Annotated in this window: 48 protein-coding genes and 1 other RNA gene (2 of these 49 only partly in view); 29 read left to right on the top strand and 20 right to left on the bottom strand. The window is 65.6% G+C overall.

Annotation, left to right across the window (positions count from 1 at the left end; all coding sequences use genetic code 11):
• Together AC07WS_RS07755 and AC07WS_RS07750 are read left to right on the top strand one after the other, a co-directional pair.
• Window positions 1-194: the final stretch of a hypothetical protein gene (locus AC07WS_RS07755; RefSeq protein WP_494728480.1), read on the top strand. 367 nt of this gene lie to the left of the window's left edge; the window shows 194 of its 561 coding nt (coding positions 368-561); the start codon falls outside the window, past its left edge; the stop codon is at window positions 192-194.
• The gene (locus AC07WS_RS07750; protein ID WP_494728479.1) at window positions 191-1951 is read left to right on the top strand and encodes an ABC transporter ATP-binding protein; all 1761 of its coding nucleotides are present in this window, start codon (window positions 191-193) and stop codon (window positions 1949-1951) included. The genes AC07WS_RS07755 and AC07WS_RS07750 overlap by 4 nt, the downstream gene beginning before the upstream one ends.
• Before the next feature lie 16 nt (window positions 1952-1967).
• Here the strand turns inward: AC07WS_RS07750 and AC07WS_RS07745 are convergent, their stop codons facing one another.
• Window positions 1968-3353, bottom strand: a complete 1386-nt coding sequence (locus AC07WS_RS07745; RefSeq protein WP_494728478.1) for a sensor histidine kinase — start codon at window positions 3351-3353, stop codon at window positions 1968-1970.
• Window positions 3350-4030, bottom strand: a complete 681-nt coding sequence (locus AC07WS_RS07740) for a response regulator transcription factor (protein WP_494728477.1) — start codon at window positions 4028-4030, stop codon at window positions 3350-3352. Before AC07WS_RS07740 ends, AC07WS_RS07745 begins: the two co-directional genes overlap by 4 nt.
• 134 nt (window positions 4031-4164) lie before the next feature.
• Here AC07WS_RS07740 and AC07WS_RS07735 point away from each other — a divergent pair, with 134 nt between their 5' ends.
• Window positions 4165-8682, top strand: coding sequence for a beta strand repeat-containing protein (locus AC07WS_RS07735; RefSeq protein WP_494728476.1), 4518 nt, complete (start codon window positions 4165-4167; stop codon window positions 8680-8682).
• A gap of 341 nt (window positions 8683-9023) precedes the next feature.
• Window positions 9024-9734: a hypothetical protein gene (locus AC07WS_RS07730; protein WP_494728475.1), complete on the top strand. Its 711-nt coding sequence runs from the start codon at window positions 9024-9026 to the stop codon at window positions 9732-9734.
• 6 nt (window positions 9735-9740) lie between these two features.
• Here the strand turns inward: AC07WS_RS07730 and AC07WS_RS07725 are convergent, their stop codons facing one another.
• A complete protein-coding gene (locus AC07WS_RS07725) occupies window positions 9741-12260 on the bottom strand; it encodes a beta-galactosidase (RefSeq protein WP_494728474.1) in 2520 nt (839 codons plus the stop codon).
• A 5-nt stretch (window positions 12261-12265) separates the two neighbouring features.
• Window positions 12266-13414 (bottom strand): galactonate dehydratase, encoded by a 1149-nt coding sequence (gene dgoD / locus AC07WS_RS07720; protein WP_494728473.1) that lies wholly within the window; start codon window positions 13412-13414, stop codon window positions 12266-12268.
• A gap of 222 nt (window positions 13415-13636) precedes the next feature.
• Between dgoD and AC07WS_RS07715 the strand changes: the two genes are divergently transcribed.
• The 8 genes from AC07WS_RS07715 (at window position 13637) to AC07WS_RS07680 (ending at window position 22645) form a co-directional block, all read left to right on the top strand.
• The gene (locus AC07WS_RS07715) at window positions 13637-14569 is read left to right on the top strand and encodes an SMP-30/gluconolactonase/LRE family protein (protein WP_494728472.1); all 933 of its coding nucleotides are present in this window, start codon (window positions 13637-13639) and stop codon (window positions 14567-14569) included.
• A gap of 48 nt (window positions 14570-14617) precedes the next feature.
• A complete protein-coding gene (locus AC07WS_RS07710; protein ID WP_494728471.1) occupies window positions 14618-15580 on the top strand; it encodes a LysR substrate-binding domain-containing protein in 963 nt (320 codons plus the stop codon).
• A 140-nt stretch (window positions 15581-15720) separates the two neighbouring features.
• A complete protein-coding gene (locus AC07WS_RS07705; RefSeq protein WP_494728470.1) occupies window positions 15721-18309 on the top strand; it encodes a TonB-dependent receptor in 2589 nt (862 codons plus the stop codon).
• Between the two features lie 74 nt (window positions 18310-18383).
• Window positions 18384-21227 carry a beta-galactosidase GalA gene (gene galA, locus AC07WS_RS07700; RefSeq protein WP_494728469.1) on the top strand — a complete coding sequence of 948 codons (2844 nt, stop codon included), beginning with the start codon at window positions 18384-18386 and terminating at the stop codon, window positions 21225-21227.
• A gap of 44 nt (window positions 21228-21271) precedes the next feature.
• Entirely contained in the window at window positions 21272-21586 is a 315-nt protein-coding gene (locus tag AC07WS_RS07695) for a hypothetical protein (protein WP_494728468.1), read from the top strand.
• Entirely contained in the window at window positions 21583-21894 is a 312-nt protein-coding gene (locus AC07WS_RS07690) for a cell division protein ZapA (protein ID WP_494728467.1), read from the top strand. The genes AC07WS_RS07695 and AC07WS_RS07690 overlap by 4 nt, the downstream gene beginning before the upstream one ends.
• Before the next feature lie 46 nt (window positions 21895-21940).
• Window positions 21941-22121, top strand: a non-coding RNA gene (ssrS, locus tag AC07WS_RS07685) — 6S RNA.
• A 65-nt stretch (window positions 22122-22186) separates the two neighbouring features.
• Complete coding sequence (locus AC07WS_RS07680; RefSeq protein WP_494728466.1) at window positions 22187-22645, top strand: EVE domain-containing protein; 459 nt, start codon at window positions 22187-22189, stop codon at window positions 22643-22645.
• An 88-nt stretch (window positions 22646-22733) separates the two neighbouring features.
• Here AC07WS_RS07680 and lgt read toward each other — a convergent pair whose 3' ends face one another.
• Both lgt and AC07WS_RS07670 read right to left on the bottom strand, forming a co-directional pair.
• Window positions 22734-23579, bottom strand: coding sequence for a prolipoprotein diacylglyceryl transferase (lgt, locus tag AC07WS_RS07675; RefSeq protein WP_494728465.1), 846 nt, complete (start codon window positions 23577-23579; stop codon window positions 22734-22736).
• Window positions 23573-24469 (bottom strand): LysR family transcriptional regulator, encoded by an 897-nt coding sequence (locus AC07WS_RS07670; RefSeq protein ID WP_494728464.1) that lies wholly within the window; start codon window positions 24467-24469, stop codon window positions 23573-23575. Before AC07WS_RS07670 ends, lgt begins: the two co-directional genes overlap by 7 nt.
• A gap of 146 nt (window positions 24470-24615) precedes the next feature.
• Between AC07WS_RS07670 and ilvD the strand changes: the two genes are divergently transcribed.
• A complete protein-coding gene (gene ilvD / locus AC07WS_RS07665) occupies window positions 24616-26478 on the top strand; it encodes a dihydroxy-acid dehydratase (protein ID WP_494728463.1) in 1863 nt (620 codons plus the stop codon).
• 48 nt (window positions 26479-26526) lie between these two features.
• On the opposite strand, the gene AC07WS_RS07660 is transcribed toward ilvD, so the two are convergent.
• Window positions 26527-26751 carry a TIGR04438 family Trp-rich protein gene (locus AC07WS_RS07660; protein ID WP_494728462.1) on the bottom strand — a complete coding sequence of 75 codons (225 nt, stop codon included), beginning with the start codon at window positions 26749-26751 and terminating at the stop codon, window positions 26527-26529.
• 162 nt (window positions 26752-26913) lie between these two features.
• On the opposite strand from AC07WS_RS07660, the gene AC07WS_RS07655 reads away from it, so the two are divergent.
• Window positions 26914-27234, top strand: coding sequence for a c-type cytochrome (locus AC07WS_RS07655; protein WP_117011779.1), 321 nt, complete (start codon window positions 26914-26916; stop codon window positions 27232-27234).
• 72 nt (window positions 27235-27306) lie between these two features.
• Here AC07WS_RS07655 and AC07WS_RS07650 read toward each other — a convergent pair whose 3' ends face one another.
• The 6 genes from AC07WS_RS07650 to folD form a co-directional block, all read right to left on the bottom strand.
• Window positions 27307-28446 carry a branched-chain amino acid ABC transporter substrate-binding protein gene (locus AC07WS_RS07650; protein WP_494728461.1) on the bottom strand — a complete coding sequence of 380 codons (1140 nt, stop codon included), beginning with the start codon at window positions 28444-28446 and terminating at the stop codon, window positions 27307-27309.
• Between the two features lie 241 nt (window positions 28447-28687).
• Window positions 28688-29098, bottom strand: coding sequence for a DUF2486 family protein (locus AC07WS_RS07645; RefSeq protein WP_494728460.1), 411 nt, complete (start codon window positions 29096-29098; stop codon window positions 28688-28690).
• Window positions 29095-29526, bottom strand: a complete 432-nt coding sequence (locus tag AC07WS_RS07640; protein WP_494728459.1) for a DNA polymerase III subunit chi — start codon at window positions 29524-29526, stop codon at window positions 29095-29097. The genes AC07WS_RS07645 and AC07WS_RS07640 overlap by 4 nt, the downstream gene beginning before the upstream one ends.
• Before the next feature lie 115 nt (window positions 29527-29641).
• Entirely contained in the window at window positions 29642-30244 is a 603-nt protein-coding gene (locus tag AC07WS_RS07635; protein ID WP_494728458.1) for a glutaredoxin family protein, read from the bottom strand.
• A gap of 2 nt (window positions 30245-30246) precedes the next feature.
• Window positions 30247-32319 (bottom strand): M3 family metallopeptidase, encoded by a 2073-nt coding sequence (locus AC07WS_RS07630; RefSeq protein ID WP_494728457.1) that lies wholly within the window; start codon window positions 32317-32319, stop codon window positions 30247-30249.
• A gap of 30 nt (window positions 32320-32349) precedes the next feature.
• A complete protein-coding gene (gene folD, locus AC07WS_RS07625) occupies window positions 32350-33195 on the bottom strand; it encodes a bifunctional methylenetetrahydrofolate dehydrogenase/methenyltetrahydrofolate cyclohydrolase FolD (RefSeq protein ID WP_117011773.1) in 846 nt (281 codons plus the stop codon).
• Window positions 33196-33432: 237 nt separating this feature from the next.
• On the opposite strand from folD, the gene aceE reads away from it, so the two are divergent.
• The 3 genes from aceE to lpdA are packed head-to-tail and all read left to right on the top strand — an operon-like array spanning window position 33433 to window position 39595.
• On the top strand, window positions 33433-36123 hold the full coding sequence (aceE, locus tag AC07WS_RS07620) for a pyruvate dehydrogenase (acetyl-transferring), homodimeric type (protein WP_494728456.1): 2691 nt from the start codon (window positions 33433-33435) through the stop codon (window positions 36121-36123).
• Between the two features lie 19 nt (window positions 36124-36142).
• Window positions 36143-37804: a dihydrolipoyllysine-residue acetyltransferase gene (gene aceF / locus AC07WS_RS07615; RefSeq protein WP_494728455.1), complete on the top strand. Its 1662-nt coding sequence runs from the start codon at window positions 36143-36145 to the stop codon at window positions 37802-37804.
• A gap of 9 nt (window positions 37805-37813) precedes the next feature.
• Window positions 37814-39595 (top strand): dihydrolipoyl dehydrogenase, encoded by a 1782-nt coding sequence (gene lpdA / locus AC07WS_RS07610; protein ID WP_494728454.1) that lies wholly within the window; start codon window positions 37814-37816, stop codon window positions 39593-39595.
• Between the two features lie 58 nt (window positions 39596-39653).
• On the opposite strand, the gene AC07WS_RS07605 is transcribed toward lpdA, so the two are convergent.
• From AC07WS_RS07605 to AC07WS_RS07595, 3 genes are all read right to left on the bottom strand, one after another.
• The gene (locus AC07WS_RS07605) at window positions 39654-40367 is read right to left on the bottom strand and encodes a PEP-CTERM sorting domain-containing protein (RefSeq protein WP_494728453.1); all 714 of its coding nucleotides are present in this window, start codon (window positions 40365-40367) and stop codon (window positions 39654-39656) included.
• An 80-nt stretch (window positions 40368-40447) separates the two neighbouring features.
• Window positions 40448-41746: a M20/M25/M40 family metallo-hydrolase gene (locus AC07WS_RS07600; RefSeq protein WP_494728452.1), complete on the bottom strand. Its 1299-nt coding sequence runs from the start codon at window positions 41744-41746 to the stop codon at window positions 40448-40450.
• 20 nt (window positions 41747-41766) lie between these two features.
• On the bottom strand, window positions 41767-42189 hold the full coding sequence (locus AC07WS_RS07595; RefSeq protein WP_494728451.1) for a PACE efflux transporter: 423 nt from the start codon (window positions 42187-42189) through the stop codon (window positions 41767-41769).
• 93 nt (window positions 42190-42282) lie between these two features.
• Here AC07WS_RS07595 and AC07WS_RS07590 point away from each other — a divergent pair, with 93 nt between their 5' ends.
• The 3 genes from AC07WS_RS07590 (at window position 42283) to AC07WS_RS07580 (ending at window position 44267) form a co-directional block, all read left to right on the top strand.
• The gene (locus AC07WS_RS07590; protein WP_494728450.1) at window positions 42283-43194 is read left to right on the top strand and encodes a LysR family transcriptional regulator; all 912 of its coding nucleotides are present in this window, start codon (window positions 42283-42285) and stop codon (window positions 43192-43194) included.
• 88 nt (window positions 43195-43282) lie between these two features.
• Window positions 43283-43939 carry a thiol:disulfide interchange protein DsbA/DsbL gene (locus AC07WS_RS07585; RefSeq protein WP_117011762.1) on the top strand — a complete coding sequence of 219 codons (657 nt, stop codon included), beginning with the start codon at window positions 43283-43285 and terminating at the stop codon, window positions 43937-43939.
• 31 nt (window positions 43940-43970) lie between these two features.
• On the top strand, window positions 43971-44267 hold the full coding sequence (locus AC07WS_RS07580; protein WP_494728449.1) for a TfoX/Sxy family protein: 297 nt from the start codon (window positions 43971-43973) through the stop codon (window positions 44265-44267).
• A 13-nt stretch (window positions 44268-44280) separates the two neighbouring features.
• Here AC07WS_RS07580 and AC07WS_RS07575 read toward each other — a convergent pair whose 3' ends face one another.
• The 3 genes from AC07WS_RS07575 to AC07WS_RS07565 are packed head-to-tail and all read right to left on the bottom strand — an operon-like array spanning window position 44281 to window position 46189.
• Window positions 44281-45222 carry an alpha/beta fold hydrolase gene (locus AC07WS_RS07575; protein WP_494728448.1) on the bottom strand — a complete coding sequence of 314 codons (942 nt, stop codon included), beginning with the start codon at window positions 45220-45222 and terminating at the stop codon, window positions 44281-44283.
• A 15-nt stretch (window positions 45223-45237) separates the two neighbouring features.
• Window positions 45238-45420 (bottom strand): hypothetical protein, encoded by a 183-nt coding sequence (locus AC07WS_RS07570; RefSeq protein ID WP_494728447.1) that lies wholly within the window; start codon window positions 45418-45420, stop codon window positions 45238-45240.
• A 55-nt stretch (window positions 45421-45475) separates the two neighbouring features.
• Window positions 45476-46189 (bottom strand): TetR/AcrR family transcriptional regulator, encoded by a 714-nt coding sequence (locus tag AC07WS_RS07565; protein WP_494728446.1) that lies wholly within the window; start codon window positions 46187-46189, stop codon window positions 45476-45478.
• A 130-nt stretch (window positions 46190-46319) separates the two neighbouring features.
• Between AC07WS_RS07565 and AC07WS_RS07560 the strand changes: the two genes are divergently transcribed.
• Genes AC07WS_RS07560 through AC07WS_RS07550 form a run of 3 tightly spaced genes read left to right on the top strand, consistent with a single transcriptional unit; the run spans window position 46320 to window position 50630 of the window.
• Window positions 46320-47483: an HlyD family secretion protein gene (locus tag AC07WS_RS07560; RefSeq protein WP_494728445.1), complete on the top strand. Its 1164-nt coding sequence runs from the start codon at window positions 46320-46322 to the stop codon at window positions 47481-47483.
• 11 nt (window positions 47484-47494) lie between these two features.
• Window positions 47495-49114: a DHA2 family efflux MFS transporter permease subunit gene (locus AC07WS_RS07555; RefSeq protein ID WP_494728444.1), complete on the top strand. Its 1620-nt coding sequence runs from the start codon at window positions 47495-47497 to the stop codon at window positions 49112-49114.
• Window positions 49115-49148: 34 nt separating this feature from the next.
• Window positions 49149-50630: an efflux transporter outer membrane subunit gene (locus AC07WS_RS07550; RefSeq protein ID WP_494728443.1), complete on the top strand. Its 1482-nt coding sequence runs from the start codon at window positions 49149-49151 to the stop codon at window positions 50628-50630.
• A 36-nt stretch (window positions 50631-50666) separates the two neighbouring features.
• Here the strand turns inward: AC07WS_RS07550 and AC07WS_RS07545 are convergent, their stop codons facing one another.
• On the bottom strand, window positions 50667-51587 hold the full coding sequence (locus AC07WS_RS07545) for a LysR family transcriptional regulator (protein ID WP_494728442.1): 921 nt from the start codon (window positions 51585-51587) through the stop codon (window positions 50667-50669).
• A gap of 100 nt (window positions 51588-51687) precedes the next feature.
• On the opposite strand from AC07WS_RS07545, the gene AC07WS_RS07540 reads away from it, so the two are divergent.
• The 6 genes from AC07WS_RS07540 to AC07WS_RS07515 all read left to right on the top strand — a co-directional run.
• A complete protein-coding gene (locus AC07WS_RS07540) occupies window positions 51688-52299 on the top strand; it encodes a short chain dehydrogenase (protein ID WP_494728441.1) in 612 nt (203 codons plus the stop codon).
• Window positions 52296-52895, top strand: a complete 600-nt coding sequence (locus AC07WS_RS07535) for a short chain dehydrogenase (protein WP_494728440.1) — start codon at window positions 52296-52298, stop codon at window positions 52893-52895. The genes AC07WS_RS07540 and AC07WS_RS07535 overlap by 4 nt, the downstream gene beginning before the upstream one ends.
• A gap of 54 nt (window positions 52896-52949) precedes the next feature.
• Window positions 52950-54650 (top strand): dipeptidyl-peptidase 3 family protein, encoded by a 1701-nt coding sequence (locus AC07WS_RS07530; protein WP_494728439.1) that lies wholly within the window; start codon window positions 52950-52952, stop codon window positions 54648-54650.
• 143 nt (window positions 54651-54793) lie between these two features.
• Window positions 54794-55486 (top strand): hypothetical protein, encoded by a 693-nt coding sequence (locus AC07WS_RS07525; protein WP_494728438.1) that lies wholly within the window; start codon window positions 54794-54796, stop codon window positions 55484-55486.
• Between the two features lie 88 nt (window positions 55487-55574).
• Window positions 55575-56285, top strand: a complete 711-nt coding sequence (locus tag AC07WS_RS07520) for a BON domain-containing protein (RefSeq protein ID WP_494728437.1) — start codon at window positions 55575-55577, stop codon at window positions 56283-56285.
• Between the two features lie 127 nt (window positions 56286-56412).
• A protein-coding gene (locus AC07WS_RS07515) for an MFS transporter (protein ID WP_494728436.1) crosses the window boundary here: on the top strand, window positions 56413-57347 show its 5' portion. Its footprint extends 385 nt past the window's final position; 935 of the gene's 1320 nt are visible here — the first part of the coding sequence; its start codon is at window positions 56413-56415; the stop codon falls past the right edge of the window.

Genomic DNA, 57347 nt, shown 5'->3' with positions numbered 1-57347 from the left:
CGCTGACGCGGGCGCTGCGGGTGGCGATGCGCGACTACAAGCTGCTCAATCCCACGTTGGTCTCGCCGTCCTACCTGATGGTCAGTCACGAGGGCGTGCTGGAAGCGGCAGGCATGATAGGCGACGACAACTGGCAGGACTTGCGCGTCCAGCTTGCCGAGGCCGCCGAGACCGCGGCGGCGGGCGCGCCATGAATTTCGAGCCCCATCTCGAGCGGCTGCGGCTGATCTATCCGGTGCGCCGCCAGCTCGCCGCGGCGGTGTTTTTCATGGGCCTGGGCGTGCTGATACAGCTGGTCGTCCCCAAGGGCGTGGCCTACTTCATCGACCACGTGCAGGAGCTGCGGCCGCAGACGATCTCCGCGCCGGTGGTCGGCCTGGGCCTGCTCTGGCTGCTGGTGCAGGCCGCCGCGTCGACGCTGCGCTACTACTATGTCGAACTGGCCGGACACCTGATCATCAACGGCGTGCGCCGCCGCCTGTTCGATGCGCTGATCAACCAGCCGGTGGCCTTCTTCGACCGCCACCACGTCGGTGAAATCACCAGCCGCCTGAGCGGGGACGTGCAGTCGCTGCACCAGTCGCTGACCATGGGCGGGGCCAACGCGCTGCAAGCGCTGTGCATGTTCGGCGGCGGCGTGGCGATGCTGCTCCACATCTCGCCGCTGCTGAGCGTGATGCTGCTGGTGTTCGTCCCGGCCAGCCTGTACTTCGGCAAGGTGTCGGGCGCGGCCCACCGCGACTACGCCAAGGCGGTGCAGGCCTGCATGGCCGACAGCGGCCGCGTCGCGCACGAGCATTTCGCCCACGTGCGGCTGGTGCAGGCGTTCAACCAGCAGGGCGGGGCGTCGGCCAGCTACGCCGGGGCCTGCCGCCGCCTGCTGGAGCTGTCGCTGGCCGGCACCCGGCGGCAGTCGGCGTTTCGCGCCGGCCTGTCGGTGCTGGACTTCGGCGCCCTGCTGTGCGCGCTGGGCCTGGGCGCCTACCTGATCGGCCAGCGCGCGCTGTCGGTGGGCGACCTGATGGCGTTCGTGATCTATTCCAACATCGTCACGCAGGCGGCCGGCGCGCTGAGCGAATCGTGGAATATGTGGATGCGCAGCATGGGCGCCACCGACCGCATCTTCGAGATCATGCGCACGCACAGCCCGCCGCCGGCGGCGCGTCCGCAGGCGCCGCTCACCGGCCGGCTCGGTTTCGAGGACGTGGTGTTCAGCTATCCGGAGCGGCCCGGCGTGCCGGCGCTCGACGGCGTCGGCTTCGCCATCGCGGCCGGCGAGAAGGTGGCGCTGGTGGGCGCCTCGGGCGCCGGCAAGTCCACCGTCGCCGCGCTGGTGCTGGGGCACTACCGGCCGCAGGGCGGGCGCTTGCTGTTCGATGGCGTGCCCGCCGCCGAACTGGACCTGGCCGCCATCCGGCGCGGCATCGCGGTGGTGGAGCAGGAGCCGTCGCTGTTTTCGGGCAGCGTCGCGCACAACATCGCCTTCGCCGTGCCGGAGCGGGCGGTGCCGCTGGCCGAGGTGATGGCGGCCGCGCGGCTGGCCCACGCGCATGACTTCATCATGGCCTTCCCGCAGGGCTACGATACCCCGGTCGGCGAGCACGGCGTGCAGCTGTCCGGCGGGCAGAAGCAGCGGATCGCGATCGCGCGCGCGCTGCTGCGCGATCCGGCCATCCTGATCCTGGACGAGGCCACCAGCGCGCTGGACGCCGCCAGCGAGCGGCTGGTCCAGGGCGCGCTGGAGCGGCTCATGGCGGGCCGCACCACCATCATCATCGCCCATCGCTTTTCCACCATCGCCAAGGCCGACCGCGTCCTGGTGCTGGAGCAGGGCCGGCTGGTCCAGCAGGGCAGCCACGAGCAGCTGGTGCGGCAGCAGGAGGGCGTGTACTTCAAGCTGGTCAAGGATCAGATGGTCGCGCACAGGCCGCAGGCGCCGCTGCCGGCGTGACGGCGTGCGCGCGCGCTCAGGCGGCCGGCAGCGTCAGGCGGAAGCGCACCTGGCCGGGATTGGCGTCGGCCAGCATCAGGCTGCCGCCGTGGGCCACGGCGATGTCGCGCGCCAGCGACAGGCCCAGGCCGACGCCCGGCACGCGCCGCTGGTGCGACTGGTCGGCGCGGTAGAAGCGGTCGAACAGCCGGTGCCGGTGCTCGGGCGCGATGCCGTCCGAGGCGTTGCTGACGTCGATGCGCCATTGCTCGCCCTTGCGCCGCGCCGTCAGCGCGATCCAGCCGCCCGGCTGGCCGTACTTGACGGCGTTGCTGACCAGGTTTTGCAGCACCTGGCGCAGCAGCTCGGCGTCGCCGCGCACCGCGATGTGGTCGGGCAGCTCCAGCCGCACCGGCCGCGCGTCGTCCAGCAGGCCGATGTCCTCGGCCAGCTCGTCCAACGCCGGGCGCAGGTCCAGCGGACACATGGGGATGGCCAGCTGGCCGGCGTCGGCCCGCGCCAGCAGCAGCAATTTGCGCACGATGCTGTCGAGCCGGCGCACCTCGTCGAGCATATTGGCCAGGCCCTCCTCCAGCACCGGGTCGGCGCCGGCGCGCGCGAAGCTGCGTTCGAGCTCGCCCTGCAGGATGGTCAGCGGCGTTTTCAATTCGTGCGCGGCGTCGCCGGAGAAGCGCGCCGCCTGCAGGAAGCTGCGCTGCAGCCGGTCCAGCATGCCGTTGAACACGCTCACCATCTGGGCGAACTCCAGGTCCTCCTCGGCGGCCGAGACGCGCCGGTCCAGCTCGCTCGCGGTGAGCCGCACCATGACCCCGGTCAGGTGCTCCACCGGCCGCATCGCGCGTCCGGCCAGATACCAGGCCAGCGCGCCCATGGCCACGGCCAGCACGCCGATGGCGGCCGCGAAGCGCACCAGGCTGGCGCGCACCTGGGCGTCCGACAGGCTGCGGTTGACCGCCACCCAGATCGTCACCGGGCCGTGCGTGACGCTGCCGACCCGCCAGCTCTGGCCGGCGCCTTCGACGGTGCGCAGGCCGGGGCCGCGCGGCGGGGCGGCGTCGCCGAGGATGCGTTGCCAGGCCGGGCTGCGGTACTGCGTGCCCCGGCCGGCGTCGTCCACCCGCAGCAGGGCGTAGGTTTCCGGGCCGATGTCGGGCGGGGCGAAGCCGCCGAAGCTGGCGTTGAGCTGGGCGTCGGTGGCCGGCCACAGCGCGGCCGGCGTGGCCTGGAAGCCGGGGCCGGCCAGGTGGGCCGACAGCATGTGGTCGATGATGGCGGCGCGCCGCTGGACGATGGTGTAGCTGGCCATGAGGTACAGCAGCACGATGGCGGCCAGCGCGGTCAGCGTCGAGCCGAGGGCGATGCGCAGCCGGAACGAGCGCAGGCGCGGCCAGCGCGCCCTCACGCCGCGCCGTCCGGCTGGCGCAGGCGGTAGCCGACGCCGCGCACGGCCTCGATGGCCACGCTGTCGGGCAGGTCCAGCTTCTTGCGCAGGCGCTGGATGCACACGTCCACCATATTGGTCTGCGGCTCGAAGTCGTAGCCCCACACATGCTCCAGGATCTGGGTGCGGGTGTAGACCCGGCCCGGCGAGCGCAGCAGGTATTCCAGCAGGTTGAACTCGCGCCCGGTCAGTTCGACGGCGCGGCCCGCGACGTCGGCCACCCGGCTCAGGCGGTCCAGCCGCAGCGGGCCCAGGGTCAGCACGCTCTGCCGCTCGCCGCTGACGCGCCGCAGCAGCGCGTGGATGCGGGCCACCAACTCCTCCACGTAGAAGGGCTTGGCCAGGTAGTCGTCCGCGCCCAGGTTCAGGCCCTGCAGGCGGTCGTCCAGCTCGTTGCGCGCGGTCAGCAGGATCACCGGCACGTTGCGTCCCTCGCGCCGCATGGCCTTGAGGATGGACAGGCCGTCGCGGCCCGGCACCATCACGTCCAGCAGCACCACGTCGTAGTCGCGCGCGAGCGCGTAGTCATAGCCGAGGTTGCCATCTTCGCAATGGTCGACCAAAAAGCCGTGCTCGCGCAGGCCGGCGCACACGAAACTGGCGATGCGTTGTTCATCTTCTACTAAAAGCGCTTTCATGGAGGCATTGTCGGCGCTGGCCCGGCCGCCGTCAATCGCGGCGTTCGATTACAACTTTGTAATCGTTGTGTTTGCCATCCTGTCATTTTCCCTTGATTTAATGCAAGCGTACCAAACCATAACAAGGGGTAAAGATGAGTATCGGCAGCTGGTTCAAGAAACACGTAGAGAAACCCATCGTCAGCGTGGTCGACAAGGTGGGCGACACCATCAAGGACATCGGCGGCGACCTGAACGGCATCGGCGATGCCTTCGACGCGGTCGGCAACGACATCGCGGCGGCGGCCAAGAAGATCAGCGAACTGGGCTACACCAAGAAAAGCCTGGGCAACGGCGACAACAACTACACGGCCAGCTCGCTGGGCGCCAACATCATCCACGGCGACGGCGGCAACGACACCATCACCGTCACGGCCGGCGCCTACAACAACCTGTACGGCGACGACGGCAACGACACCATCATCGTGCGCGTGGGCGGCTACAACCGCATCGACGGCGGCAACGGCGACGACACCATCCGCGTCGACGTCGGCGTCTACAACAAGATCAGCGGCGGCGCCGGCAACGACACGGTCACCGTGGCGGCCGGCGCGGCGGCCGACGTCGACCTGGGCGACGGCAACAACAGCCTGTCGATCAACAGCGCCTACAACGAGATCACCGCCGGCAACGGCAACGACCGGGTGACGGCCAACGGCGGCTGGAACAAGATCGACGTCGACGGCGGCGACAACACCATCACCGCCAACGGCGGCGCCAACACCATCAGCACCGACGGCGGCAACGACAACATCACCGTCAACGGCGGCGCCAACAAGGTCAACGCGGGCGACGGCTGGAACGTCGTCAACGCCGGCGGCGCCTCCAACGTCATCAACACCGGCAAGGACGCCGACACCGTCACGGCCGACGGCGCGAGCAACGTCATCAACACCGGCGGCGGCGACGACCGCATCACCGTCAAGGCGGCCAGCAACGTGATCGACGCCGGCGAGGGTAGCAACACGGTGACGGCCGACGGCGGCAACAACCACATCACTGCCGGCGGCGGCGACGACACCATCAAGGCCAACGGCGGCGCCAACGAGGTCAAGGCCGGCAACGGCAACAACAGCGTCACGCTGAACGGCGCGGCCAACGTGCTGACCACCGGCACCGGCTGGGACACGGTGACCGCCGCCGGCGGCGCCAACGTCATCAGCACCGGCGCCGGCAACGATAAAATACAGGCCGTGGGCGGCGCCAACGTCATCAACGCCGGCAGCGGCAACGACACGGTGGTGGCGCTGGGCGGCGCCAACGGCGTCAGCGCCAGCGACGGCAAGGACAACATCGTGGCCGGCGGCGGCGCCAACGTGGTGATCGACGACGGCGGCAACAGCAACATCGTGCTGGGCGGCCTGCTCAACATCGGCTACACCGGCGGCAGCGGCAACAAGGTGGCCGCGCTGGGCGACAGCAACGCGCTGGTGAGCAACCAGGGCGGCAACACCGAGGCGGCGGTCGGCGTCAACAACGTGCTGCTGGCCAACGGCAGCGGCAACACGCTGGTCGGCGTGGGCGGCGCCAACCTGGTGGCCACCACCGTCGGCGGCGACACCGTGGTGGCGCTGGGCGGCACCAACGTGGTGCTGACCGAGCTGGGCGGCATGGTCAAGGCCGCCACCGGCGGGCTGGCCAAGGTCTTGGCCGACGCCATGCCGAGCAAGGCGGCCGCCACCGCCATCAGCAACGCCAGCGCCAAGCTGGCCGCCGGCATCAACAGCGGCTCCGGCAACGACGTGGTGGTGGCCGTGGGCGGCAACAACGTCGTCTACACCGGCGCCGGCAAGGACGTGGTCACGGCGGCCGGCGGCAACAACATCGTGCTGGCCAACGGCGGCGACAACGTCACCACCGCGCTGGGCGGCAACAACATCGTCGTCAACACGGCCGGCAACAACGTGGTGACGGCGGCCGGCTCGGTCAACGTCATCGTCACCGGCATCGGCGACGGCCTGGCCGACGTCACGGCCAAGCTGGGCAGCGCGGCCGGCGGCGCCACCAAGGCCGTAGCCGCCTTCATCGGCAGCAACGTCGCGCATGGCGACGGCAACGACGTGGTCAGCGCCATCGGCTCGACCAACGTGGTCTACACCGGCGGCGGCAACGACGTGGTGACCGGCATCGGCGCCAACAACGTGGTGTGGAGCGGCAGCGGCAACGACACGGTCAGCGTGTTCGGCGCGCGCAACGTGGTGTGGGGCGACGCCGGCGCGGACACGGTGACCGCCGTGGGCGCCAACAACCTGCTGGCCACCGGCAACTACGCGGAGACCGCCGCCACCGCCGTCGGCCTGGTCGACTCGATCGCCGCCGGCGTGGCCGCCACCGACCTGGTGGCCAAGGCCGGCCTGTCGGGCGCGGCGTCCAGCCAGAGCGGCCACGACGTGATGACCGCGTTCGGCAAGAACAATGTGCTGATCGGCGGCAGCGCCGACACCGTGGCCACCGCGCTGGGCGTCAACAACCTGGTCGCCACCGGCGCCGGCAACGACGTCGTCAGCGCCATCGGCAGCAAGTCCGGCATCGTCACCGGCGCCGGCAACGACGTCGTCACCGTGGTCGGCACCTACAACGTGGTGTCGGCCGGCGAGGGCAACAACGTCGTCACCGCGCTGGGCAAGGGCAACCTGATCGAGGGCGGCGGCGGCGACGACGTGCTGACCGCGCTGGCCTTCGGCACGGCGGCCAAGTCGGTCAACGTCAACGGCAACCTGATCGTGGCCGGCGACGGCAACAACGTCGAGACCGTGGTCGGCAAGGACAACGGCGTGATCGGCGGCAGCGGCAAGGACACGCTGGTGATGGTCAGCTACGGCGGCGGCAACACCAGCACCACCACCAACGAGGCCGAGGGCACGAACCAGACCACCACCAGCACCACCAAGGGCAGCACCCAGCTCAACGTGGCCTGGACCGGCGCCGGCAACGACACGGCCGTGGTCTACGGCGACCACAACGTGGTGCTGTCGGACTCGGGCGACGACTTCCTGGTCGTGCTCAACGCCGGCAGCAAGCTGAGCTACTCCAGCACGACCACCGAGGCGGTGGAAGGCTCGGACAAGGCACAGACCACCGACTCGACCAAGGTCAGCCTCGACACCGGCATGAACTTCGTGCACGCCGGCGACGGCAACGACACCCTGATCCTGGCCGGCACCACCACCATCGGCATGGGCGGCAACGGCAACGACCTGATCGTCTCGTCCGGGCAGAACAACATCGCCCTGGGCGGCGCCGGCAACGACACCATCATCGGCCTGGCCGAGATCACCGTGTTCAACGCGGCCGAAGCCATCGTCGAGAACGACTACGAGTCGGCCGGCGACTGGGTGGGCGCGGCCATGAACGCCAACTTCATCCGCTCGCAGTACGGCGCGCTGTCCAAGGGCGAGCTGGGCAAGCTCAACCTGGTGGGCAATGTGATCATGGGCGGTGACGGCGACGACACCATCTTCGCCACCAACGCCGGCACCTATGTCGGCGGCGGCAACGGCAACGACACCATGATGGGCCTGGGCTGGGGCGTGATCGACCACCTGCTGGTGGGCAAGGCCAACGCGCTCAACGCGGCCTGGAGCGACGCCGGCAAGGGCTTCGACGCCATCACCAAGTACCTGAACACCACCTTCACGGACGAGATCAGCAAGGGCTGGGCCGGCGTGGCCGACAGCATCAAGGCCGAGCTGGCCAAGGCCACCGCCAGCGGCGGCAAGCTGGCCGACAGCCTCAACGCGGCCGGCAACGACGCGCTGGCCGGTCTCACCAACACGGCAGGCCTGTCGTCGTCGGGCATCGACGTGGCCACGCCGCTCAAGTCCGCGCTCGACAGCGGCAAGAGCGGCCTGACCACGGCGGTGAACGGCATCAGCAGCGGCGTCAACTACGTGGCCGACGCCGACGTGGGCACGGCCCTGGCCGACGCCACCGACTGGCTGGGCAGCGCGCTCAAGACGGCCTCCAACGCCAGCGGCGACGGCGTGAACTGGCTGGGCAAATACCTGGGCGTCGACCTGCACCTGAGCGAATTCAAGGGCGCGGACTTCTTCATCGCCGGCATGCTGGCCTATACGCTGGGCTACAAGTACGCGGGCAACAACCGCCTGTTCGGCGGCGCCGGCGACGACACCATGTACAGCGGCATGGGCAACGATGCGCTGTACGGTGGCGCTGGCAAGGACACCTATGTGATGTCCATGGGCGACGGCAAGGACACGGTGCATGAAGTGGCCGGCGGCAACGACGTGCTCAAGTTCACCGGTAACAAGTTGTTCAGCAGCGTCACCATCGCGGCCGACCACGTCAAGGCCAACATCGACGGTGCTGACCTGGTGATCAACTATGTCGACGGCGGCAAGTCCTACGCGCAGTTCACCGTGGCCGATTACGCCAAGGTCAACGTCACCGAGCTGGATCTGGTCGATGCCAGCGGCAAGCAGGTAGCGGCGATCAATATCGCCGATCTGGTGGCGCACGCCGACCAGGGCAGCAGCCCGTACGAGATGGCCGCCACGTGGACGGTCGACCGCATGCACACCTTCGCCGACTTGATCACCGCCTCCATCACCGGTGGCAGCGCGGGCGTGCAGTTGGTGGGCGTGGCAAGCTAAGTCAGCGCAGCGCCATGCAAGGCTGAAGACAGGTGGCGCAAGCCGCCGGTCTTCAGCTTTTTTTTTGCCCGCGCCGCAGGGTATGCGCAGGGCGGGGTCTATTTTTTCGGGTTTTACTAAAACGCGCTAACCATTACTACCCAATGCTAACCATCGATATTTCGTGCGGTCTCGCGCTATTTTCGGAACTAAAAAATACTAATCGCCTCTAACGAATACAGGCCGAAAAATTAGTAACGATTAGCGTTCGGCACGGCATTTTTAGTAAGCGATAGCGCTGTGTAGTAAAGGTTAGCGGTGGTTAGCAGCGCTTAGTAAAAACCGATTTTAGAGAGCCCCCCATGCCTACCTCGCCCAAGATTAAGCCCACTTATAACCTCCAATTCCCAATCCGCGTACCGGACGACGTGCTGGTCGAACTGGGCGAATTCACCGGCGATTTCTGGTCGAATTCCATGGCCCATGAGCCCCACATCATCGCGGCGATTCGCAACTACATCAACCCGAAGCCGCCAGCCCCGCAGCAGCCGGCCGCGACAACCGAGGCCGGATACCAATGGAAGCAGGTCTTTCTTCCCGAGGGCACAAGGCTGCGCGCCAGCTTCGGCAGCCAGCCCTATTTCGCCACGGTGGTGGGAACGGAAATCCAATATGAAGGGCACACGGTATCGCCATCGTGCTTCGCGAACCTGCACGGCAGCGGCAACCGCAACGCATGGAAAGCCGTGTGGCTGCGCCTCCCCGGCAGCAACGAATGGCTGCTGGCCGACGTCTGCCGCTCGGCGCGGAAAGCCGCGATAGCGCGCCTGCACGAGGGCGGCGAGTTGGCGAACAGCCGCCCGGCCGAAAGCGAACCCACGCCGGCTTCGCCGCAGCCGCCAGCGCGTCACCCCGCAATGAGCCAAGCCGCGGCGAGTCAATCCGGGCCGCGACCGGGCGTGCGGCCAAGCAGCGCGCCGGCGACGCACGGAAATGGCGACCAACACAAAACGGGCTCTGGAAAAGCCACCCGCCGCAGGAGGCGGCGGGCGGCGAAGCATGCTCACTCGTGACGTTGCTTACGGCGTCACGCGCAGCTGATACACGGGTATCAAGCTGACGCCGCGCATGGTGGCGATTTGAGGCTGGCCCGCAAAGTCGGGCCGCGCCTCTTTGGGCAGGTAGATGGGCGCATCGGCGCGCAGCGGCAGCACCGATACCGTCAGCGGCTGGTCGAGCAGAGCGCTGGCCTGGCGCAAACCGAACTGCCATTGATAGCCGCTGTAGTACCAGTCGTCCAGCATGCGCGTGCCGGAGTACAGGCGGCCGATGTCGCCGACGAAGTCGATTTGCAGCAGCGCGTCATCCAGCCCGCGCAACTGCTCGCGTGGCACATTGATCTGCCACGCGCCCGCCGCCCTGAAGTTTTCGGGCAGCGGCTGCACGGCGGCTTTCGCGCCGCCGCCGATGACGACGGGCGCCGCCTCCTGCGCCGCGCGCGTCTGCGTCACGCTGGCTTTCAAATCGCGACCAGGAAGTTCCGCCTCGAAGGCCTGGAAGATGCCGTCGTTGCCCGCAGCGCGCAGCTCGACCTTCGTGTTGGAGGCAGTCGCGGCGCCGGTCCACGCTTTGGCCGAGGTGCTGGCTGTCGGTTGGCCGCTCAACGCAGGATAGACGGCGAAGCGGAACTTGTTGCTGCCCGCCGAACGCATTTGCAGCGCGCCGTCTGCGACATAGGTCTGCTGGCCGCTCAGGATCAGGCGGCGCTGGCCGCCCAGTTCCGCCACGCTCAGTTGCTGCGATTGTTCCGCCGTCAGCACGACGACGGTCAACGGCCGCTTGCCTTCGCGCTGCACGGTCAGCGCCGCGCCCGCGCCGGGCCGCACGCCGCTCACCAGCGCGCGGCCGTCGGCCAGAGCGACTTGCGCGCCGCCGTTGGCATGAAGCTGCGCCGCGAGTGCCGCGTCGAACGCCAGCTCCACCGGCACGCCCGCGCTGGCGCCGAACACGGCCACCACGCCGGCCTTGCCCTGGTCGAGCAGGGCCAAAGGCTGCGCCGTCGCGTAGGCGAGGTTGACGCCATCGAGATCAAGGTTCAGCGGCCAGATGAAGTAAGCGCCATCGGCGATATCGACCGGCGCACCAGGCAGCGTGATCGTCTGCCCCGGCAGCTTGACCGAAAACTGCGTGGCCCGCTGCGCCGCCATCGGATACTGGCGCACATGATTGTTCACGAACAGGAAACCGCGATCGCCGTCGCTGCGCACCGCGAAGCGCGCCGTCTTCAAATCGTCCGGCGTGGCCGGCGACGCATCCGGTTTGCGCACCGTCATCGGCGCCAGCCGCGAACCGAAATCGTGCAGGAACAGATGGAAGGGCCGCAGCTTCTCCAGCACCTTGCGCTGCTGGCCGTCCGGCCCGAGCGGCGCCTGGAAGTCGTAGCTGATCATGGTGGTGTCGTTGTAGCCGCCGTTGAGAGTACTCTCCTCCATCGAAGTGCCGCCCAGCCCCGTCGGATTGCGGCCGCCGTGGAACATGTAGTAGCCCATCAGGTTCACGCCGGAGCCCAGCTGCACCGGCAGCATCGACGCGATATCGTCCGCCGACACCACCGTGCGGCGGCGGTACATGAACGGCAGGCCCGCGCCGTATTCAGCGCCGAGGAAAGGCGTCGCGTCCTTGTCCGTCTCCGCCGTGCCGGGCGCGTGGGCGGCGGTCTGCGCACCCAGGTCGCCGCTGACGCGGGTGTCGAAGCGGAAGGCGTAGGTCTCCTTCGGCGGCAGCTCGCTGGTGCTGGTGCCCCAGGGCTCGTCGGGATAGCCGCCGAACACCGGCGTCACTTCGCCGGTGGGATAGATGGTGCCGTCCCAGCCGGTGACGGTGTAGTAGGGCACATCCATGCCCGCCTTCAGCGCCAGCCGCTTGAGCGCTGCGATGTGCGCCGCGCCCTTGCCCGGACCATCGATGTTGTATTCGTTTTCCAGCTGGATGCCGATCACGCGGCCGCCATCCTTCCACAACTGGCCCTTGAGCTGCGCGCCGATCTGCGCGTACAGCTGCTCCACCAGCGCCATGTACTGCGGATCGTTGGAGCGGGTCGGCATGGCGTTGACCACCCAATCGGGCACGCCGCCGTAGCGCACCTCCGCATGCGCCCACGGGCCCACGCGCACCACCACATCCAGCCCGGCCTTGGCCGCCAGCTGCACGAAGCGGCGCAGATCGCGGTTGCCCCGCCAGTCGAATTTACCGGCCAGCTCCTCGTGATGGTTCCACATCACATAGCTGGCGACGATGTCGATGCCGGCCGCCTTCATCTTGCGCAGCTCCCCCTCCCACTGCGAAGCGGGCGTGCGGCTGTAGTGGAATTCGCCCATCACCGGCAGCCATGGCGCGCCGTTGCGGGTCAGGTAGCGTGCGTTGACGCCCAGCGTGTCGCCATTGGGCGCGACCGCGCTGCCCATGCGCAGCGCCGCCGCCTTCGGCGCGGGAGCCGCCGCGCTGGCGTCGATGGACAGGGTGTCGGCGCAGGCCACGCCGCCAGCCAGCACACCCGCGATCAGCGCCGCGCCCGAACGGCGGCGCAACAGGAAGGGCATGCCGCCTACCATTCGGCGACGCTGCCGTCCGCGTGGCGCCACACCGGATTGCGCCAGTCCGGCGCGTTGCGGCTCGCCTCGACCACGCGCGCCTCGTCCACCACCACGCCCAGGCCAGGCTTGGACAGCGGCTTCATATAGCCGTCGGTGATCAGGAAGTCTTCCTTGTTGATGACATAGTCGAGCAGCTCGCCGCCCTTGTTGTAGTGGATGCCCATGCTCTGCTCCTGCAGCACGGCGTTGTACGACACGAAGTCCACCGCCAGGCAGGCCGCCAGCGCGACGGGGCCGAGCGGGCAGTGCGGCGCCAGCGTGATGTCGTAGGCCTCCGCCATCGAGGCGATCTTCAGGCATTCGGTGATGCCGCCCGCGTGCGACAGGTCCGGCTGCACGATCGACAGGCCGCCGGCGTGGAACACGTTCTTGAATTCGAAGCGCGAGTACATGCGCTCACCGGCGGCCAGCGGAATCGAGGTGGCGGCGGCCAGGCGCGGATAGTATTCCGCCTGCTCGGCCAGCACCGGCTCCTCGACGAACAGCGGGCGATACGGCTCCAGCTCGCGCAGCAGCACCTTGGCCATCGGCGCGGCCACGCGGCCGTGGAAGTCCAGGCCGAATTCGATGCTGTTGCCGAAGGCGGCGCGGATCTCGGCCACCCGCTCGACCGCCTTGTCGACGGCGGCGGCGGTGTCGAGCATGCCCAGTTCCTCGGTGGCGTTCATCTTGAACGTATCGAAGCCGCCTTCGCGCAGCTTGCGGATATGCTCGATGATGTCGGAAGGGCGGTCGCCGCCCACCCAGCTGTACATCTTCATTCGGTCGCGTACCAGGCCGCCCAGCAGCTCGTAGACCGGCTTGCCCAGCACCTTGCCCTTGATGTCCCACAGCGCCTGGTCGATGCCGGCGATGGCGCTCATCGTGATCGCGCCGCCGCGATAGAAGCCGGCGCGGTACATGGTCTGCCACAGGTCGTTGATGCGGGCCGGGTCCTGGCCGATCAGGTACGGTTCCATTTCCTGCACCGCCGTCTCCACGGTGCGCGCGCGGCCTTCGATGACCGGTTCGCCCCAACCAACGACGCCTTCATCGGTTTCGATCTTGAGCAGCATCCAGCGCGGTGGTACACGGTAGGTCGTCAGTTTGATGATTTTCATAGGAGAGTGAGGGTAAGTTCAGGAACAGTGCTCAGTCTAAGCCTGCCCGCTAGACTGGAAATATGATTAATTCGTAAGTAGGCATATCATTATCGGATAGCTTCCCCGGCGCCGCCCAGCTATCCGATATCGGCATGCCAGGCGCCGATTTATTCATATCTGCGGGGGAGGCGGGCCGCTTAGACTGGCGCGGTCCCGTCACCTTTGTGGAGTCCCCGCAGCATGAGCCAACTCAGTACGCCCACCGCCCCCACGTCCGGCATCCTGCTGGCGCTCGCCGGCCAGGCCGGATGCGCGCTGCGCTGGGACGCGCAGGCCGGCTGCTGGCGCTGGCCGGACCCGCTGGGCGGCCAGCTGTACGCCTGGCCGCAGCGCAACGGCATGCCGGCCGGCGCGCGCCTGCTGGAAAGCGCCGGCGTGATCGCCTGCTGCCGCTCGGGGCGCATGCTGCTTGGCCAGGGCAAGCGTCTCGGCCTGGTGGAGCTGGCGCCCGCCGGCGCCCCCGGTTCGTCCGGCCGCCCGCTGCAGGCGCAGGTGCTGGCCACCATCGACGCCGCCGAGGCGCGCACCGTCATCAGCGACGGCGCCACCGACCGCCACGGCAATTTCGTCTTCGGCACCGCCAACACCGGCGCCGACCAGCGCCCCATCGGCAGCTTCTATCAATACTCGGCGCGCCACGGGCTGCGCCGCCTGGCCCTGCCGGTGGTGGTCACGGCGCGCAGCATCGCCTTCAGCGTCGACGGCGCCCGCATGTATTTCGCCGACGCCGTCCGGGGCGCCATCATGCAGTGCGCCTACGACGCCGAACGCGCCAAGGTGGGCGAGGTGCGCGAGTTCGCGCAGGCGCCCGCGCGCGGCGCGGCCACCATCGACAGCGCCGGCATGCTGTGGAGCGTGCAGGGCGGGGCGCTGGCGCAGTACGGCGCCGACGGCCAGCCGCGCCGCCGCATCGCGCTGGAGCAGGAGGACCCGGCCGGCATGGCCTTCGGCGGCGCCGAAATGCGGCAGCTGCTGCTGCTCGGCGTGCGCGGCGGCCTGTATGGCCTGCCGCCCGCCGTGGCCGAGAACCTGGCGCCGGGCGTGACCGACACCCCCTTCGACGACGGCCCGGCCGCCGTCGCCGATTCCCAACGACCGCGCCATGGTGATTGACGCTGTCACAGCGCGCCCTTATGATGGGCGATCCAGAAAATCACCCCTATGACCGATTCAAGCTCCGACCGCTTCGTCCGCTCCCACCTGAAAACCCGCCATTTGGTGCTGCTGGTCGAATTGGGCCGGCACGGATCGATTGCGCACGCGGCGCAGGCGGCCAACCTCACCCAGCCCGGCGCGTCCAAATTATTGGGCGAGCTGGAACACGCGCTGGGCGTGCAGTTGTTCGAGCGCCTGTCGCGCGGCGTCGCCCCCACCTGGTACGGCAAAGTGCTGATCCGCCGCGCCGGCGCCGCGCTGGCCGAGATGGACGCGGCCCACCAGGAGGTGATGGAACTGCTGTCAGGCCTGCGCGGGCGGGTGGGCATCGGCACCGTGCTGGCGCCGGCCACCGGCCTGGTGCCGAAGGCGATCAACCTGCTCAAGGCGCGCCACGCGCGGGTGCACGTCGCGGTCAGCATGTCCACCAGCAAAGCGCTGGTGGAGCGCCTGCGCGGCGGCGAGCTCGATCTGGTGGTCGGCCGCATCCTCGACACGGCCGCCGCCGACGAACTCAATTTCGAACCGCTGACCGACGAGCCGCACCTGCTGATCGCGCGCGCCGGCCACCCGCTGGCCGGCCGCGCCGACCTGCGCCTGGAAGACCTGATGGCGCAGTGCTGGATACTGCCGCCGGCCGGCAGCATCCTGCGCGACCGCCTGACCGCGCTGTTCCTCTCGCACGGCCTGGAGCAGCCGGCGGAAACCGTCGAGACGCTCGACCTGCCGGTGGTCGCCAGTCTCCTGATGAGCAACGACATGATCGTCGCGCTGCCGTCCGACGCCGTGCAGCCCTACCTGGAGGCGGGCCTGATGACGATACTGCCGTTCGACCTGGGCGTGAGCATGGACTCCTTCGGCATTGTGACGCGCAAGCGACACCAGCTCTCGCCCGGCGCCGAGGCCATGCTGCTGGCGCTGCGCGACGCCGCCGCCAGCATCTACCCTCACTATCGCCCGCCCGCGTAAGCTTCCTCAGGCTTGATATACGAACTTCGTATGGCCCGCACTTAATAAGCTATTGGAAGTGCTTCTTTCGTTTCGCTAGCATCCAGTTATTCGTCCGAGTGGTAACCAGAGACGAAACCTATACAACACTGGAGATGCACATGAAGCACAAGAAAATGAGCTGGCTGATCGCCACGCTCTTCACGTCCCCGCTGCTGGTCCAACAAGCGTTAGCCCAGGAAGCCGCAACCGATATCCAGCAAGTGAACGTGACCGGCATCCGCGCCTCGGTGCGCAACGCGCTCGCCGCCAAGGAAGCCTCGAACAGCATCGTGGAAGTCATTTCGTCGGAAGACATCGGCAAGCTGCCCGACACCACCATCGCCGAATCGCTGGCGCGCCTGCCGGGCATGTCGTCCGGCCTCGATCGCGGCAACGCCAGCCAGATCGTCGCGCGCGGCATGGGCCCGCGCTTCATCGGCGCCACCTTGAACGGCCGCGAGCTGGCCTCGTCGGAGCCCAACCGCGCCGTGCGTTTCGAGCAGTTCCCGTCGGAGTCGCTGAGCGGCGCCACCATCTACAAGACGCAGAACGCCGAACTGGCCGAAGGCGGCATCGCCACCAGCATCGACCTGCAGACCGTCTCGCCGCTGAAGTACTCGGGCCGCCAGGTGTCGCTCAAGGCGGACGCGCTGTACTACGCGCTGGCCAAGGACATCGGCGGCGCCGACAAGACCGCGCCGCGCCTCGGCGGCGTCTACATCGACCAGTTCAACAACAAGACGCTGGGCGTGGCGCTGGCCTTCAGCTACCAGGACCAGCCTTCGCTGCAGAAGAACGTGCGCCACTGGGGCTTCAACGAAGACCACTCGGCGGACCTGAACGGCGACGGCAAGGTGGACAAGACACCGTGGGGCTTCCAGGATGAGGTCAAGCGCGGCAAGGACAAGCGTACCAGCCTGCTGGGCAAGGTCGAATGGAAGCCGACCAAGGACGCGCTGATCACCGCCGACAGCTACTACGCCAAGGCCGCGATCCGCGAGCCGGGCCTGCAGCACTGGACCGGCGACCTGGGTAACTGGGACGGCTACGAGTCGGGCAACTTCAGCAACCTCGATATCCGCAACGGCTACGTCGCCGGCGGCACGCTCAAGAACGTCGGCGTGGTCACCAACGACTACCTGTGGATACAGGACACCAGCGTCGCCGCCAGCGGCATCAACGGCAAGTTCAACGTCGGCGACTGGAAGGTGGAGAGCGACCTGTCCTCCTCGCACGCGATGCGCAGCAGCCAGTGGCGCGACGTGCGCCAGTTCTCGAACAACCCGACCACCATCAGCTGGGACTTCACCGGCAACGAGCATCAGAGCTACAACTTCGGCATGGACACCGGCAACCCCGCCAACTTCGGCGCGGCCAGCCTGTACGTCGACACCGACGGCCATATCAAGGATCTGCTGAACGCGGTGAGCCTGAGCGCCGCGCGTCCGATCGAGGGCGGCATCATCAGCCGCCTGAAGGTGGGCCTGCGCGCCACCGACCGCGAGAAGAGCTATCGCCAGACCACCTGGCAGCTCGACGCCAGGACGATACCCGCGTCGGACTTCGAGACCGTCAACGTCAGCGGCTTCCCGTCGTACATCGCGCTGAAGGACTTCGGCGCCTCCACCTCCGCCGCCTTCGGCCCGGACGCCTTCAACCCGAACGGCCGCCCGCAGACGCAGAACGATCTGCTGTCCGGCTGGAAGGTCAAGGAGCGCAGCACCTCGGCCTTCGTGCAGGGTGACCTGGACGGCGTAGCCTTCGGCAAGACCTATCGCGGCAACGTCGGCGTGCGCCTGGTGCACACCACGCAGACCGGCTACGGCATGCAGTCGCTCAACGGCGCGGCGCCGACTGCGGTCGAAGGCGGCACGTCCTACAACGAGATCCTGCCCAGCCTTAACCTGATCTTCAACATGGACGAGGCGCAGGAGCGCCAGGTGCGCTTCAGCGTGGCGCGCGCCATGTCGCGGGCGCCGCTGGACGAGATGCGCGCCTCGCGCAACCTGAACGTGGTGGCCGACTCCACCCAGCCGGTCACCGGCAGCGCCGGCAATCCGGAACTGAAGCCGATGATGGCCAACCAGGTCGACCTGGCCTACCAGTGGTACTTCGGCAAAGGCTCGCTGCTGTCGGCCGGCGCGTTCTACAAAAAGGTCTCGCGCTACATCGCCATCACCAGCGACGCCACCACCGTCAACGGCCGTCCGGCCACCATCACCCGTTCGGTCAACGGCGACGGCGGCGACATCCGCGGCGTGGAGCTGGTGTACCAGCAGGCCTTCACCGCGCTGCCGGCGCCGTTCGACGGCCTGGGCATCGCCAGCAACTACGCCTACACCACCAGCAACATCCACGAGAAGACGCCGAGCGTGAATCCCTATCCGATCGAGGGTCTGATGAAGAGCAACGGCGGCGTGACGCTGTGGTACGAGAAGGCCGGCTACGAGGCGCGCATCTCGGCCAACTACCACAGTGCCTTCGTGCGTAATCCAACCTGGGGCGCCGGCCAGTTGATCATGAACGAAGCCGAAACCTATCTGACGCTGAACCTGGCCAAGCAGCTGACGCCGAACGTGCAACTGCGCTTCGGCATCGACAACCTGACCAACCAGAAGGCCGTCTACACCAGCGCGAACATCCCGGTACAGCAGGAGGTCACCGAATTCGGCCGCCGCTTCAACCTGGGCCTGTCGTTCAAGCTGTAATCTGTTTTTGTCGTGGCTTTGACGGGGCGGCGCGTGATGGCGCTGCTCCGTTTTTTTCATCAAGGGGACGCAAATTGAAATCGACCATATTCAACTGGCGGCGGCTGTGCTTCGCCGTTCTGCTGCTGGCGGCCTGCGTGGCCGCGCAGGCCGCAACGATGGGCCGCGAGCGCCTGTCGCTCGACCGCGGCTGGCTGTTCCACCTGGGCGACATCGTCCAGCCGCCGATCAAGGGAAGCGACGAATCCTACGACAACGCCAAGGCGGGCAACGCCGCCGGCGCGGCAGGCACCGAATACGACGATTCCGGTTGGCGCCACCTGGACCTGCCGCATGACTGGGCGGTCGAAGGCCCGTTCGACCCCAACGCCAACATCGCGCAGGGCTATCGCCCGCGCGGCGTCGGCTGGTACCGGCGCTATCTGCGCGTGGAAGCGGCCGACCGCGGCCGCCATTTTGAACTGCAGCTCGACGCCATCGCCACCCACGCCACCGTGTGGGTGAACGGGAACGTGGTGAACCGCAACTGGTCCGGCTATAACTCCAGCTATATCGACATCACTCCCTACCTGCGCTATGGCGACGCGATGAACACCATCGCCATCCGCGCCGACGCCGAGGCCATGGAAGGCTGGTGGTACGAGGGGGCGGGCATGTACCGCCATGCGTGGCTGGTCAAGCGCGATCCGGTGCACGTCGTCACCGACGGCGTGCACGCCACGCCGCGCCTGGGCAAGAACAATCAGTGGACCATTCCGGTCGAGGTCACGCTGAACAACAGCGGCAAGCAGGCCAGCGGCGTGACGGTGGAAGTGTCGGTGTTCGACCCGGCCGGCAAGCAGGTGGCGCGCCAGAGCGCCGCCGCCCGCATCGGCGTGTTGGAAACGGGCACGGTGAAGGTGCCGGTGGCCGTCGACCATCCGGCCCTGTGGTCGCTGGAGAAGACCAATCTGTATCGCGTGACCACGCGCGTTCTGCAGGATGGCAAGGCGCTCGATGAAGTGTCGCTGCATACCGGCTTCCGCACCATCCGCTTCGACGCGGCGCAGGGCTTCTTCCTCAACGGTGTGCATGTGAAGCTGCAGGGCGTGTGCATCCACCAGGACCATGCGGGTGTCGGCGTGGCCGTGCCGGATTCGGTGTGGGAGTACCGCCTGCGCCGGCTCAAGGAGCTGGGCGTGAACGCGATCCGCTTCTCGCACAACGCGCCGGCGGCCGAGGTGCTGGACCTGGTGGACCGCATGGGCTTTGTCGTCATGGACGAGAACCGCAACTTCAATCCATCGCCGGACTACATGAAGCAGTTGGAGTGGATGGTCAAGCGCGACCGCCATCATCCGGGCGTGGTCCTGTGGTCGGTGTTCAACGAGGAGCCGGAGCAGGCCACGGAAGTGGGCTATGAAATGGTGCGCCGCATGTCGGCCACGGTGAAGGCGCTGGACGACACGCGTCCGGTCACGGCGGCGATGAACGGCGGCTTCCTGACTGAGCTGAACGTGTCGCACGCGGTGGACGTGGTGGGCTCCAACTACCATGTGCCGGACTACGACCGCTATCACAAGGCCTATCCGAACAAGCCGTTCACCAGCTCCGAGGATACCTCGGCCTTCATGACGCGCGGCGAGTTCCAGACCGTGCGCGAGAAAAACCTGATCGCCAGCTACGACGACGACGCGGCCAAGTGGGGCAACACCCACCGCGACGCCTGGCAGGCGATCGCCACCCGGCCATACGTGGCGGGCGGTTTCGTCTGGACCGGCTTCGATTACCGCGGCGAGCCCACGCCCAACGAGTGGCCTTCGGTCAGCTCGGCGTTCGGTATCATGGACCTGAACGGCTTCCCGAAGAACGCCTACTACATCCATCAGGTGCAGTGGATCAAGGACCGTCCGCTGATCCACATCGCGCCGCACTGGAACTGGAGCGGCAGCGAGGGCAAGGACATCCGCGTGATGGTGATGGCCAACGTCGAGCGCGTGCAGCTGCTGCTCAACGGCCGCCTGCTGGGCGAACAGAAGGTGGACCCGTACCGCATGAACAGCTTCAACGTCGCCTACGCGCCCGGCAAGCTGGAAGCGATCGGCTACAACGGCGGCAAGGAAGTCGCACGCGCGTCGGTGGAAACGACCGGCGCAGCCGTCGCGCTGGAGCTGGTGCCCGATCGCGCGCAGCTGGCCGGCGATGGCCGCGACGCCATGCCGATCACCGTGCGCGCGCTGGACGCGCAAGGCCGCGCCGTGCCGCTGGCCGACGCGCAGGTGAGCTTCGCGGTGACGGGCGGCGGCCGCTCCATCGGCCACGGCAACGGCGACCCCAATTCGCACGAGGACGAGAAGGGCGCCACACGCCGCCTGTTCAACGGCCTGGCGCAGCTGATCGTGCAGACCGACTACGACAGCAAGGACGCGATCGGCGTGACCGCCACCGCGCCCGGCCTGGCGCCGGCGCGCATCAGCATCCCGGTCAAGCCCACGCCCGCGCAGCCTTATGTGGCGCAGGCCGAAGCGCCGCCGACCTTCGTGCGCGGCTGGCGCATCGCGCCCGACAGCGCCCAGCGTCCCGACCCGAACCAGCAGCTGGCCAGCTTCGACATGAACACCTGGGGCTGGGGATCGCCGCCGATGATCGCGCCGGCCGCCGCGAAGTATCATCTGTACCGTTCCAGCTTCACGCCGCGCAAGAACCTGGCCGACGGCAGCGGCGTGCTGCGCTTCGCCGGCGTGCGCGGCAAGGCGGAGTTCTGGCTGAACGGCCAGCTGGCCGGCAAGAAGGACAGCTACGCGCTGGAGGCGTTCGAGCTGCCGCTGCCGGCCGGCGCCGGCAAGCGCGAGATCAATGTGATCGTCGAGGCGGAGCCGGGCCAGGCCAGCGGCATCGAGGGCTATGTGAGTATTACGCCACGCTTGCTGGCAAAGTAGCAATTTTCGTCGCGACATTGACAGCGAGGAAATAAATCGCGCGCTTGCCCGCCAAATATGCGGGCCGGGCGTGCGATTCGGTTGACGGCGTTCCGCGCGCTGCCTATAGTGGCGGGATGATTCCAGATTTCCAAGAACTATCCGACAAAATCGACCAGCTGGCCGAGATGACCCATGCCCTGCGCCGGGAGAATGCACAATTGCGTCAAGCCAATGCCGCCCTGGTGGTGGAGAACATCGGCTATCAGCGCAAGTTGAGCGAGGCGGCCGGCCGCGTCGAGGCCTTGTTGGAAAAAATCCCCGCGCTCGACGGCACCGCCGACGAGGAAGCACAGCCAGAAAACGAGGACGCACGATGATACAGCTGGATGTGACCATCATGGGTTCGCCGTACCGGCTGGTCGTCAAGGAAAGCGAGGAGCGCGCGCTGCGCGAGGCCGCGGCCTTCCTCGATAAAAAGATGACGGCCATCCGCGACGCCGGCAAGGTCAAGGGCAACGACCGCATCGCCGTGATGGCGGCGCTGGGCATGGCGGCGGAATTCCTGTCGGTGAAATCGCCGGTGGGGCCGCTGTCGGAGATGTCTATACTGGAAGTGCAGACGAAGATCAGCGCCATGCACAAAGTGCTCGACAGCGCGCTCACGCCGCAAGAAACCCTGTTTTAATTCGCTAAACTCCTTCCTTTGCGGCGGACAAGAGAGTAAACTTCGTCTCACCCTGCGGTGTTCGCGATTGCCATATATTCCTTGAACCATTTATGTGCACCGGTTGCGGAATTTTGTTCGATGGGCGTGAGCGTCGCTAGTCCGATGAACCCGAAATTGAACTAACTGTGACCACCTTGAACCGTTTGGTTCGGGATGCCGGCAAAGACGGCACAGGCGGGGCCTCATTACCAAAGAAGCGGTTGCAAGCATGTGAGTGCGCAGCCGCTTTTTTTCGTCTGGAGAAAAATCTATGCAGTACTGGTTGATGAAATCCGAGCCTGATGAAGTGAGCATCGACGACGTGATGGCGTCGCCGGCGCGGACCACGCCGTGGTTCGGCGTGCGCAACTACCAGGCGCGCAACTTCATGCGCGACGGCATGCGCGACGGCGACGGCGTGCTGTTCTACCACTCCAGCTGCCCGGAGCCCGGCATCGCCGGCCTGGCGAAAGTGGTGGGCGGCCCGTATCCGGACGCCACGCAATTCGACCGGGACAGCAAGTACTACGATCCCAAGGCCACGCCGGAGCAGCCGCGCTGGATCTCGGTTGACGTGCAAGGCACGCAGAAAACCCGGCTGCTGTCGCTGGCCGAGATGCGCACCATACCGGCGCTGGAGGACATGGTGGTGCTGCAAAAAGGCAGCCGCCTGTCGATCACGCCGGTGACGGCGGCGCAGTGGAACGCCATCGTCAAGCTGCTGAAGTAAATTGGGGTCAAGTCTGACATTCGGACACGGCCTCTGGCAGAGCGCTACGGCAGAGGCCGTGTCCGAATGTCAGACTTGACCCCACGGGTTAGATGGGCGCGCGGCCCTTCTGTTTGACTTGGTAGGACCACACCAGCATGATCACCCCGCCGACGATCATCGGCAGCGACAGCACCTGGCCCGACGTGATCGGAATGCCTGCAATAACTCGCTCCCAGTCCGGCGTACGGAAGTATTCGGTGAAGAAGCGAGCGCAGCCATACAGCAGCGTGTACATCGCGCCGACCGCCAGCCGTGGACGCTCCTTGCGCGCAAACAGCCACAGGATGACGAACACCAGCAGCCCGTCGATCAGCAACTGGTAGATCGGCGACGGATGGCGCAGGCCCTGCAGGAACACGGGATTCGGATGCAGCGGATAGGCGTTGTTCGGCCACAGCATCGCCCACGGCAGCGACTGGTCCGTGACCACGCGCCCCGGCAACTCGGCGTTGATGAAGTTGCCCAGCCGGCCGGCGGCATAACCCAGCGGCACCAGCGGCGCGATGAAGTCGTACACGTCCAGCAGGTTGCGGCCGCTCTTGCGCGCCCACAGGGCCATCGCGATCAGCACGCCGAGGAAGCCGCCGTGGAAGGACATGCCGCCGTGCCAGACCTTGAAGATCTCGATCGGGTCGGAGAAGTACTTGACCGGCTCGTAGAACAGCACCTCGCCCATGCGTCCGCCGATGATCACGCCCAGCATGCCGTAGAACAGCATGTCGTCCAGATCCTCCTTCTTCCAGCGCTGCGCGGCGATGTGCGGCTGCTTGAGGCGCACCCGCCCCAGCGTGATGAACAGGGCGAAGGCGAGGACGTACATCAGGCCGTACCAGTGGATCGCCACCGGCCCCAGTTGCAGGGCGATCGGATCGGGCATCGGGTGTATCAGCATAGGGTGTTCTTTCGTAATAATTCCAAAAAGCCGCGCAGCACCGGCGAGGCGTTGTCGCGCCGCCAGGCCAGGCCGGTTTCGACCAGCGGGGTGGCGTCGCGCAGCGCCCGGTATTCTACCCCGGGCCGCATCAGGTTGGACACGGACTGCGGCACCAGCGCCATCCCCATTCCGGCCGACACCAGGCTGACGATGGTCTGCATCTGGATCGCCTGCTGGCCGATCTCCGGCGTGATGCCGGCGTCGCGGAACACCGACAGGATGGCGTCGTACAGGGCCGGCGAGATCGCGCGCGGGAAGACGATCAATGGTAGCCTCGGCAAGGAGGCCAATGCCAGCCTGCCTTTCTTCTTCAGCAGCCCGGCCGGCAGGACCAGCACCAGCGGCTCGCTCAGCACCGGCAGATAGTCCAGCTCCAGCGCCGCCTTGTCCGGCAGCGGCGGGATCAGCAGGCCGGCGTCGATGCGGTTGTGCAGCAGGTCGTCCAGCTGCAGGTCGGACGTGGCCTCCTGCAGCGTGATCTGCACCTGCGGATAGGCGGCGCGGTAGGCGCGCAGGAAGGGCGGCAGCACGCTGTAGTCGGCCGAGGAGACGAAGGCCAGCGTCAGCCGCCCGACCTCGCCGCCGGCCGCGCGCCGCACCAGCTGCGGCAGCTCCTGCGACTGCGCCAGCATGCGGCGCGCCTCCGGCAGCAGCGCTAGTCCGGCCGGCGTCAGCGCCACGCCGCGCCGGTTGCGCTCGAACAGCGCGGCGCCCAGCAGCTCCTCCAGCGCCTGGATGGTCTGCGACAGCGGCGGTTGCGTCATGTGCAGCCGCAGCGCCGCCTTGCCGAAGTGGAGTTCCTCGGCAACGGTGACGAAATAGCGCAGCTGCCGCAGTTCCAGGTTCATATTGTTTACTATTGAAATTTGTCTCAGTGATATTTTATACGACTCACAGGGCCGCAAATACTATATTTGACATGGGGGCAGGGCCAAGGCAATCTCTCATACTAAGCCAGCGGTCTTAAGCCCGCCTTTATCATTGGAGAATCATCATGCCGCAATACCGTTCCCGCACCACCACCCACGGCCGCAACATGGCCGGCGCCCGCGCCCTGTGGCGCGCCACCGGCATGAAGGACGGCGATTTCGACAAGCCTATCGTCGCCGTGGTGAACTCGTTCACGCAGTTCGTGCCCGGCCACGTGCACCTGAAGGACCTGGGCCAGCTGGTGGCGCGCGAGATCGAAAAGGCCGGCGGCGTGGCCAAGGAATTCAACACCATCGCGGTGGACGACGGCATCGCCATGGGCCATGGCGGCATGCTGTACTCGCTGCCGTCGCGCGACCTGATCGCCGACTCGGTCGAGTACATGGTCAACGCCCACTGCGCCGATGCGATGGTCTGCATCTCCAACTGCGACAAGATCACGCCGGGCATGCTGATGGCAGCGATGCGCATCAACATCCCGGTGGTGTTCATCTCCGGCGGCCCGATGGAAGCGGGCAAGGTGCTGAAGGTGGTCGATGGCAAGCAGAAGATCATCAAGCTGGATCTGGTCGACGCGATGATCAAGGCCGGCGACCAGACCGTCAGCGACGCCGACGTGGCCGAGATCGAGCGTTCCGCCTGCCCTACCTGCGGTTCCTGCTCCGGCATGTTCACCGCGAACTCGATGAACTGCCTGACCGAGGCGCTGGGCCTGGCGCTGCCGGGCAACGGCACCATCGTCGCCACCCACTCCGACCGCGAGCAGCTGTTCCTGCGCGCCGGCCGTTTGATCGTCGAACTGGCCAAGCGCCACTACGAGCAGGACGACTACTCGGTGCTGCCGCGTTCCATCGCCACCAAGGCCGCGTTTGAAAACGCGATGGCGCTGGACGTGTCGATGGGCGGTTCCACCAACACCGTGCTGCACCTGCTGGCCGCCGCGCACGAGGCGGGCGTGGACTTCGACATGAAGGACATCGACCGCATCTCGCGCAAAGTGCCATGCCTGTGCAAGGTCGCGCCGATGACCGACAAGTATCACATCGAGGACGTGCATCGCGCCGGCGGCATCGTGGCCATCCTGGGCGAACTGGCGCGCGCCGGTTTGCTCGATACCTCGCTGCCGACCATCCACGCGCCGACGCTGGGCGATGCGATCGAGCGCAACGACATCACGCGCACCGACGATCCGGCGGTGCAGCAGCTGTTCCGCGCAGCGCCGGGCGGCGTGCCGACGCAGGTGGCGTTCTCGCAATCGGAGCGTTACGGCGCGCTCGACACCGACCGCAGCACCGGCTGCATCCGCGACAAGGCGCACGCCTATTCGCAGGACGGCGGCCTGGCTGTCTTGTACGGCAACCTGGCGGAGAACGGCTGCATCGTCAAGACGGCCGGCGTCGACGAGAGCATTTTGAAATTCAGCGGCAAGGCGCGCGTGTTCGAAAGCCAGGACGCGGCGGTTGAAGGCATCCTGGGCGACACCGTGCACGAAGGCGACGTGGTCATCATCCGCTACGAAGGTCCGAAGGGCGGCCCTGGCATGCAGGAGATGCTGTATCCGACCTCGTACATCAAGTCCAAGGGGCTGGGCAAGGCGTGCGCGCTGTTGACGGACGGCCGCTTCTCGGGCGGTTCCTCGGGCCTGGTGATCGGCCATGCCTCGCCGGAGGCGGCGGAGGGTGGCGCCATCGGCCTGGTGGAGGAGGGTGACATGATCGATATCGACATCCCGAACCGCACCATCAGCCTGCGCATCAGCGATGCCGACCTGGCAGCGCGCCGTGCGGCGATGGAAGCCAAGGGCAGCGATGCGTGGAAGCCGGTCAACCGCGAGCGCTATGTGTCGCAGGCGCTGCAAGCCTACGCGGCGCTGACCACGTCGGCCGACCGCGGCGCCGTGCGCGATCTGTCGCAGATCAAGCGTTAAGCCGGCGCGGGCTTGCCCGCAATATGCCCGCTCCGCCCGGAGCGGGCGTTATTTATTCTTGTCGAAATTCTGCTTCACACGCGCCTTGCGGCGCTTCTCATCCTCGTCGTGGGCCTTGCGCTTGTCCAGCCCCAGCATCGGCTCCAGGAACTCGAACCACGCGAAAGCGAACACCATCAGCCCGATTATCCACCACCAGGACAGCAGAGCGAACTTCCACACTTCGAAATAACGCAGCCCGCACAGGGCGATGATCACCAAAATCATGGGCATGACGTTCTCCTCCAGTTACCTCATCTTACAAAGAAAATGGCTTTGCGGGCAGCAATATTCTATTATCGGTCAACGAGGATATCAGCTATGACGTTTAATGTTCCATAGCAAAACACGGTAGAATTGTTCGCAGAATTGAGTAGCACTTACCTGGAGAAGACAATGAAACGTAATTTGATGATGGTTGGCATGGTGGTCGCATCGGCATTCGCATCGCAAGCCGCGATGGCGGACGCGGGCATGGATCTGGCAAAAGCTAAGAACTGCCTGGCTTGCCACGCGGTGAGCACCAAGCTGGTCGGCCCTGCCTACAAGGATGTCGCCGCCAAGTACGCCGGCCAGAAAGATGCTGAAGCCAAGCTGGTCACCAAAGTGATGAAGGGCGGTTCCGGCACCTGGGGCGCGATCCCGATGCCAGCCAATCCGCAAGTGAGCGATGCCGAAGCCAAGACCCTGGTGAAATGGGTGCTGGCGCAGAAGTAATCTGCGCAAAAAAGCCCCGTCTGCACTGAGCGCGATCTTGAGCGCGTTCAGGCCGACGGGGCTTTTTTTTTCTTACTTGATGACCGAGGTGATGGTCTTGGTGCCGTTGTTGTAGTTGTACAGCGTCAGCGAACCGTCCTTGATGTCGCCCTTGGCATCGAACTCGATCAGGCCGGTCACGCCCTGATGCTTGATCTTCTGCAGGAACGGCAGGTACTTGGCAGGCTCTGCCGAGTTAGCCGCTTGCATCGCCGCAGCCATGGTCATCACCGAGTCGTACACGTATGGCGCGTACAGTTGCACGTCCATGTTGTACTTCTTCTTGTAGCGGGCGTGGAAGTCATCCATGTTCTTTTGCAGCTCGGGCGGCACGCCGCCGGCTTCCGCGCAGGTGACGACCTTGACCGCGTCCGCGCCGGCCAGCTTAGGCAGCGATTCGGTGCACAGGCCGTCGCCGCCCATGTATTTGGCCTGGATGCCCAGCGCCTTCATCTGGCGCAGCAGCGGGCCGCCTACCGAGTCCATGCCGCCGAAGAAGATCAGGTCGGGATTCTTGCCCTTGATGGTGGTCAGGATGGCGTTGAAGTCGGTGGCCTTGTCGGTGGTGAATTCCTTGCCGACGATTTGCACGCCCGGCAGCGCCTTTTTCGCGCCCTTGACGAACTCTTCCGCCACGCCCTGGCCGTAGGCGGTGCGGTCGTCGATGACGGCGATCTTCTTCACGCCCATCTTGCCCACGGCGTAGCCGCCCAGCGTGCCGCCCAGCTTGGCGTCATTGGCGACCACGCGGAACGCCGAATTGAAGCCCTGCTGCGTGTATTTGGTCTGGGTGGTGGCCGGCGAGATTTCCGGAATGCCGGCGTCGAAGTAGATCTTCGAGGCGGGGATGGTGGTGCCCGAGTTCAGGTGGCCGATCACGCCGTTGACTTTGGCGTCGACCAGCTTCTGCGCGACCGCCGTGCCCTGTTTCGGATCGCCACCGTCGTCTTCCAGCACGAGCACGAACTTGACCGGCTTGCCGCCGATTTTGATGCCTTTGGCGTTCAATTCTTCGACGGCCATCTTGGCGCCGTTTTCATTGTCCTTGCCCAGGTGCGCGGATGGACCGGAGACCGGCGCGACGTGGCCGATCTTGATCACTTCTTGCGCACCGGCGCTGCCAGCGAAAGCCAGGGCGATGGCGAGTGGAATGAACTTGGTCTTGAACAGCATATGCATTCTCCAATGGTTGAATAAGCGACGGTGTCTCGCGAGCGCCGCAGAATTTTTTCTGCAAGGCCAAAAGGTACAACAAATTATTCTTAACGCAAAGGGAGTTTCGCAGGGATTCGTGCTTTGACGTGGCGATTCCCGGTTTTGAGGCGGCCGCGCGCGGGAATTTCCCGGTTTTGATACGTTGGCGCACTGGAGGAGTGCGATCCGCGCAACGGATGGGCGCGGATCGGGGGCGGGCTTACTTCTTCTGGGCTTGCAGGTGCGTGAGTTCCTGCGAGACGGCGCGCGCGACAATTTTTTCTATCGTGTCATGCAGGCCGATGCGGATTTCGTTGGTCAGGCCGTGCAGGGCGTGGGTCAGCACTTCGGCCATGCTGTCCTTGATGCGCTGCTCCAGCACGAAGTCCACGCGTGACTGCAACTGGTGCATGATGCGCTCGGACAGGCGATGCTCCATCATCGCCCATTCCGCATCTCTCCAGTTGTCGATGGCGTCGGCTTCCAGCTGCGCGGCCATTTCAGCGCGCTTGGAGAGAGTCGAACGGCCGGAAGCGGCCTCGCCGGGCAGCAGTTCATCGCCCAGCGGCTCGGCCTTCAGAACTTCCGTCAATACAGGGATACTGGCGTCAAACGATTGGGCTTGGCTCATGATTTTCCTGTGACAAAGTGGGTAAGTGGATAGTCTTGCTGCTTGTATGCGACATAGCGCTTGCGGCCGGCGGCCGCATCATCCTCGTCGGAGGAAATTACTTCGATCATGCGCTCGAATTGCGCGACCCCGGAACCGGAAGGCGCGCGGCGCGACAAATTTACCAATAATTCTTTGTGTGGTAATTCTGCCTCATCGTTGTCCGTGAGAATGATTGGCGTGTGCGCGGCAAGCGCGTCGCCGGCCAGCACGTGGGGCAGGAAGTCGGTGGCGGAAAATGTCCACATCGCCGCGTTAAGTTCTGCCAGTTGTGCTGCATCGTCTGCCATCAGCACCACGCGCTTGTTCGCGCCCCAGGCCTTGCGCACGAGGCGGCAGGCATAGGCGATTTTGTCCGGCACGTTGGTGTGGAAATCGATGCGTGTCATAGCTGTTTGATCTGTTCTGTAGAGGGGAAGGGCATGCAGCGCGGTGCTGCGTGATTCCAGTTTATGCGAAAATTATTTTTGGCGCTGGCACCGATGTTGCTACCGAACGCCGATTTTAAAACTGGAAGCCGGGCGGCGCATTGACCGGCGGCAGGGGCTTGGCGGGCTCCTCCACGGGGCGCGCCGGCTCTGGCGCGGGCGGGGGCGGCGGCGCGGCGGAAACCGGCGCCGGATATTGATAATTCGGTGGCAAGCGTTTTTCCAGCGGATAGCCGGCGTCGCTCAACAGCACATCCCAGCTGTTCTGCTCGAAGCCGGTCAGTTTGCTGCGGCCTACCAACAACAGCGGAAACTGGCCGTTGCCTCCAACCTTCTTCAACGCCACCTGGTCGTCCACGGTGGCGACGGTTTTTTCCGTGAAGGGAATGCCGCGCGCCATCAGCATGGCGCGGCCGTTGCTGCAGCCGTCGCACTGCGCCGTGGTGTACAGCGTGACCGGGCGGTTGCGCACGGCGTCGGCCAATTCCTGCGGCAGCTCCACCGTGGCGCCGCCGGTGGCGAACGACTTCACTTCGACTTTGGTCCTGGCCGGCGTGGACGGCGGCGGCGGCTGGTCGCTGTAGTGGGTCACGCCCTTGTCGTCGACCCATTTGTACATCTGCGCGCTGGCCGTGCCGAGGCACAGCAGCGCGGCGGCGAGCGTGGCCAGCCGCTTCATGCTCAGGCCGCCATGCCGCTGTGACGCAGCAGCGCGTCGATGCTGGGCTCGCGGCCACGGAAGGCCGTGAACGATTCCAGCGCCGGCCGCGAACCGCCCACCGACAGGATCTCCTGCAGGTAGCGCTTGCCGGTTGCGGTGGTCGCTTCCGGACCCAGCGCCTTGGCCTCCTCGAACGCGGCGTAGGCGTCGGCGGACAGCACCTCGGCCCACTTGTAGCTGTAGTAGCCCGCCGCGTAGCCGCCGGAGAAGATGTGGCCGAAGGAGTTCTGGAAGCGGTTGAACGCCGGCGGCACGATCAGCGCGAACTTGGCGCGCACTTCGTCGATCACCTGCTGCACGGTCTTGCCGGTGCTGGCGTCGTAGTCGTAGTGCAGGTGCATGTCGAGCAGCGAGAACTCCACCTGGCGCAAGGTCTGCAGGCCGGACTGGAAATTCTTCGCGGCCAGCATCTTGTCGTACAGCGCGCGCGGCAGCGGCTCGCCGGTACTCGCGTGCGAGGTCATGTGTTCGAGCACCTCCCATTCCCAGCAGAAGTTCTCCATGAATTGCGACGGCAGTTCCACCGCGTCCCACTCGACGCCGGAGATGCCGGACACGCCCAGCTCGTCCACCTGGGTCAGCATGTGGTGCAGGCCGTGGCCGAATTCGTGGAACAGCGTGATCACTTCATCGTGCGTGAACAGCGATGGTTGGACGACGCCGTCCACCACTGCGGGCTCGGTGAAGTTGCAGGTCAGGTAGGCGACCGGGGTCTGAATTTTTTCTTCCTCGGCACGGCGGCCGCGTGCATCGTCCATCCAGGCGCCGCCGCTCTTGCCGGCGCGCGCGTACAGGTCCAGGTAGAACTGGCCGATCAGCTTGCCGTTGCGTTCGATGCGGAAGAAGCGCACGTCCTTGTGCCACACGGGCGCGTCGTCCGGCTTGATCTCGACCGTGAACAGGTTCTGGATCAGGCGGAACAGGCCGTCGACCACTTTGTGTTCGGGGAAGTACTGCTTCACTTCCTGCGCGGAGAAGGCGTAGCGGCGCTCCTGCAGCTTCTCGGAGGCGTAGGGGATGTCCCAGGCTTTCAGCTCGGCGATGCCCAGCTCGTCCTGCGCGAATTTTTTCAGCTCGGCCAGGTCCTGCTCGGCGAACGGACGCGCGCGCTTGGCCAGGTCTTCGAGGAAGGCGATCACCTGGTCGGGCGACTGCGCCATCTTCGGCACCAGCGATACCTCGGCGAAGTTTTTATAGCCCAGCAGCTTGGCTTCCTCGTCGCGCAGCTTGAGCAGCGTGACGATGTTCTGCGTGTTGTCCCACTCGTCCTTCTTGCTGAACACATCGCCCTGCTCGGAAGCCTTGGTGGCGTTGGCGCGGTAGATGGTCTCGCGCAGTTCGCGCTTGTCGGCGAATTGCAGGATCGGGAAGTAGGACGGGAAGTGCAGCGAGAATTCGTAGCCTTGCTTGCCTTCCTTTTCTGCCGCTGCGCGCGCGGCGGCCTTGACGTCGGCGGGCAGGCCGGACAGGTCGGCCTCGTCTTCCACCAGCAGCTTGTAGTCGTTGGTGGCGTCGAGCACGTTTTCGGAGAAGCGCGTCGAGACCGACGCGTGCTCTTCCTGGATCTCGGCGAAGCGTTCCTTTTTATCGGCCGGCAGCTCGGCGCCGCCCATGCGGAAATCGCGCACGGCGTTGTCGATGATGCGCTTGCGGGCCGGCGACAGGCTGTCGAAGCCGGCCGACGCGCGCAGCGCCTTGTACTTGTCGAACAGCGCCTCGTTCTGGGCCAGCGCGGTCCAGAACTCGGTCACCTTCGGCTGGTTCTCGTTGTAGGTGGCGCGCAGCTCGGGCGTATCGACCACATTGTTCAGATGGCTGACGATGCCCCATGCGCGGCCCAGCAGCTCGGTGGCGTTTTCCAGCGGGGTGACGAAGTTATCCCAGGTCACCTGCGCAGACGGTGCTTCCAGTTGCTCGACCACGGCGCGGCTCTTGGCCAGCAGTTGGTCGATGGCCGGGGTGACGTGCTCGGGCTTGATCGCGTCGAAACGCGGCAGGCCGGAAAAGTCCAACAGGGGATTTTGGTCAGTCATCTTGAGTCCAATAAGTTCGATACGGTTGGTTTAGGTGCGCTCGGCCGCTTCGACCGTGTTCATCAGCAGCATGGTGATGGTCATCGGACCCACGCCGCCAGGTACCGGCGTGATGTGCGATGCCACTTCCTTGACGCCGGCGAAGTCCACGTCGCCGCACAGCTTGCCCGCGTCGTCACGGTTCATGCCGACGTCGATCACGATCGCGCCCGGCTTGACCATGTCGGCCGTCAGGGTGTTGCGGCGGCCGACGGCGGCCACCACGACGTCCGCCTGGCGGGTGTACAGGCCCAGGTCCGGGGTCGCACTATGGCAGATGGTGACGGTGGCGTTGGCTTGCAAGAGCAGCAGCGCCATCGGCTTGCCGACGGTGTTGCTGCGGCCGATGACCACCGCGTGCTTGCCGCGCAGGTCGACGCCGGTGCTTTCGATCAGCTTCATGCAGCCGTACGGCGTGCAGGGGCGAAAGCCTTCCAGGCCGGTCATCAGTTCGCCGGCGCTCAGCACCGAGTAGCCGTCCACGTCCTTGGTGGTCGAAATCGCTTCGATGACCTTGTGCGGATTGATGTGCTTGGGCAGCGGCATCTGCACCAGGATGCCATGGATGGCCGGATCGGCGTTCAGCGCGGCGATGCGCTCGAGCAGCGCGGCCTCGCTCAGGTCGGCGGGATACTGCTCCTTGAGCGAGTAGAAGCCGGCATCCTCGCAACCCTTGACCTTGTTGCGGACATAAACATGGCTGGCCGGGTCGTCGCCGACCAGGATCACGGCCAGGCCGGGTTGTTTGCCTTTGGCGGTGAGGGCGGCAGCACGTGCAGCAATTTCCGCGCGCAGTTTTTGGGAGAGGGCGATTCCGTCGATCAGTTGAGCAGGCATGATTTAACCAGGTTGGAGAGGAAAGCAGGATTATAAAGCCGCAGCGCGCATTGCGCCTCGCTTCCCGCTGTTTGGTCGTGCTGCGACGCACAAGATTTTCATAGGGCAATTTCATAATACGAAATCACGTATCGTAATTTGAAAAAGCAGAAAACTGCTGTTAGAATCGCACACGGCATAGAAGTATTGGTAAATAATCAGCGTCACATCGGCAATCAAACTCAGGAGACTTAATACATGTCAGCTCAACTTGACCAGGTAACGGCAAACACCGACCCTGATTCGCAAGAAACCAAAGAATGGTTGGACGCACTGGCCGCAGTGCTGGAACAAGAGGGCCCTGAACGTGCTCACTACCTGATGGAACGCCTGATCGACCTGGCCCGCCAGAGCGGCTCGGACATCCCGTTCTCCGCCAATACCGCCTACGTCAACACCATTCCCGCCCACCTGGAAACCCACTGCCCGGGCAACCTGGAATACGAAGAGAAGCTGCGCTCGTGGATGCGCTGGAACGCCATGGCGATGGTCGTCAAGGCCAACCGCGTCGACGGCGACCTCGGTGGCCACCTGTCCTCGTTCGCCTCGCTGGCCAACATGCTGGGCATCGGCTTCAACCACTTCTGGAAAGCGCCGAGCGAAAACCACGGCGGCGACCTGCTGTACATCCAGGGCCACTCCTCGCCGGGCGTGTACGCGCGCGCCTTCCTCGAAGGCCGTCTGAGCGAAGAACAGCTGACCCATTACCGCCGCGAAGTCGACGGCAAGGGCCTGTCCTCGTATCCGCACCCGAAACTGATGCCGAACTTCTGGCAGTTCCCGACCGTGTCGATGGGCCTGGGCCCGCTGATGGCGATCTACCAGGCGCGCTTCCTGAAGTACCTGCACGCGCGCTCGATCGCCGACACCACCGACCGTAAAGTCTGGGCCTTCTGCGGCGACGGCGAGATGGACGAACCGGAATCGCTGGGCGCCATCGGCATGGCCGCGCGCGAGAAGCTGGACAACCTGGTCATCGTCGTCAACTGCAACCTGCAGCGCCTGGACGGCCCTGTGCGCGGCAACGGCAAGATCATCCAGGAACTGGAAGCGGACTTCCGCGGCGCCGGCTGGAACGTCGTCAAAGTCATCTGGGGCCCGGGCTGGGACGCGCTGCTCAAGCAGGACAAGGACGGCATCCTGCGCAAAGTGATGATGGAAACGCTGGACGGCGAATACCAGAACTACAAGGCCAAGGACGGCGCCTACGTGCGCAAGCACTTCTTCGGCAAGCATCCGAAGCTGCTGGAAATGGTCGCCAACATGACCGACGACGACATCTGGCGCCTGACCCGTGGCGGCCACGATCCGCACAAGATCTACGCCGCCTTCAAGGTCGCGCAGGAACACAAGGGCCAACCGACCGTCCTGCTGGTGAAGACCATCAAGGGCTTCGGCATGGGCAAGCACGGCGAAGCGCGCAACACCGCGCACAACACCAAGAAGCTGACCGACGAAGCAGTGCGCGAAATGCGCGACCGCTACTCGATCCCTATCCCGGACGACAAGCTGGCCGACATCCCGTTCTACAAGCCTGCCGACGACGCGCCGGAAATCAAGTACCTGCACGAGCGCCGCGCCGCGCTGGGCGGCTACCTGCCGGCCCGCCGCATGCAAGCCGACGAGAAGCTGACCGTGCCGCCGCTGTCCGCGTTCCAGAACGTGCTGGACGCGACCGCAGAAGGCCGCGAAGTATCGAGCACCCAGACCTACGTGCGTATCCTGACCACGCTGCTGAAGGACTCCAGCGTCGGTCCTCGCATCGTGCCGGTGCTGGTCGATGAATCCCGTACCTTCGGTATGGAAGGCCTGTTCCGCCAAGTTGGTATCTTCAACCAGCAAGGCCAGTTGTATGAGCCGGTCGATAAAGACCAGGTGATGTACTACCGCGAAGACAAGGCCGGCCAGATCCTGCAAGAGGGTATCAACGAAGCCGGTGGTATGAGCTCGTGGATCGCTGCTGCGACCTCGTACTCGACCAACAACCGCGTGATGATCCCGTTCTACACGTACTACTCGATGTTTGGCATGCAGCGTATCGGCGACCTGGTTTGGGCCGCCGCCGACATGCGCGCCCGTGGCTTCCTGATGGGCGGCACCGCCGGCCGCACGACGCTGAACGGCGAAGGCCTGCAGCACGAAGACGGCCATAGCCACCTGTTCGCAGCGGCTGTACCGAACTGCATGCCTTACGATCCGACCTTCGGCCACGAACTGGCCGTGATCATCCAGGACGGCATGCGCCGCATGGTGGAAGAGCAGGAAGACGTGTTCTACTACATCACCATCATGAACGAGAACTATCCGCACCCAGGCATCAAGCCGGGCCAGGAAGCGGGCATCCTGAAGGGCATGTACCTGCTGCACGAGGGCGACAAGAAAGCCAAGCAGCGCGTACAGCTGATCGGTTCCGGCACCATCCTGCGCGAGTCGATCTTCGCCCAGGAACTGCTGCTGAAGGACTGGAACATCGCCGCCGACGTGTGGTCCGCTCCGTCGCTGACGCTGGTGGCCCGCGACGGCCAGGACGCCGAGCGCTGGAACCTGGTCAATCCGACCAAGGAGCAACGCGTGCCGTACGTGACGCAGCTGCTGAAGGATACCTCCGGCCCTATCGTCGCGACGACCGATTACATGCGTGCGTTTGCTGAACAGATCCGCGCCTTCATTCCTAAAGACCGCACCTACCGCGTGCTGGGCACCGATGGTTTCGGCCGTTCGGACACCCGCGCCGCGCTGCGCGAGTTCTTCGAAGTGAACCGTTACTACATCACGGTCGCTGCGCTGAAATCGCTGGCGGAAGAAGGCAAGATCGACGCGAAGGTGGTGGAGCAGGCAGTCGTCAAGTACGGCCTGAACGCCAACAAGCCAAATCCGGTGACCCAATAATTAGAACGGAGCAGACGCTATGAGCATTGTGGAAGTTAAAGTCCCGGATATCGGTGATTTCAAGGAAGTTGAAATCATCGAGTTGATGATCAAAGTAGGCGATACCATCAAGGTAGACCAGTCCCTGATCACCGTTGAATCGGACAAGGCCAGCATGGAGATTCCTTCGTCCGCCGCTGGCGTGGTCAAGGAAATCAAGGTCAAGGTCGGCGACAAGGTGGCTATGGGGTCGCTGCTGTTGTTGCTGGAAGCCGACGGTGCCGCCGCGGCACCAGCTGCAGCCGCACCTGCTGCCGCACCTGCGCCAACCGCTGCGGCTCCAGCACCGGCGCCTGCCGCTGCTGCCGCGCCGGCAGCCGCAGCTTCGGCTGGCCCGGTCGAGGTGAAGGTTCCGGACATCGGCGACTTCAAGGAAGTTGAAGTCATCGAAGTGATGGTCAAGGTGGGCGACACGATCAAGGTCGATCAGTCGCTGCTGACCGTTGAATCGGACAAGGCCAGCATGGAAATCCCTTCGTCGCACGCTGGTGTGGTGAAGGAAGTGAAGATCAAGGTTGGCGACAAGGTTGCGATGGGCACCGTCGTGCTGGTGGTGGAAGCTTCGGGTGGTGCTGCCGCTCCAGCCGCCGCCGCGCCGGCTGCTGCCGCACCGGCTCCTGCTGCCGCTGCCGCTCCTGCTGCTGCGCCGGCGCCTGCCGCTGCCGCCGCCGCGACGACCGCTTCGCAAGGCTCGGTCCAAACCGGCAAGCTGGCGCACGCATCGCCGTCGATCCGCAAGTTCGCCCGCGAACTGGGCGTGGACCTGGGCAAGGTGCCAGGCACCGGTCCTAAAGGCCGCATCACCCAGCTGGACGTGCAGAACTACGTCAAGGGCGTGATGGCCGGTACCACCGCTGCTCCTGCCGGCGCCTCGGCGCCAGCTGGCGGCAACGGCGGCATGAGCGTGCTGCCATGGCCGGTGGTCGACTTCAGCAAATTTGGCCCGACCGAACTGCTGCCGCTGTCGCGCATCAAGAAAATCAGCGGTCCTAACCTGCACCGCAACTGGGTCATGATCCCGCACGTCACGCAGTTCGACGACGCCGACATCACCGACCTGGAAGCATTCCGCGTCGAGACCAACAACGCCAACGCCAAGAACAAGGACGCGGCCAAGCTGACCATGCTGGCCTTCGTCATCAAGGCGTCGGTCGCAGCGCTGAAGAAATTCCCGTCGTTTAACGCGTCGCTGGATGAGAAGGGTGAAAACCTGATCCTCAAGCAGTACTACAACATCGGCTTTGCCGCCGACACGCCGAACGGCCTGGTTGTGCCAGTGATCAAAAACGCCGACCAGAAATCGGTCTCGCAGATCGCCCGCGAAATGACCGAGCTGTCGCTGCAGGCACGCGAAGGCAAGCTGAAACCGACCGACATGCAAGGCGCCAGCTTCACCATCTCGTCGCTGGGCGGCATCGGCGGTACGCACTTCACGCCTATCGTCAACGCGCCGGAAGTGGCGATCCTCGGCTTGTCCAAGGCATCGATCAAGCCGGTGTGGGACGGTAAGGCATTCCAGCCTCGCCTGATGATGGGTACCTCGCTCTCCTACGACCACCGCGTGGTCGATGGCGCGATGGGTGCTCGCTTCTCCGTGTACCTGAGCGAAGTGCTCGGCGACATGCGCAAAATTCTGCTGTAAGGAGCGACTATGAGCACAGAAGTGAAAGTGCCGAACATCGGCGACTTCGCAGAAGTTGAAGTGATCGAGGTGATGGTCAAGGTCGGCGATACGGTCAAGGTCGACCAGTCGCTGATCACCGTTGAATCGGACAAGGCCAGCATGGAAGTCCCATCGTCGCACGCCGGCGTGGTGAAGGAAGTGAAGGTCAAGGTTGGCGACAAGGTCAAGGAAGGCTCGCTGATGCTGCTGGTGGACGCTGCTGCTGGTGCGGCCGCACCGGCACCTGCTGCGGCCCCCGCTCCAGCGGTGGTAGCACCTGCTGCTGCACCAGCCGCTCCGGCCGCGCCGATCGCCGCACCAGCCGGTAGCAGCTACGCCGGCCAGGTCGACATCGACTGCGACATGATGGTGCTGGGCGGCGGTCCTGGCGGTTACTCCGCCGCGTTCCGCGCAGCGGACCTGGGTCTGAACACGGTCATCGTCGAGCGTTACGAAACGCTGGGCGGCGTGTGCCTGAACGTCGGTTGCATCCCGTCGAAAGCGCTGCTGCACGTGGCATCGGTGATCGACGAAACCGCGCACATGTCCAACACCGGCGTCACCTTCGCCAAGCCGACCATCGACATCGACCAGGTACGCAAGTACAAGGAAGGCGTCATCAAGAACATGACCGGCGGCCTGGCCGGCATGGCCAAGGCACGCAAGACGCAAGTCGTCACCGGCGTCGGCCAGTTCCTGAGCGCGAACCACATCGAAGTCACGGCCGCAGACGGAAGCAAGAAAGTGGTGCAGTTCAAGCAGGCCATCATCGCAGCCGGTTCGGCCGTGGTGAAGCTGCCGTTCGTGCCGGAAGATCCGCGCATCGTCGACTCGACCGGCGCGCTGGAACTGCGCCAGATTCCGAAACGCATGCTGGTTATCGGCGGCGGCATCATCGGCCTGGAAATGGCCACCGTGTACTCGACCTTCGGCGCGCGCATCGACGTGGTCGAAATGATGGACGGCTTGATGCAGGGCGCCGACCGCGACGCGGTCAAGGTCTGGCAGAAGTACAACGAGAAGCGCTTCGACAACGTCATGACCAAGACCAAGACGGTCGCGGTAGAAGCGCTGCCGGAAGGGATCAAAGTCACGTTCGAAGCGGCGGAAGCCGGCGCCACCGCGCCAGCGCCGCAGGTCTACGACATGGTGCTGGTCGCAGTCGGCCGCAGCCCGAACGGCAAGAAGATCGCCGCCGACAAGGCTGGCGTGATCGTGACCGATCGCGGCTTCATCCCTGTCGACAGCCAGATGCGCACCAACGTGCCGAACATCTTCGCCATCGGCGACCTGGTGGGCCAGCCTATGCTGGCGCACAAGGCGGTGCACGAAGGCCACGTGGCGGCGGAAGCCGCAGCTGGCCAGAAGTCGCACTTCGACGTGAAGGTGATTCCATCGGTGGCCTACACCGATCCGGAAGTGGCATGGGCCGGCATCACCGAAGACGAAGCGAAAGCCAAGGGCATCAAGGTCGAGAAGGGTCACTTCCCTTGGGCTGCGAGCGGCCGCGCCGTGGCCAATGGCCGCGCCGAGGGCTTCACCAAGCTGCTGTTCGACGCTGAAACGCACCGTATCATCGGCGGCACGATGGTCGGCACGCATGCCGGCGACATGATCGGCGAGATCGCGCTGGCGATCGAGATGGGCTGCGACGGCACCGACATCGGCAAGACGATCCACCCGCATCCAACGCTGGGCGAATCGATCGGCATGGCAGCCGAAGTGTACGAAGGCGTCTGCACCGACCTGCCGCCACCGCGCAAGCGCTAAGCGACAATTCGCATCACACGAAACCGGGACTTGTTCCCGGTTTTTTTTCGCTTGGCTATCAGCCCCGCGATTTTTTGCGCCAGGCCAGCAGCATGGCGCCGGCGCCGAGCATCAGGTAGGTCGACGGTTCCGGCACTGCCGGCGGCGGCGTGAGGGTCATCGTGGTGAAGTCGCAATCGACTTCCACCCATTTGTGGTCGGCCGACATGCGCGAGAAGCTATAGCTGCCGTAGTTGAACTGGCTCAGGCTCAGCTGCCCTGGAATCGCGGCGCTGTTGAAGGCTGCGCCGGTGCTGTCGCCCAGAATGATCAGGTTGGTGAAGATTTCACCCTTGTAGGAGGCGGTGTTGCTCAACCAGAAGGCGTCACCGTTGTGAACGACGGTGGCGTTGTCGAGCACCTGCACCGTGCTGTTGACCTTCACGCCGTCCGGTACGGCGGTGTGCAGGCCGCTGTTCTGGAAGACCGTGTCGATCGGATTCTTGAAGTGGGCCGGGTCCGAATACAGCACCCAGCTGCCTTGCGCCTGTGCGGGCGGCTGGTAGAAGGGGCTTTTCGGTGTATCGGTGTCGAAGCTGAACGTGCCGTGCACCTTCTCGCCCACCGATACCAGCGCGCCCGGACGGGTGCTCGATTGCACATAGACCGGATCGCTGTTGTTGTCCATCTCCACGATATGATCGACGGTGATGGTGAAATCGTAGCTGACGACTTTTGCCTCAGCCGAACCCAGCAGCGCGAGGCCGCAGACCAAACCCAGTAGCTTTTTCAATATTGCCTCCTTGTTGAATAGATGCATTAAATTCATGCAAATAAAACAATTATAAGGAGATAATATCAAAAAGGAAAGGTTTAGCGGGTCAGGCGGTAGAGCAGGATGGCGGTGCGGATGGTGGCCCGTTCGATGGAGGCGATTTCCAGGTCTTCGTCCGGCGAGTGGGCGCCGTTGCCGGTGGCGCCCAGACCGTCCAGGCTGTCGAGCAGCGGGGCGACGAACTGCACGTCGCCAGCGCCGCGCTGGCCCGGCGGCAGGGCGGGAATCTCGCCCAGGCCGGCGTCGCTGCTCGCTTGCGAATAGGTTTTCAGCACCGCCAGGTTGCCGGCGGTCGGCGACATCGGTGGGTACGATTCGTGGAAGCTGATGCTGGCGCTGGTGCCCGGCAGGTTCTGCGCGACGATGGCCTTCATCTTCGCGTGCGCGCGGTCGCGCTGTTCGGAGCTCAGGTAGCGCAGGTCGCCGTGTACGGTGGCGCTGCGCGCGATCACGTTGCCTTTGCCTGCGGCCTGGCCTTTGGTGCCGGCGGCGTCGAGGCTGACGTCGGTGCCGCCCAATATCAGGCCGGGGCTGAAGGTCAGGTCCGGCTCCATCACTTGCTGGCGGAAGCCGTCGACGATGCGTGCCGCCTCGTACACCGCACCATAGCCCGCGCCCTCGGTGAAGATGCCGCTGGAGTGGCCTTGCTTGCCTTTGACTTCCAGGTCCCACGACGCCGAGGCGCGGCGGCCGACGGTGCCGGTGTCCTTGCCGTTCTTGTCGCGCACCGTGGCTTCGAAGGCCAGCGCGATGTCGCTGTGCTTGGCGGCGGCGACCATGTCGGCGCGCGAGATCTCGACCGGATGGCCGGCGCTTTCCTCGTCGCCGCTGAACATCACCGTGATGGTGGTGTTATCGAGCGCGCCCACGCGCTGCAAGGCGCGCAGCGCTTCGACAATGATCACGTCGCCGCCCTTCATGTCGTTGACGCCCTGGCCGCGCACGCGGGCGCCGTCGCGCTTCCATAGCTGCACCGGGCTGTCCTTTTCAAACACGGTGTCCAGATGGCCGATCAGCAGCAGGCGCTTGCCTTGCTTGCCTTCGCGCGTGGCCAGCAGGTGGCCGGCACGTTGCACGGCGGGCGGCATGTCGATCCAGCGGGTGGTGAAACCCAGCTGGTCGAACTGTTCGCGAAACAGCTTGCCCACTTCGCGCACGCCCTCGTGGTTCATGGTGCCGCTGTTGATGTTCACCGAGCGCTCCAGCAGCTGCAAGCCTTGCTCCGAATGGGCCTTGACCTCGTCGACGATTTTCTGCTCGACCGGCGACAGCGCGGCCGCGCCTGCGCTGCTCATTGCCATCACCAGTGCTGCGAACGCGAACGGTTTCAATGCCATGTGGACTCCGGAGTGGTTGATCAGGCTTGCGCCGACGCCGGCAATCCGAAGATGCGGTCGAAGGCCAGGCTGAAAAGAAAGGTATAAAACATAAAGAATAACACCAGCCCCAAGTCCAGCACAAAGGCTTCCCACAGCGAGATGTCCAGCCACCAGGCGAACAGCGGCACCAGGATCACCACCAGGCCGCCTTCGAAGCCCAGCGCGTGCGCGGCACGGCGCGCCCAGCTCCGCCCACGCTTGGCCTGGCGCGCTTCCCACGCTTCGAACATGCTGTTGTAGGCGAAGTTCCACACCACGGCGACCAGCGACGAGGCGACCGCGGCGACGCTGGCGTGGCCGGCGTCATGGCCCATCAACAGCACCAGCACGCTGCTGGTCAAACCCACGGCGATCAATTCGAACAGCGATACGTAGACGACTTTGCGTTTCAATCCTTGCATGATGTTTCCTCCTCAATACGATACAGCCATGGTAATAGCAATTTTCTGATTGAAAAAGTCGACAGCTATCAGTTTTTCTGACAGCATGAGGGCATGGCCTTCTCCAGCGATAACATCGCCATCTTTCTCGCCGTGCTAGATCACGGTTCGTTTTCCGCAGCGGCGCGGGCGCTGGGGCGGGTGCCGTCGGCTGTCAGCATGGCGATCGCCAACCTGGAGGCGGAACTCGATCTGCAGCTGTTCGACCGCACATCGCGCGAGGTGCGGCCCACCGAGTCGGCGCGCGCGCTGGAGGCCGAGGCGCGCCAGATGGCGGGCCAGCTGCGCCGCTTGCAGGCGCACGCGCTGTCGCTGCACCAGGGGCTGGAGCGGCGCCTGACGCTGGCGATCGCGCCCGAGCTGCTGTCGGCGCCGTGGAGCGATCCGCTGGCGCGGCTGGCGCTGGAGTTCCCGTCGCTGGAGGTGGATGTGGTGTCGGCGCCGCAGAACGACGCGCTGCGCATGCTGCACGAGGGCGCTGCGCAACTGGCCCTGATCTACGAGCGGCCGCAGATCGACCAGCGCGAGAGCTTCCAGGAGCTGGGCAGCGAAGTCATGGTGGCGGTGATCTCGCCGCGCCATCCGCAGGCGCGCGCGTGCAACGGCCAGTTCCGGCTGGAGGAGCTGGTCGACATGCGGCAGGTGGCCATCGTCGGCCGCGACGCGGGGATCGAAGACGAGCGGGTGCTCATCTCGCGCAAGCTGTGGCGCACCGACAGCCATCTGGCCACACTGAGCCTGGTGCGCGCCGGCGTCGGTTGGGCGTATCTGCCGCACCGGCTGGCGGCGCCGCTGCTCGATTCGGGCGAGCTGCTGGGCATAGGCTTCGCGCACATGAGCAACCAATTGCGCCTGTGGGTGGACGTGGTGTGGCTCAACGACCGTCCGCTGGGCCTGGGCGCGCAGCGCCTGATCGCGCTGATGAAGGACATCGCCGGCCTGGAGGCACGGCCGGCGGCGACTTAATATGGGCTTAATGCGTGCCAAATGCGACAGGCGCGGGGCGTGGGAAGCTGGTATATTCGCTGTGCAGATTTTTTCATAAAGGATAACCATGCTTCGCCTGAAACTCGTTGTCGCAGCCACCGCCTTGTTGGCCGGCGCCGCTTTCGCATCGCCCACCGCGCCCAAGAACGGCGCCGAGTACACCACCCTGAAGACGCCACAGCCGGTGCAGGCCGAGGGCAAGAAGGTCGAGGTGATCGAGTTCTTCATGTACCACTGCCCGGCGTGCTACGCGCTGGAGCCGGCGATGCTGGCGTGGGTGAAGAAGCAGGGCGACGGCATCGTGTTCCGCCGCATCCACCTGCCGCTGACCGGCGAGAACGATCCGGAAGCGCATATGTTCCTGACGCTGGAGGCGCTGAAGCTGGAAGAGTCGCTGCACGCCAAGCTGCTGACCACCTGGCACGTCGAGCGCCGCCGCCTGAAGAGCGACGCGGACAACATCGACTGGGCGGTCAAGAACGGCGTCGACAAGGACAAATACGTGGCCGCGTACAACTCGTTCTCGGTCATCGCCAAGTTGAAGAGCGCTGGCCGCGTGGCCGGCACGTATGAAGTCAACAGCACGCCGACGCTGATCGTCAACGGCCGCTACCTGACCAATCCTTCGATGGTGGACGCCAGCAATCCCGGCATCCCGCGCCCGCAGCTGGACCAGGCCACCTTGCAGGTGCTGGACGCGCTGGTGGCGATGTCGCGCAAATAAGGTGGCTGCGAGCGCCGAGTTTGTGAGCTGGATGCGCGAGCAATTCGCGCCGCTCGGCGCCGCAGTGTCGGACGCCGCGTTCTTCGGCGGACGCGCCTTCAAGTATCACGGCCAGCAGTTCGCGTGGGTGATCGGCAGCACGCTGTACCTGCGCGTCGGCGATGCCACCCGCGCCGAGTTCGAGGCCGCCGGCGCGGCGCCGTTTTCCTACGAGACGAAGAAGGGTACGGTGCTGGTCACGAAGTACTACACGGCGCCCGAGTTCCTGCTGGACGATCCCGAGCAGATGCTGGCCTGGGCGCGCAAGGCGATCAACACGGCCGGGTAAGCCCGCGTCAGAGTCAAGGATGCGCGGCCAGGAAGGCCAGCATGTGCTGGTTGAAGATGGCCGTCTGCTCCATCTGCGGCAGGTGGCCGGACTGGTCGATCTCGACGTAGGCGAGGGCGGGCATCGCGCGCCGGATGTGGGCCGACTGCGCCACCGGCAGCGTCGGATCCTGCTTGCCCCAGATGAGCTGAACCGGCAGGCCCGCCTTGGCGATGGCCGTGTACATCGCGTCGAAATCCACCTCCGTCAACTGCATCCGCGACCGGTACAACGCGCGGCCGAAGCCGTGATACGCCATCTGCGGGCGATAGCGGTCGGCCCAGCCGGGGAACTGTTCGGGATGCAGGAAATCGCCGGCCTGGTTGTCGGCCATGCCGGGCACCGCGCCGACCTGGAACAGGTAGGGACCCAGCAACGGCGCCCGCAGTTGCCAGGGAATGGTCGGCCGCGTATTCGATGGATCGACCAGCGTCAAGGTGCGAACGCGCTGCGGATGCGTCGATGCGTAGTGCGCCGTGACGTAGCCGCCGAACGACAGGCCGAACAAATCCACCGGCCCGTTCGCTTGCAGCGCCTTGAGCAGGTCGTCGATCTGGCGGTCGTAGAAGGTGCCGTCGTAGGCGGCGTCGGGACGGTCGGACAGTCCTCGTCCAAACAGGTCGTAGCGGATCACGCGGTAGCCCGCGTTGGCAAGCGCCTTGAAGGTCGGGTCCCAGATGTAGGACGGCACCGAGAAGCCGTGCACCAGCAAGGCCACGCGACCGTTGGCCGGGCCGGCCGCTTCGTAATGGGTGACGCCGTCGCTCAACGCGACGAAGGCGCCTGGCGCGCCCGCGCTGTTGCGGGCCTGGTCGTCCAGTATGGATTTTTCAGGATTGACGTAACGCTGGTAGCCGGCGGCGGCGCCACCGGCCAGCACGACTACGATCAGTATCCACCGCAGCGCTTTCGTCATACGCGGCGCGGCGGCTCAGTTGACGGTGAAGCGGGTCGGGATTTCGATGCCGCCGCTGCGCGCGGCTTCGGCGTAGGCTTGCATTTCCTGGATGACGGCGTCGAGCTGCTCCTGGCCCGGGTTGGCCTGGAACATTTTGATGCGCTCGTTCATCAGCGTTACCTGCCTGCTCCAGTCCAGTCTATTCGATTTGCTCATGTGTGCTCCGTGGCGAAAAATCCAGTATAGAGCAAACGACAAAAATGCACAGCGCTTAACGCAGCACGGCGCGATAGAACAGGTCCAGCCCCTGCTGCGCGCGGGCGCGCAATTCGTCCACCGATGGCGGCTGGTCGGTCGGGAACAGCATGCGCACCATGGTGTCGCCCATGATGCAGGCGATTACGTGCACCGCCAGCGTTTCGACCGGCACTTCCGGACGCAGCTGCTCGCGGATGTCGGCGCGGCTGAAAAAGCGCGTCAGTTCCTCGCGGGTGCGCATCGGGCCGGCCTGGTAGAAGGTCTCGGCCAGCTCCGGCGTGGTGCGGGCTTCGGCCACCACCATGCGGTGCAGGCTGACGAAGGGCGGCGCCGTCACCAGTTCTAGGAAGCGCAGCGCGAAATCGTCCATCACTTCGCGGAACGGGCGCGGGTCCGACTGCAGGTCGGTCATGCCGGCGAAGAAGCGCGCGCGGCCGTTGGTGATGACGGCGTTCAGCAATCCGGCCTTGCCGCCGAACTTGACATAGATCGTGCGCACGGCCACGTGGGCTTCGCGCGCGATCATCTCCAGGCTGACCTTGCTATAGCCTTTTTCCAGGAACAACGAGGCGGCCGTGTGCAGCAGCGATTGCAGCCGGGCTTCCTTGTCGGCCGCGCGCGGACGGCCGGCCACCTTGCCGAAGCAGGGGGAGTCGGGCGAGTCGTTGGCGGCGCCCTCGGGGCAATCCGGGTCGACCAGGGCGGCGGCGTTGGCGGTGATTTTCATGGGATGACATGGTAAAGGATGCGGACATCGTAGTCCAAAATAAAATGAAATGCAATCGTTTCATTTCTTGACTTTGCCTAAATTCGGGCTAATAATGCACTTCTCCCATTTCATTTATTTGGAGCTGCACATGTCCACTCAGCACAACCAAGAACAAAAAGTGCTCAGCGCCGTCCCCGCTGCCCAGCCGGCGGCTCCGGCCGCCCCGGCCGCGCCAGCCGCGCCGGCCAAGTCCAACCGCCGCGTGGTGGTGATCGCCGCCGTTGTCGCCCTGGCCGCGCTGGCCGCCGGCGGCCGTATGTGGTACCGCAGCCATTATTTCGTCGAGACGGAAAACGCCTATGTGGCCGGCCACGTGCATCCGGTGTCGGCGCGCATCGCCGGCGTGGTCACCAAGGTGATGATCGACGATAACCAGATCGTCAAGGAAGGCGATGTCATCGCCGAACTCGATCCCTTCGACCAGCATGTGAAGGTCGAGCAGATCCAGGCGCAGATCGCCACCGCCGAGCAGCAGGTCGCGCAGTCGGACGCGCAGATCGCCCAGGTCCAGGCCCAGGCCAGCGCCGCCGCCGCCCAGGTGGCGCAGTCGGAAGCGCAGCTGGTGCGCGCCAAGCAGGACGCCGAGCGTTACGGCCAGCTGTACAACAGCCAGATGAAGGCCGTCTCGAAAGCGGAACTGGACGCCGCCGTCGCCGGACGCGCCAGCGCCGTGGCCGACCTGGCCGCGCGCAAGGACAGCGCGGCAGCCGCCAAGGCGCAGATCAACGCCGCCCAATCGGCGCGCGACGTGCTCAAGGCGCAGGTGACCGTGCTGCGCGTGCAGCTCAAGGACGCCGAGCAGCAGCTGGCCTACAACCGCATCCTGGCGCCGGTCGGCGGCCGGATCGGCAAGCGCACCATCGAAGTGGGCCAGCGCGTGACGGCCGGCCAGCAGCTGACCGCCATCGTGCAGGAAAACGTCTGGCTGACCGCCAACTTCAAGGAGACCCAATTGGCCGACCTGAAGCCGGGCCAGGAAGTCAAAGTGTCGATCGACGCGATTCCGGGCCGTGAGCTGATCGGCAAGGTGGACAGCTTCGCGCCGGCCTCCGGCGCCCAGTTCGCGCTGCTGCCGGCCGACAACGCCACCGGCAACTTCACCAAGATCGTCCAGCGCGTGCCGGTCAAGATCACCTTCAAGCCGGAAGACGTCAAGGCCCTGAGCGGCCGCCTGGTGCCGGGCATGTCGGCGATCGCCGAAGTGGCGGTTAATCAGTCAAACTCGCAATCCGACGCCAAAGCCGCGCACTAAGGAGCCACGTCATGGCCAGCACCACAATCGATACGCCGGCCGGCGGCGTGGGGAAGCCCGCGCTCGCCCCGATCATGCCGGCCGAGAAAGTCTCCGGCCGCACCTGGATGGCGGTGGCCGCCGGCATGCTGGGCGCCTTCATGGCGGTGCTCGACATCCAGATCACCAACTCCTCGCTCAAGGACATCCTGGGAACCCTGTCGGCCACACAGGAAGAGGGCTCGTGGATCGCCACCGCCTACCTGGTGGCGGAGATCATCGTCATTCCGATGACCGGCCTGCTGACCCGCGTGTTCGGCATGCGCGCCTACCTGATGGGCACCACCGCGCTGTTCCTCGGCTTCTCCACGCTGTGCGGCTTCGCCTGGAACCTGCCGAGCATGATCGTATTCCGCATGCTGCAGGGCTTCACCGGCGGCGCGCTGATCCCCATGGCGATGACCCTCGTGATGACCAAGCTGCCGCCATCCAAGCGCGCCGCCGGCATGGCCATCTTCGGCCTGACGGCCACGCTGGCGCCGGCCATGGGCCCGACCTTCGGCGGCTACCTGAGCGAGCTGTATGGCTGGCCATCGATCTTCTACATCAACTGGGTGCCGGGCGTGCTGCTGATCTGCGGCATCGCGCTGGGCCTGGACAAGGAGAAGTTCCAGCCCAACCTGCTGTTCAACGCCGACTGGCTGGGCATCGCCTTCATGGCCATGGGCCTGGGCAGCCTGACCATCTTCCTGGAAGAGGGCAACAGCAAGGACTGGTTCGATTCCTCGTTCATCATCACCTTCGCGGCGATGGCCATTGTCGGCCTGCTCGGCTGGGCGGTGACGGGGGCGACGCGCAAGCAGCCCTTTGTCAACCTGGGCCTGTACGGTCAGCGCAACTTCTTCGCCGCCACCGCGCTGTCGCTGGCGATGGGCATGGGCCTGTACGGCTCCTCGTTCCTGCTGCCGCTGTACCTGGGCCAGATCGCCGGCTACTCGCCGATGCAGATCGGTGAAGTCATCATGTGGGTCGGCCTGCCGCAGCTGTTCATCATGCCGTTCGTGGCCAAGCTGTCGTCCAAGATTGACAACCGCATCCTGTGCAGCTTCGGGCTGTTGCTGTTCGGCGGCTCCTGCCTGATGAACGCCTACATGGACGCCACCACCGGCTACGACCAGCTGCTGCTGTCGCAAGTGGTGCGGGCGCTCGGCCAGCCGTTCGTGATGCTGACGCTGTCGAACTTCGCGATGAACGGCATCGCGCCGAAAGACATGCCGTCGGCATCGAGCCTGATCAACATGACCCGCAACCTGGGCGGCTCGATCGGCATCGCATTGCTGGCCACCGCGCTGACGTCGCGCGAGCATTTCCACTCGCAGCGCATCGGCGAATCGGTGACCGGCTTCGCGGCCGCCACGCAGGAACGCCTGGCCGCGCTGACGCAATCGTTCATGAGCAAGGGCTTCGACGCCACCAGCGCGTCGGACATGGCGCTCAAGGCGGTCGACGGCATCGTGCGGCGCGAGGCTTATGTGATGGCCTACAACGACGGCTTCTTCCTGGTCGCGATGGTGCTGTTCGGCTGCATCGGCGTGCTGTGGTTCTCGGACAAAGTCAAAGCCCCTTCGGGTGCCGGCGGCGGCGCGCACTAAGCGCCTTCAATCCAATTTTAAGTGAGGTAACACCATGTTGAATTCAGCTTTGAAGCGCCTGACGCTCGCTGTTTCCGTTACGCTGGCCGTCACCGGCTGCGCCACCGTCGGCAGCGATTTCGCCGCGCCGAAGAACGTCGCCGACGCGTCGTTCCGCCACCTGCCGCAAGCCGGCGCCAGCGAGGCGCACCTGCCCGCGCAGTGGTGGACCGTGTTCAACGACGACACGCTGAACCGCCTGGAACAGACCGCGCTGCGCGACAACCCGAGCGTGAAGGCCGCCGCCCAGCGGCTGGTGGTGGCGCTGGAGCAGGCCGGCCTGTCGCGCGCCAACCAGCAGCCGTCGCTGAGCGTGAGCACCTCGGTATCGAACTCGCGCACCTCGGCCGAGACTTCGCAGGGCCTGGCGCTGGGCGGCCGTTCGATCAAGGGCAACAACTACACGGTGGGCGCATCGCTGTCGTATGAAGTCGATCTGCTGGGCCGCGTGCGCCGTCTGGTGGAGGCGTCCGACGCCCAGGCGCTGGCCGCCGAGGCGGATCGCGACGGCGTGTTGTTGCTGCTGTCGTCGCAGCTGGCGACCAACTACTGGCAGCTGCGCGGCCTGGACGCCGAGATGGCGATCCTGAACGGCGCGCTCGACACCCGCCGCGAAACCGAGGAACTGGTGACGGCGCGCTTCAACGCCGGCCTGTCGAATGAGCTGGACGTGTCGCGCGCCCGCATCGAGCGCGCCAACGCGCAGGCCGACCTGCATGAAGTGCAGCGTCAGCGCAACCTGCTGGAACACAGCCTGGCGACGCTGGTCGGCGCCTCGCCGTCGGCGCTGCTGACGGCGCCGACGGCCAACGCCGCCGTGCTGCCGCAGCCGCCGGCGATCCCGGTCGGCCTGCCGGCCAGCCTGCTGGCGCAGCGTCCGGACCTGGCGGGCAGCGTGGCCAATCTGCGCGCGGCCAATGCGCAGATCGGCGTGGCCGAAGGCGCGTTCTATCCTTCGCTGTCGCTGACGTCGAACTTCGGCTACGCGTCGGAGAGCTTGAAGGAACTGGGCAAGGGTGGTTCGCGCCAGTTCAGCGTCGGCCCGCTGGCGCTGTCGTTGCCGATCTTCGACGGTGGCCGCAACAAGGCCAACCTCGCCATCTCCAAGGCGCGCTATGAAGAGGCGATCGCCAACCACGAGACCAAGCTGTTGACGGCGCTGCGCGAAGTGGAAGACGCGCTGTCCGACGTGCAGGAACGCCAGCTGCAGGGCGAGGTGCAATCGGCCTCGCAGGTGGCGGCGGCGCGCGGCTACCTGGTGGCGCGGGCGCGCTACGAGCGCGGCGTGTCGACCTACCTGGACGTGACCGACGCGCAGCGCAGCGCGCTGGCGGCCGACCGCGCCGCGGTGCAGATCAACACCCAGCGCCTGCTGGCGGCGGTGTCGGTGGCGCGCGCGCTGGGCGCCGGCTGGCAGCCGTCGGCGCAGCTGGCGACGGTGGCGCAGAACGGCGCGATCAAGCCGCTGGCGCAGTAAAGTGTTTTCCGCCCGGTGCAACGCCGGGCGTAGTCCTCACGCGGAAGAGACCAGCGGCAGTGTTGCCGCTGGTCCGAAGCGTTCCACCATGAAGTCGATGAATGTGGTCAGCTTGGGCGTGGCCAGACGGTCGCGCGGGTAGACCAGGTGCATGGGTCGGGCCGGCGGCAGATAGTCGCACAGCACCGGCTTCAATCGGCCGGCGGCGATGTCCTGCGCCAGCAGCACCTCCGCCTGCATCACGATGCCGAAATCCTTGAGCGCGGCCATGCGCAGCGCCTGTCCGCTGTTGGTGCGGAAGCGGCTGGGCGGCAGCGCGCGCTTGCCGCGCAGGTCGTGCACCGATTGCAGGCGCCAGCGCACGCCGACCGCGCCCACCATGAAATCCAGGCACTCGTGCCGCGCCAGATCGTCCGGCGTGCGCGGCGTGCCGTGCTTCTTCAGATAGGCCGGCGAGGCGCAGATCGCCATCCCGTAGTTGAACAGCGGCCGCGCGATCATGCCGGAATCGTCCAGGGTGCCGATGCGCACGGCGGCGTCGTAGCCTTCCTCCACCAGGTCGACCATGCGGTCGTTGAGGCTCAGGTCCACGCCCACCTCGGGGTGCAGGCGCAGGTAGTCGCTGATGGCGGGCGCCAGCCATTCGCTGCCGAAGGAGACCGGCGCGGTGATCCTGAGCCGTCCGCGCGGCACGCTGCGCATCGCCTCGGCGCCCGATTCTGCGGCCGCGATCTGCGCCAGGATGGCGCGGCATTGTTCGACGTACTGGGCGCCGATCTCGGTCAGGCTCTGGCGGCGCGTGGTGCGGGTCAGCAGGCGCGCGCCCAGCGTGGCTTCCAGATGCGCGATGTGCTTGCCGACCATGACCGGCGACAGCTGGAAGGCGCTGGCGGCGGCCGTGAAGTTGCCGGCGTCGACCACGGCGACGAAGATCTCCATGCTGCGCAGCTTGTCCATATGATTGCTAATCCTGAGTTAGTAATGTTCTTCATATTAGCTCATTTATTCCTTAGGCGTTGTGGACGATACTGGTGTTTTCACTCACTGGGAGAACAGCATGAAAGTAGTCGTCATCGGAGCGGCAGGCGCGGTCGGCAAGGCGGTGGCCGAGCAACTGGGGCAGCGGCACGAGATCGTCACGGTCGGCGCCAGCAGCGGGCAGTATCAGGCCGACATCGCCGACATCGCGCAGGTGCGCGCCTTGTTCGCGCAGATCGGCCGCGTGGACGCGGTGGTGGTGGCGGCCGGCTCGCTGCACTTCGCGCCGCTGGCCGAGTTCACGCCGGAGCAGTTCCACGTGGGCCTGAACAGCAAGTTGATGGGGCAGGTCAACGTGGCGCTGGTGGCGCGGGAATACCTGAACGACGGCGGTTCGATCACGCTCACCAGCGGCATCGTGGCCGATGAGCCGATCCGCAACGGCGTCAGCGCCACCATGGTCAATTCGGCGGTCGAGGGCTTTGTGCGGGCGGCGGCGATCGAGCTGCCGCGCGGCCTGCGCATCAACGCCGTCAGCCCGACCGTGCTGGAGGAATCGATGGGCAGCTATGGCCCGTTCTTCATCGGCTTCGAGCCGGTGCCTGCGCGCCGCGCGGCGCTGGCGTATGCGCGCAGCGTCGACGGCGCCCAGACCGGCCAGGTGTATCGCGCCTGGGGAGCGTCGGCATGAAGGTGATGGTGATCGGCGGCACCGGGACTATCGGCAGCGCCGTGGTCGAGCAGCTGGGGCGGCGGCACGAGGTGGTCGTGGTCGGCGCGCGCGGCGGGCAGCACCAGGTCGATATCGAAGACATGGCGCAGGTACGGGCTTTGTTCGGGAAGGTGGGGCGCGTCGATGCGGTGGTGGTGGCCGCGGGCGCGCTGCATGTGGGCTCGTTGGCGGAGCTCACGCCCGGGCATTTTCACGTGGGCTTGCGCGGCAAGTTGATGGGGCAGGTCAACGTGGCGCTGGCGGCGCAGGAGTTCCTCAACGACGGCGGTTCGATCACGCTGACCAGCGGCGTCGATACCGAGCAGCCGATACGCGGCGCGGTGGCGGCGTCCACCGCCAACGCGGCGGTGCAGGGCTTTGTGCGGGCGGCCGCGATCGAGCTGCCGCGCGGCTTGCGCATCAACGCGGTCAGTCCGACGGTGCTGCAGGAGTCCGTGCATCTGTTCGGCGAATTGTTCACCGGCTTCGAGCCGATCGCGGCCAGCCGCGCCGCGCTGTCCTACGCCCGCAGCGTGGACGGCGCGGAAACGGGACGGGTGTACCGGGCCTGGTAGGAGGAGGGCGATCCGTGTACTACAATGCGGATCTCACTCCACCACGAGGTTCGAATGAAAAAAATACTGCTTCCCCTGGCCATGGCTTTCGCCTGCGCTTCCGCTTACGCCGCGCCGGCCAGCCTGGCCGATCTGGACAAGATGACCAAGCGCTTCGCGCCGGTGGCCCTGACCGCCGATACCAGCCAGCTGTCCGCCGGCGACAAGCGGGCCATCGCCAAGTTGATCGAGGCCGCCAAGATCATCGACGTGCTGCAATTGCGCCAGCGCTGGTCCGGCAACGAGGCGTTGTGGGCCGCGCTGCAAAAGGATCAGACGCCGCTGGGTAAGGCGCGCCTGAACTACTTCTGGCTCAACAAAGGTCCGTGGTCGATCCTGGACGATCACCAGCGCTTCCTGCCTGCGGAACTGGGCGGCATCGCCATCCCGGAGAAGAAGCCCGAAGCCGGCAACTTCTATCCTGAAGGCGCGACCAAGCAGGCGTTGGAAAGCTGGATGAACACCTTGCCGGCGAAGGACAAGGAGCAGGCGCAGTGGTTCTTCACCACCATCCGCAAGAACGCGGCGGGCCAGTTCAGCGTCGTCAAATATTCGGACGAATACAAGCCGGAGCTGGAGAAGGCCGCCGCGCTGCTCAAGCAGGCCGCCGCCGATACCGACAACGCCTCGCTGAAGAAATTCCTGCAGCTGCGCGCCGACGCCTTCCTGAGCAACGACTACCTGGCCTCCGACTTCGCCTGGATGGACCTGGACGCGCCGGTCGACATCACCATCGGACCCTACGAGACCTACAACGACGAGCTGTTTGGCTACAAGGCCGCGTTCGAAGCCTACGTTAACATCCGCGACCAGAAGGAAACGCAGAAGCTGGACTTCTTCGCCAAGCATATGCAGGAGCTGGAAGACAATCTACCGCTGGACGCCAAGTACCGCAATCCGAAAGTGGGCGCGCTGGCGCCGATGGTGGTGGTCAACCAGGTCTACGGCGCGGGCGACGGCAACATGGGCGTGCAGACCGCCGCCTACAACCTGCCGAACGACGAGCGCATCATCAGCCAGCGCGGCTCCAAGCGCGTGATGTTGAAGAACGTGCAGCAGGCCAAATTCAAGTCCACGCTGACGCCGATCTCCAAGCTGGTGTTGAAGCCGGCCGACCAGAAGGACATCGATTTCGACTCCTTCTTCACGCACATCCTGGCGCATGAGATCACGCACGGCCTGGGCCCGCACATCACCAAGGCCAACGGCGCCGAATCGACGCCGCGCCAGGACCTGAAGGAAGCCTATTCGACCATCGAAGAAGCCAAGGCCGACATCACCGGCCTGTACGCGCTGGCCTACATGATGGACAAGGGCCAGCTGGCCGGCACGCTGGGGCAGGGCGCGGCCGCCGAGCGCAAGTTGTACACCACCTTCCTGGCGTCGGCGTTCCGCACGCTGCACTTCGGCCTGACCGACTCGCACGCGCGTGGCATGGCGATCCAGATGAACTACATCCTCGACAAGGGCGGCTTCATCTCGCATGGCGACGGCACCTTCGCGGTGGACTTCAAGAAGATCAAGCAGGCGGTGATCGACCTTGACCGCGAGTTCCTGACCATCGAGGCGACCGGCGACTACGCCCGCGCCAAGGACATGATGGCCAAGTACGTGGTGATCCGCCCCGACGTGCAGAAGGCGCTGGATAAAATGAAAACGGTGCCGAACGACATCCGCCCCGAATTCAAGACCGCCAACACCTTGCTGGGCAAGTAAGCCAGACGGGGACGGGGCCGCTGCCGGCCGCGTCCCCGTTTCAAAACTTTAATCATTCCACTTTTTCTACGTAGAAATAATCTGTTGTTGAACCTGCCTTAGAGCAATAAATATTGCCCATCGCGTGCTACAGTCTGATCACCATGATCAAGCGCGCCTTATTCCTGCTGCTCCTGTCGTCCGCCGGCCTGGCCTCTGCCGCCCAGTTGACCGATATGGAAACCCGCTGGCTCACAGCCGGTTCCGCCGTGCTGGCCTATGCCAAGCAGGAACTCAAGCTGCCGATCGACATCACCGTGCAGCCGCAGGCGCGCGCCACCGACGTGCCGCTGGCGCTGGGCTTCCAGGATGGCCGCTGCAAGCTGGTGTTGTCGATGCGCGGCAATCCCGGCGCCGAGGACATCCTGGCCGGCCTGCCGGCCGAACAACGTCCGCTGATGATCGAGGCCATGGTCGCCCACGAGATCGGCCACTGCTGGCGCTATGCGCAGGGTGCGTGGCATGCGCTGCCGGCCGGCTTCGAGCAGTCCGCGCAGGCGCCGGCGCAGGCGCAGGCGCAAGAGCAGGCCCAGGCGCTGCGCCTGACCCGCCGCGAGGAAGGCTTTGCCGACCTGGTCGCGCTGGCCTGGACCCAGCATCGCCATCCGCAAGACTACGCCGCAGTCGCCGCCTGGATGCGGCAGGTGCGCCAGCCTGCTGTAGCCGGCGCCGCCGGCTCGCACGGCACGTTGGCCTGGCTGCAACTGGCGCCCAGCGGCGCCGCCTTCGATCCCGCCCAGCCCCTGTTCGAACAAGCGGCCAGCCTGTGGCGCCAAGGCCTGTTGCGCGACGAATAAACATCCGCAACTCTGTACGTTCCCGCACAGAGCAGGGGCGCGGGGCGGCGTTTAATGTGTCCACCAACTACCACACAAGGGACACATCATGAACAAATTACTCTTCATCGTGCTGGCCGGCGCCGCCAGCGCCAGCTTCGCCGCCACCCCCAACAACGATTCCGTCGCCTACAAGGCGGCCACCAAGCAGGCCGAGATCGACTACAAGAGCGCCAAGGCGGCTTGCGACGCGCAATCGGGCACCGCCAAGGATATTTGCGTCGACCAGGCCAAGGTGGCCCGAGCCAACAGCGAAGCCACCGCCACCATGCAGTACAAGAACGATAAGCGTTCGGTGCAGAAGGCCCAGACTGAAGTGGCGGACGCCGACTACAACCTGGCCAAGGCCAAATGCGCGCCGCAGACCGGCGCCGACAAGGACAGCTGCCTGAACACCGCCAAGTCGATCCATGTGGCCGCCATCGAAGACGCCAAGGCCGGCAAGAAGATGGCCGACGTCGCCCAGACCGGCATCGATTGCAGCACCATGAGCGGTACCGACAAGGCGTCTTGCGAAACCAAGCAGAAGAGCGCAATGGCCAAGGACACCGTGGCCGACTCCGTGATCACGACCAAGGTCAAGACCGAGCTGCTGGCCGAACCCGCGCTCAAGTCGCTGGACGTGCACGTGGAAACCACCAACGGCACCGTCATGCTGAGCGGCTTCGTGCCGTCGCAGGCGGAGGTGGACAAGGCCGTCGATGTGGCCCGCAACGTCAAGGGCGTCAACAAGGTGCAGAGTTCGCTGCGCATCAAATAACCCCCCCCCGCTTGTCGCAGGGGACCGCCGCCGCGGTCCCTTTTTTTTTGCTTGCATTCATTATGGTCGTCATTTAAGATCGGAGCCTGCGCGCCGTCCGGGCGCGACCCACTACGCGAGGACTTGCATGTTCGCCTTACCATTTTCCCGCTGGCTGCAAGGACGCGGCCTGCACTTTTCGTGGGTGATCGTCGCCATCACCTTCCTCACCGGGCTCAGCTCGTCGGCCGCGCTGGGCTTGCCCGGCGCGCTGCTGCAACCGCTGTCCAGGGAATTCGGCTGGGATGTCGAGCAGATTTCGTCGGCGCTGGCGGTGCGCTTCGTGCTGTTCGGCCTGATGGGGCCGTTCGCGGCCATCCTGATGGAGCGTTTCGGCCTGCGCAACGTCGTCGTCACCGCGCTGACGCTGGTCGCCAGCGGCCTGGCCCTGGCCACGCAGATGCGGCACTTCTGGCAGCTGGTGCTGTTCTGGGGGATCATGCTGGGCGTCGGTTCCGGCATGACCGCGCTGGTGCTCAGCGCCGTCGTCTCGACCCGCTGGTTCGACACCCGCCGCGGCCTGGTGGTGGGCGTGCTCACGGCCAGCTCGGCCACCGGCCAGCTGGTCTTTCTGCCGGTCGGCGCCTGGCTGATCGAGCATTACGGCTGGCGCATGGCGGTGATCCCGGTGCTGTTGGCCTGCGCGCTGGTGGCGGTGCTGGTGTTGCTGCTGATGCGCAACCGTCCCGGCGAAGTGGGCCTGGCCCCGTACGGCGCGCCGGCCGATCCCCTGACGGGAATCGCGCCGGTGGCGCCGCCCGCCGCGCCGATGCGCGTCACCTTCGCCACGCCGTTCAAGGTGCTGGCGGAAGCGGCCCGCAACCGCGTGTTCTGGATACTTTTCGGCACCTTCTTCATCTGCGGTCTCAGCACAAACGGCCTGATCCAGACCCACTTCATTTCGCTGTGCGGCGACGCCGGCCTGTCGGCGGTGCCGGCCGCCTCGGTGCTGGCGATGATGGGCGCCTTCGACCTGGTCGGCACCATCGCCTCCGGCTGGCTGTCGGATCGCTACGACAACCG

It is taken from the genome of Duganella sp. GW821-FHT01E12 (genome assembly GCF_059422325.1).
The sequence above is the reverse complement of the archived record's forward strand: the minus strand, read 5'-3'. Positions and strand labels throughout refer to the sequence as shown.

What these genes read in the sequence shown, in the direction of transcription:
- AC07WS_RS07530 (WP_494728439.1), top strand. Translation starts at nt 52,950, where the DNA reads ATGAAAAAAATACTGCTTCCCCTGGCCATGGCTTTCGCCTGCGCTTCC.
- AC07WS_RS07520 (WP_494728437.1), top strand. Translation starts at nt 55,575, where the DNA reads ATGAACAAATTACTCTTCATCGTGCTGGCCGGCGCCGCCAGCGCCAGC.
- AC07WS_RS07600 (WP_494728452.1), bottom strand. Translation starts at nt 41,746, where the DNA reads ATGGCATTGAAACCGTTCGCGTTCGCAGCACTGGTGATGGCAATGAGC.
- AC07WS_RS07635 (WP_494728458.1), bottom strand. Translation starts at nt 30,244, where the DNA reads ATGAAGCGGCTGGCCACGCTCGCCGCCGCGCTGCTGTGCCTCGGCACG.
- AC07WS_RS07545 (WP_494728442.1), bottom strand. Translation starts at nt 51,587, where the DNA reads ATGGACAAGCTGCGCAGCATGGAGATCTTCGTCGCCGTGGTCGACGCC.
- AC07WS_RS07730 (WP_494728475.1), top strand. Translation starts at nt 9,024, where the DNA reads ATGCCTACCTCGCCCAAGATTAAGCCCACTTATAACCTCCAATTCCCA.
- AC07WS_RS07705 (WP_494728470.1), top strand. Translation starts at nt 15,721, where the DNA reads ATGAAGCACAAGAAAATGAGCTGGCTGATCGCCACGCTCTTCACGTCC.
- AC07WS_RS07660 (WP_494728462.1), bottom strand. Translation starts at nt 26,751, where the DNA reads ATGCCCATGATTTTGGTGATCATCGCCCTGTGCGGGCTGCGTTATTTC.
- AC07WS_RS07650 (WP_494728461.1), bottom strand. Translation starts at nt 28,446, where the DNA reads ATGCTGTTCAAGACCAAGTTCATTCCACTCGCCATCGCCCTGGCTTTC.
- AC07WS_RS07725 (WP_494728474.1), bottom strand. Translation starts at nt 12,260, where the DNA reads ATGCCCTTCCTGTTGCGCCGCCGTTCGGGCGCGGCGCTGATCGCGGGT.
- AC07WS_RS07715 (WP_494728472.1), top strand. Translation starts at nt 13,637, where the DNA reads ATGAGCCAACTCAGTACGCCCACCGCCCCCACGTCCGGCATCCTGCTG.
- AC07WS_RS07710 (WP_494728471.1), top strand. Translation starts at nt 14,618, where the DNA reads ATGACCGATTCAAGCTCCGACCGCTTCGTCCGCTCCCACCTGAAAACC.
- AC07WS_RS07590 (WP_494728450.1), top strand. Translation starts at nt 42,283, where the DNA reads ATGGCCTTCTCCAGCGATAACATCGCCATCTTTCTCGCCGTGCTAGAT.
- folD (WP_117011773.1), bottom strand. Translation starts at nt 33,195, where the DNA reads ATGCCTGCTCAACTGATCGACGGAATCGCCCTCTCCCAAAAACTGCGC.
- AC07WS_RS07740 (WP_494728477.1), bottom strand. Translation starts at nt 4,030, where the DNA reads ATGAAAGCGCTTTTAGTAGAAGATGAACAACGCATCGCCAGTTTCGTG.
- AC07WS_RS07640 (WP_494728459.1), bottom strand. Translation starts at nt 29,526, where the DNA reads ATGACACGCATCGATTTCCACACCAACGTGCCGGACAAAATCGCCTAT.
- AC07WS_RS07655 (WP_117011779.1), top strand. Translation starts at nt 26,914, where the DNA reads ATGAAACGTAATTTGATGATGGTTGGCATGGTGGTCGCATCGGCATTC.
- aceF (WP_494728455.1), top strand. Translation starts at nt 36,143, where the DNA reads ATGAGCATTGTGGAAGTTAAAGTCCCGGATATCGGTGATTTCAAGGAA.
- lpdA (WP_494728454.1), top strand. Translation starts at nt 37,814, where the DNA reads ATGAGCACAGAAGTGAAAGTGCCGAACATCGGCGACTTCGCAGAAGTT.
- AC07WS_RS07595 (WP_494728451.1), bottom strand. Translation starts at nt 42,189, where the DNA reads ATGCAAGGATTGAAACGCAAAGTCGTCTACGTATCGCTGTTCGAATTG.
- AC07WS_RS07575 (WP_494728448.1), bottom strand. Translation starts at nt 45,222, where the DNA reads ATGACGAAAGCGCTGCGGTGGATACTGATCGTAGTCGTGCTGGCCGGT.
- AC07WS_RS07680 (WP_494728466.1), top strand. Translation starts at nt 22,187, where the DNA reads ATGCAGTACTGGTTGATGAAATCCGAGCCTGATGAAGTGAGCATCGAC.
- dgoD (WP_494728473.1), bottom strand. Translation starts at nt 13,414, where the DNA reads ATGAAAATCATCAAACTGACGACCTACCGTGTACCACCGCGCTGGATG.
- AC07WS_RS07750 (WP_494728479.1), top strand. Translation starts at nt 191, where the DNA reads ATGAATTTCGAGCCCCATCTCGAGCGGCTGCGGCTGATCTATCCGGTG.
- ilvD (WP_494728463.1), top strand. Translation starts at nt 24,616, where the DNA reads ATGCCGCAATACCGTTCCCGCACCACCACCCACGGCCGCAACATGGCC.
- AC07WS_RS07735 (WP_494728476.1), top strand. Translation starts at nt 4,165, where the DNA reads ATGAGTATCGGCAGCTGGTTCAAGAAACACGTAGAGAAACCCATCGTC.
- AC07WS_RS07535 (WP_494728440.1), top strand. Translation starts at nt 52,296, where the DNA reads ATGAAGGTGATGGTGATCGGCGGCACCGGGACTATCGGCAGCGCCGTG.
- lgt (WP_494728465.1), bottom strand. Translation starts at nt 23,579, where the DNA reads ATGCTGATACACCCGATGCCCGATCCGATCGCCCTGCAACTGGGGCCG.
- AC07WS_RS07570 (WP_494728447.1), bottom strand. Translation starts at nt 45,420, where the DNA reads ATGAGCAAATCGAATAGACTGGACTGGAGCAGGCAGGTAACGCTGATG.
- AC07WS_RS07670 (WP_494728464.1), bottom strand. Translation starts at nt 24,469, where the DNA reads ATGAACCTGGAACTGCGGCAGCTGCGCTATTTCGTCACCGTTGCCGAG.
- AC07WS_RS07525 (WP_494728438.1), top strand. Translation starts at nt 54,794, where the DNA reads ATGATCAAGCGCGCCTTATTCCTGCTGCTCCTGTCGTCCGCCGGCCTG.
- AC07WS_RS07540 (WP_494728441.1), top strand. Translation starts at nt 51,688, where the DNA reads ATGAAAGTAGTCGTCATCGGAGCGGCAGGCGCGGTCGGCAAGGCGGTG.
- AC07WS_RS07580 (WP_494728449.1), top strand. Translation starts at nt 43,971, where the DNA reads ATGCGCGAGCAATTCGCGCCGCTCGGCGCCGCAGTGTCGGACGCCGCG.
- AC07WS_RS07630 (WP_494728457.1), bottom strand. Translation starts at nt 32,319, where the DNA reads ATGACTGACCAAAATCCCCTGTTGGACTTTTCCGGCCTGCCGCGTTTC.
- AC07WS_RS07560 (WP_494728445.1), top strand. Translation starts at nt 46,320, where the DNA reads ATGTCCACTCAGCACAACCAAGAACAAAAAGTGCTCAGCGCCGTCCCC.
- AC07WS_RS07690 (WP_494728467.1), top strand. Translation starts at nt 21,583, where the DNA reads ATGATACAGCTGGATGTGACCATCATGGGTTCGCCGTACCGGCTGGTC.
- AC07WS_RS07565 (WP_494728446.1), bottom strand. Translation starts at nt 46,189, where the DNA reads ATGAAAATCACCGCCAACGCCGCCGCCCTGGTCGACCCGGATTGCCCC.
- aceE (WP_494728456.1), top strand. Translation starts at nt 33,433, where the DNA reads ATGTCAGCTCAACTTGACCAGGTAACGGCAAACACCGACCCTGATTCG.
- AC07WS_RS07555 (WP_494728444.1), top strand. Translation starts at nt 47,495, where the DNA reads ATGGCCAGCACCACAATCGATACGCCGGCCGGCGGCGTGGGGAAGCCC.
- AC07WS_RS07550 (WP_494728443.1), top strand. Translation starts at nt 49,149, where the DNA reads ATGTTGAATTCAGCTTTGAAGCGCCTGACGCTCGCTGTTTCCGTTACG.
- AC07WS_RS07645 (WP_494728460.1), bottom strand. Translation starts at nt 29,098, where the DNA reads ATGAGCCAAGCCCAATCGTTTGACGCCAGTATCCCTGTATTGACGGAA.
- AC07WS_RS07585 (WP_117011762.1), top strand. Translation starts at nt 43,283, where the DNA reads ATGCTTCGCCTGAAACTCGTTGTCGCAGCCACCGCCTTGTTGGCCGGC.